Raw genomic sequence first — 57,671 nt, 5'->3', positions numbered from 1 at the left:
ACGTTTTTTGGATGTTTTGAATGGTAATACTCATGATTCGTTCACAAATTGGCTAGGGACAATTAGGCAGCATCTTTGGCAAATTCTTTTTGAACTTGCCATTCTAATAAGGTTTTAAACACGAGGGTTACAATGGCTAATAGTGCCAATAAGGAAGCCACCGCAAATGCAGCGGGGGCATTGTATTCGTTGTATAAAATTTCAATGTGCAAAGGCATTGTATTTGTTAGCCCGCGAATGTGACCTGACACGACCGACACCGCGCCAAATTCTCCCATCGCCCGTGCATTACACAGCAACACACCATACAGCAAACCCCATTTAATATTTGGCAGGGTAATATGCCAAAAAGTCTGCCAACCATTTGCTCCTAAAGAAACGGCGGCTTCTTCCTCGTCCGTTCCTTGTGCTTGCATTAAGGGAATTAATTCCCGTGCAACAAAGGGGAAGGTGACAAAAATTGTTGCCAGCACAATGCCTGGAATAGCAAAGATAATTTTGATATTGTGGTCGATAAGCCACTCACCTAATAATCCTTGTAATCCAAAGAGTAAGACGTAAATTAAGCCAGAAATGACAGGGGAAATGGAAAACGGTAAATCAATTAACGTGATTAAAAAGTTTTTCCCTGTAAATTCAAATTTTGCAATTGCCCATGCGGCTGTTACGCCAAAAACTAGATTTAAAGGGACAGCAATCGCGGTTGTAATCAGGGTGAGATAAATTGCAGCTTTTGCATCAGGTTCACTTAATGCGGTGATATAGGTCTGCCAACCTTTTGCAAAGGCTTCATGAAAGACGACAAATAGGGGTAATAAAATAAAAATAGTTAAAAAAACTAAGCCGATAGTTAATAAACTATAACGTACCCAACGTGGTTCGCTGATACTGTGATGAGGGGTTGCAAAATGAGACATTCTCGATAAATCCTAACTATTGCGTTGTTGTGTCCAGCTTTGAAGCAGGTTAATCACAAATAACAGGGCAAAAGAAATGACTAACATCACTAACGCGATAGCTGTCGCCCCTGCATAATCATATTGTTCCAACTTAATGATGATTAATAATGGTGTAATTTCTGAAACCATCGGCATATTACCCGCGATGAAAATTACCGACCCATATTCACCCAGTGCCCGCGCAAAGGCTAATGCAAACCCTGTTAATAAAGCAGGCACAATACTTGGTAAAATGACGAGCCAAAATGTTTGCCAACGATTCGCCCCCAAACTGGCGGCCGCCTCTTCAACATCTTTTTCTAAATCGGCTAACACGGGTTGTACTGTTCGCACGACAAAAGGTAAGCCGATGAATATCATCGCAATCATAATACCAATGGGGGTGAAAGCGACTTTAATTCCTAAAGGTTCTAAATATTGCCCAACAATGCCATTGGGTGCATAAATCGCTGTTAACGCAATCCCCGCAACAGCCGTCGGCATCGCAAAGGGTAAATCGACTAAGGCATCAATCACCCGTCTGCCAACAAAGTCATAACGTACCAATATCCACGCGACGATAAAGCCAAACAAGGCATTAATCAGTGCGGCAATCAGTGCCGAGCCAAACGATAAGCGATAAGATGCCAGAACTCGCTCCGAGGTAATCGCCGCCCAAAACCCTTCCCAACTCAATGTAAAGGTTTTAAACACAACCATGGATAAAGGAATTAAAACGATTAAACATAAATAAAATAGGGTGTAGCCTAAAGTCAGTGAAAATCCAGGTAGGACACTGTGTTTTTTATGAAACCAAGAACGCGCCGATGGTGCGGCAACCCCCTCAGTTTCTTGAGGCACGCTAAGGGCTACAGGGTTGACAGTGGACACAGATAAAACCTCTAAACATCGATAAAAAGAGATAGATAAAAATGAGACTCATCCATGAACACTGTACGGATAAGTCTCTAAATAGTGAGCATTGCTATTGTAAAAATTCAATGCGTTACTTCACCTGATAGATTTTGTCGAACACACCGCCATCTTGGAAATGTGTCGTTTGTGCTTTTGACCAGCCACCGAATAATTCATCGATGGTGAATAGTTCAACATGGGCAAATTTATCTTTGTGTCGTTCTGCAACGCTAGATACGCTGGGACGGTAGAAGTTTTGCGCGGCGATTTCTTGTCCTTCTTCGGTATATAAAAATGCTAAGTAGGCTTGTGCTACTTTTTCAGTCCCTCGACGTTTAACCACTTTGTCGACAACCGCAACGGGCGGTTCTGCCAAAATACTGAGTGAGGGTGTCACAATTTCAAAATCTTTTGATTCTTTTAAAACTAAATACGCCTCATTTTCCCAAGCTAACAAAACATCACCGATACCACGTTGCGCAAAGGTATTTGTCGCGCCCCGTGCGCCTGTATCTAACACAGGCACATGACGGAACAATTGCGCGACAAATTCTTGCGCTTTTGCCTCATCATTGCCGAATTTTTTCAGCGCGTAGCCCCACGCAGCGAGATAATTCCAACGCGCCCCGCCCGAAGTTTTTGGATTTGGCGTAATCACAGAAACGCCTTCTTTAATTAAATCATCCCAGTCTTTAATCCCTTTAGGATTACCTTTACGCACTAAAAAAACGATAGTAGAAGTATAAGGGCTACTATTATTCGCTAATTTCTTTTGCCAATCTGTGGCTAATAAGCCTTTCCCAGCAATCACGTCGATATCGTAAGCTAATGCAAGGGTCACGATATCCGCTTCTAAGCCATCAATCACCGCCCGTGCTTGTTTACCAGAACCGCCATGAGATTGATTAATCGTAACGGTATCCCCTGTTTTCGCCTGCCAATATTTAGCAAACGCAGGGTTAAATGCTTGATAGAGTTCGCGGGTAGGGTCATAAGAAACATTCAACAAAGTAATTTCTGCTGCAGGAACAGAAATCGAGAGACTGAGACCCATTAATAAAGAGGAAATGATTTTTTTGAATGACATAGACGTAGATTCCTGAGAGAAAAACATTTTAAAAGTGACCTGTTACGCTTTACTGTAACGAGAAAAGGTAATCATGAAAAAGAATAGATTGGTATTCATTAATAGCCTTTGGTTATTGCTATTAAGAAAAATTGCTTATCGTATTTTTAAAAATAAGTTGATTTATCAAAATATTAAATGCGTGTATGGTTTGCTTGGGCAATGACGGACAAGTCACGTTATCAATGTTTTACTCAAAATTGCAATTTATTCCTTAGCAGAACACCGTTTAGTGAATTTAATTCACCCGAATACGGTAATATTTATAAAATAAAACAGAGACTTGCTAGGTTTTCAAAACCTAGCAGGTCTATGCGCTATCTGTAAAATCTCACCCAAACTTAAGCTGTTAAAAAATAGATTAAAAATAACCTGAGTTCGGCGAGTTTCTTTTAAAAAGACAACAGTTTGTCTGAATCAGAATTTTCAGAATTAAAAAGACAAGAAAATTAAAAGAATAAAAAATTATGTTTTTAATTGTTTTTAATTGTTTTTAATTCTGCTAATTCTGAAAATTCTGTGAATTCTGATTCAGACAAAAAAAAGACCTGCTAGGTTTTAAAAACCTAGCAGGTATCTGTTTTATTTTATAAATATCGCCGAACTCAGGTTAAAAATAAATAATTGGAAGCATAAACTTTCGGTTTTATTCCATCTGCAAAACAATTTTGCCAATATGCTCATTACTTTCCATTAAACGATGCGCCTCGGCTGCTTGAGCTAGTAAAAACGTTTTATAAATAATGGGTTTAACTTGCCCTTTTACCAATAATGCCCAAACGTTTTGTAATAAAGCCTGTGCAATTTGCGCTTTTTGCGTCACGCTACGAGCACGCAATGTAGAGCCTGTTAAGGTTAAACGCTTCATCATGATGGGCATTAAATCAAGGTTTAACTGGCTTCCTGTTAAAAATGCAATTTGCACTAATCGTCCTTCTAACGCTAACGCTTTTAAATTGCGGGTAATATAATCCCCTCCGACCATGTCTAAAATGACATTAACCCCTTGTCCATGAGTAACACGTTTAACAACGTCAACAAAATCCGTTGTGCGATAATTAATCGCATGATGTGCACCTAATTCGCGGCAAACTTGGCATTTTCCCTCATTACCTGCGGTTGCAATCACGGTTGCACCAAAGCTTTTAGCCAATTGAATTGCGGTTGTTCCTATGCCACTTGAACCACCATGTACTAAAAACGTTTCTCCCGATTGTAATTTTGCCCGTTCAAAAACATTCGTCCAAACAGTGAAAAAAGTTTCAGGTAAAGCGGCTGCACTGATAAAATCCATACCGTCAGGAATGGGTAAACACAATTCGACGGCTGCTGTGCAATATTCAGCGTAACCGCCCCCATTAAGTAGTGCGCAAACAGGTTTATTTAACCATTGTGGGCTTACTGTTTCGCCAACAGCAACAATTATCCCCGATACTTCTAAACCAAGCACTGACGATGCGCCCGCTGGTGGTGGGTATAAGCCTTGACGCTGTAAGACATCGGGGCGATTAACCCCCGCTGCGACAACTTTAATCAGTACTTCGCCTGTTTTCGGTTGTGGAATCGCATCTCGCGCTAAGATTAATTCATCAGCACTACCTGCGGATTTTACTTTGATGTAATTCATTAAATGCGTGAGAGAGGCAGCCATCACCGTTCCTTTTATGCGATTCGTTCTTAATCCTAATTCATCCGTTTTAAAATAATTGACGATTTTAGGGTTGCTGATTGGTTAAAAACCAAGTATAACTAATTAATTTTACAATAAATTAAATCTTAATTATTTTGTGATGCACTGGATTTTTGACAAAACTAGTGTCATTAAATTTCCGCAAAATTAGCGTACAATTCTTGCTTAATTTACTCGGCTATTAGTAACAAACGGTATCCCCTAAATGCGCAATTTTGGTATAAGATACTTAATTGACCTTATCTCTTCATTAGCCTTGCGAAAATAACGTGTTGCAAGACCATTTGCCCAACCTTGTCCGCTTACTTGAAGAACTTTCTCGTTTACGTGAGGAAGTTCAGATTTTACAGCAGGAAAACGATGATTTAGAGCTATTGCTAGAAACTATCGTTTGTCATTCTGATAATATCGAGGATATCTTAGCCCGTCGTGCTAAAAGTGTTTTACAAGATAAACGGGATTTAGAACTTTTACTCGAAACCACCACGGAACATTCAGATGCAGTAACTGACGCACTAAAGCATCAAGCGCGTGCAGTTGCGCAGGAAGGTGAACGTAAACTCGCGCAGTTTTTAGAAGCAGTTCCTGTCGGCGTATTTGTCGTGGATGCGCAGAATAAGCCTTATTACGCCAACGCAATGGCACGCCAGTTATTAGAAGGCAATACCATGTTAGCGGATGCACAGGGACAATTTAATTATATTCAAAACCTTGTAACACAAATATTGGATTATAAAAGTTATTTTCCTAAATCTCATGCTAAATCGTTACATTTAGAGTTTAAACAAGATTCTAGTTTTTTAGGAACAGACTTTTTTCAAGGATACCGCGCAAACGCGCAACAAGTTCCAGTTCCCTATCCTCACGCTGAACAGCCTTTACTCCTCGCGTTGCAGGGTGAACAGGTACATATTGACGATTTAGAAATTCAATTAGCAGATGGTTTATTGCCTTTAGAAGTGTGGGCAACGCCTATTTTTAATGAAAAACAGGAAATTTTATATGCCATTGCTGTTTTTCAAGATATTAGCCAACGCAAATTAGCTGAGGCGGAGCGTATTCGTTTAGCCCAAGAGCGTGAGGCGAAGGATGCCGCATTGCGTATGAATGCATTGCTCGCGCAGGAAATTCAAGAGCGACGCAAAGCAGAAGCAGAATTAGCAAAAGCTAATCAAGAATTGCAACGGCTCGCCAGTTTAGATGGGTTAACGCAATTAGCAAATCGACGGCGTTTTGATGAGTATTTAGATCAAGAATGGCGACGAGCAACTCGAGATAATTCACCGTTATCATTGATTTTATGTGATGTAGATTACTTTAAACCTTATAACGATAATTACGGACATCAGGCAGGCGATGAATGTTTGCAACAGGTTGCTAAAGCCATGAGTCAGGCTGTTAAACGTCCTGCTGATTTAGTCGCTCGTTATGGGGGGGAAGAGTTTGCCGTGATTTTGCCGAATACAGATACTGAAGGGGCAAAAACGGTTGCGGTGAATATCGCTGATGCGGTGAAAGCCTTGCAATTGCCACATCGGGCTTCTCAAGTGCAACCTTTTGTTACCTTAAGTATTGGTATTGCAAATGTTTATCCGAATCGTCATTTATCGATGTTGTTGCTGATTAAAACAGCGGATGAGGCGTTATATCAGGCGAAAGAGACAGGACGAAATCGAATTGTTATTCAATTGATGAACGATACAGTGGAATAGTTGTTTTATAGATAATGATAGAGACCTGCTAGGGTTTAAAAACCTAGCAGGTCTTTTTTGTTTTACGGCACGCCAACAACACGTAATAAACGTTCAATAAATATATCGGGCGAAATGGCATCGGCTTCTGCTTCAAAAGATAGTAATAAGCGATGTCGTAATATATCGGGTAAGACGGTTTGTATATGTTGTGGGGTTACATGGGACTCACCTGATAGCCATGCGTAAGCCCGTGCACAGCGTACCAGCGCGATACTTGCCCGTGGAGATGCGCCAAATCGTTGCCAACGTTGCAAATCTTTGTCATAAGCAGCAGGAGCACGACTAGCACGGATAATGTCGACAATATATTCTTTTAAACGGGGGTCTATATACACTTGTCCTACTGCTTCACGTGCGGCAAGTACATCGGCTTGACTTAAATGATAGCTGGGTGTGGTGTTGGGTAAATTTTCTGTGGGGGGCGTGTTGGGTTCGTGTAATGCTAGGATGGCTAATTCTTCTTCACGGCTGGGATAGCTGACTTTTACGTAGAGTAAAAAGCGGTCGAGTTGGGCTTCAGGTAGTGTATAAGTCCCTTCGTGTTCAATGGGGTTTTGGGTGGCTAAGACCATGAACAATTTGGGCAATGGGTAAGTTGTTTGTCCGACTGTAATTTGACGTTCTGCCATCGCTTCAAGCAATGCGGATTGTACTTTTGGGGGGGCGCGGTTGATTTCATCCGCCAGTAAAACATGATGAAATAAAGGGCCTGCACGAAAGGTAAATTCGCCCGTTTCTTGTTGATAAATATCTGTTCCAACTAGGTCGGCGGGTAGTAAATCAGGGGTGAATTGAATCCGATGAAATTCTCCCTCGATAGCTGTCGCTAAACTTTTCACAGCGGTTGTTTTTGCAAGCCCTGGCATTCCTTCAACTAAAATATGTCCGTCACTGAGTAACGCGATTAACATGCTGTTAATCAAATGATGTTGTCCGATAACCTGCTGTCCTAATTGCTGGCGTAGGGTTTTAAATGCGTTTGCATCCATCATTCATTGATTCCGAAACACGGTTGAAAGGGGTAGGCGATGTAAATGATTGGTTGATTTATATCGCTTTTGTAGTAAATTTTTTGCGTTACGGTAATTCTATTGGGTTATATAACCGTTGATATTCTGCAATGGCATAGCGGTCGGTCATGCCTGCAATGTAATCTGCTACTGCGCGGGCGCGTCCTGCGTCATTGCCAGATATTTCTTGTAAGCGTTGTACTTCTAATTGTACGGTGTGGGGCAATAAACGTGCATCATTATTAAAGGCTTCAAATAAGCCATCGATAACGCGACGGGCTTTAAATGCCATGCGTTGCACACGATAATGTTGATACATTTGCTTACGTAAAAATTGTTTTAATTCTAAGTGTTTTTCATACATGCCCGCGCTCATGGTGAGCATAGATTCTTCACGTGCTCTCACTTCATCGATATTTTTTGGTTGTAAAGTTTCTAATTGCGTCGAGCTGGTTTCAATCAGATTTGCAATTTGTTCCCCTATCATACGGCGTATGGTTTCATGAATAATGCGCCGTTGTGATAAGGATGACCATTGCATCATGGTATCTGTGTAATGGTCATTAAATAAACGTTGTTCCCGCAATTGTTGCACGGTGACTAAATTTGCCCGTAATGCGTCATCAATATCATGATTGTTGTAAGCAATTTCATCGCATAAATTTGCGACTTGTGCCTCTAAACTGGGTTGGGTGTAGGGTTCATGCAGAAAGCGTGAGGCGACATTGCCTAAGAGTTTTGCTTGTCTGGACGAGCAATGTTTTAGAATCCCTTCGCGTACTTCAAAGGTGAGATTTAAGCCACGAAAAGCGGGATAGTGGTCTTCTAATTCATCAACAATTCGTAGGGCTTGTAAATTATGTTCAAACCCGCCGAATGGTTTCATACAGTAATTTAATGCGTCTTGTCCTGCATGTCCAAACGGGGTATGACCAATATCATGCGCAAGGGCAATGGCTTCGGTTAAGTCTTCATTCAGTTCCAAACAGCGGGCAACGGTACGGCTCAGTTGTGCAACTTCGAGGGAATGGGTTAGACGGGTACGAAATAAGTCGCCTTCGTGATTGACAAAAACTTGGGTTTTATATTCTAAGCGTCGAAAAGCAGCAGAATGAATAATTCTATCTCTATCACGTTGGTATTCACTACGATATTGTGAAGCTGCTTCAAGATGTTGTCGTCCCAATGAAAGGTTTTCATGTGCCGCGTAACTAGCCAGAGAACCTTTATTAAATATCATGTTGTCATCTCCTGCTGACCTAAGGTAAGCACTTGATGTAATTGGGTAAGGTCGTATTGATCGGTCAGTAAAGATAATCCCAATTTTTGCATTAAGACTAGGCGGACTTTGCCATCACGGGCTTTTTTATCAACTTGCATCCGTTGCCACATATCGTCAGCCGTCATTGTGCTTGGAATGGTGGTCGGGAGATGACAGCGTTTAAGCAGACGGACAACCCGTTGCACGTCTTCTTGACTGAGCCAATCCATGGCTTGTGAAAGTTGTGCCGCTAATACCATGCCGACTGCTATCGCTTCGCCGTGTAAATAAGTCCCGTAGCCCATACCTGTTTCTATGGCATGACCAAAGGTGTGTCCTAAGTTTAAAAGTGCGCGAACACCTGATTCTTTTTCGTCTAGGCTGACAATGCGGGCTTTGTTTTGACAAGAGCGGGCAATCGCATAATTTAGGGCTTCTGGGTCGCGTTTTATGAGTGCATCGATATTGGTTTCTAACCAGTCTAAAAATTCTAAGTCGTCAATTAAACCGTATTTAATAACTTCTGCCAGTCCTGCGCTTAATTCGCGGTCGGGGAGGGTGTTTAGCGTGTCGGTATCAACAATGACGCATTGCGGTTGGTGAAACGCGCCAATCATGTTTTTACCTAATGCATGATTAACCCCTGTTTTTCCACCAACAGAAGAATCAACTTGAGCCAATAATGTCGTTGGGATTTGAATAAACTCAACACCGCGTTGATAGCAGGCGGCAGCAAAGCCTGTCATATCGCCAACCACGCCACCACCAAGCGCGACCAGTGTCGCTTGACGGTCAAATTTCGCGCCCAGTAAGCCATCAAAGATTTGATTTAAAACCTCTAAGGTTTTGTATTGTTCACCATCAGGTAATATCACTGCTTCAATATTCAGCCCTTGAAAGGCAGGGAGAATTTTTTCTAGGTATAACGGTGAGACAGTTTCATTGCTGACTATCATCACTTGTTTACCTTGAATATAAGGCTGAACAAATTCAGGATTGCCTAATAAACCTTGTCCAATAAAAATCGGGTAGCTGCGCTCACCTAAATTAACGGTTACTGTTTTCATAAGTCTTTGCTGGGGTCTACACGCTTTAAAATGTATTTAACAACTTGTTTTACCGTATGATGTTCGGTATCAACAACTAAATCTGCAATAGATTTGTAAAAAGGATGACGTTCATTAAAGAGCGTTTCTAGCCGTTCACGGGGGTTTGCCGTTTCTAGTAAGGGACGGTTGCGACTGTGGGAGGTACGGCGAAAGAGTTCGTCAACAGAGGCGTGTAAATAGACAACTAAGCCACGGTCTTGTAAACATTTACGATTTTCTTCGCTCAAAATCGCCCCGCCACCTGTTGCCAGTACAATGCCTTTTTGAGCGGTTAATTCTGCAATCATGGCAGTTTCACGCTTGCGAAAACCTGCTTCGCCTTCGACTTCAAATATCAGAGAGACTGACGCGCCTGTGCGTTCTTCGATTTCTTTATCACTGTCTTTAAAAGGCACGTCTAAAGCGGTCGCAAGTTGTCGTCCAATCGTTGTTTTTCCGACCCCCATTAGACCGACTAAAAAAATATTATTATGTTGTTTGAATTCGGCAGACACTTTGAAATTACCTTAAATCGTTCATTTTAATGTGATAATAGAATTATTGTGACTTGATTCATGTGGTACAGCATATTATTGTATCCCTTTATTTTATCCTGTGTTTTCTATCCACTTTGTCGCGCAAATGGGCACTGTGGCAGGGATTAATGGGCTAACAACGTAATGCAATATAACCGCTTAATCAAGGTTTCCTCATCTGAGGATGTTTAATCATACCGCGTGAGTCTTGGACTAGACAGGGACTTTATAAGGTGCGCCCGCAATTTCTTGGACTAATTTCGGCACTAAATAACCTGATAATTGACGGCGCAACCCTTCTAAAAGATGTTGGGCAGTGCTTAAGTTTACTTCAAAATGTGCTGTGCCTTGTGTGCGGTCTAATAAGTTTAAATAGTAAGGCATGACACGCGCCTGAAATAACGCTTCGCTTAATTGGACAAGGGTTGCAATGTTATCATTAACCCCTTTTAATAAAACCGCTTGGTTTAATAAGCTGATACCTGCATCCGCGAGTTGTTTTAACGCAGTAACGACGGTTGTATCTAATTCATTTGGATGATTGCTGTGGATGACTAACACAGGTTGTAAGCGGCTTTGTGTCAGTAGTTGCAATAACTCAGGGGTAATACGTTCAGGCAAGACAACTGGTAAACGGCTATGGATGCGGAGGCGTTGAATATGGGACAAGCTGGCTAACCGTTGAATACAGTCTGTTAAACGTTTATCACTGAGGGTAAGCGGGTCTCCACCGCTTAAAATGACTTCTTTAATATCCGTATGGCGTTGTAAATAATCCCAAACGGCGGGCGATTGTAAAGGGTGAGCATCCCCATAGGCAAAGTGTTGGCGAAAGCAATAACGGCAGTGTATCGCACATGCGCCTGTCGTGACGAGTAAGACACGCCCTTGATATTTATGCAATAGCCCTGCATGTTTTTCGGCAATGTGGTCGCCAACTGGGTCTAGTACAAACCCTGCAATATTTTCTTGTTCTGCGACTAATGGTAAGACTTGGCGCAATAAAGGGTCATGCGGGTCAGCCTTGCGCATTCTGGCAACGTAGCCTTGTGGAACACGTAAAGCAAAACGGGCAGGGTTATAAACTTGATTTAACAGGCTAAGGGGTAAATCGAGTTGTTTTAGTAAAATCGCAGGGTCACGAATCGCTTGCTGTAGCGCAGTTTGCCAAGTATTTTGGGGAAAATCATGTACAAGCGTTAAAGGAGTCATCATAAAAACAGCTCTATCACCCAACTAACAAAACTACGCAAATTTATCATAATAACCATGGGTTAAAAGCGAAATTCTTTATTCATCGCCCCTAAGGTCATCGCCATAATTGCCATACGCACCGCAATCCCATTACTCACTTGTTGCAAAATCACGGAGCGTCCACCATCTGCAACCGATGAGGCAATTTCAACCCCGCGATTAATCGGTCCGGGGTGCATGACAATCGCATCAGGATGGGCAACGTCGACATCTTCTTCTGTTAAACCGTAATATTGAAAGTATTCATGTTCACTGGGCAGTAACGCGCTTTGCATCCGCTCTTTTTGCAGACGTAACATGATGATGACATCGACATCTTTTAGCCCTTCGCGCAAATTGTGAAACACTTTCACGCCTAATGGCTGAATATTTTTCGGGATTAAGGTTTTAGGGCCTACGACACGCACTTCAGCAACGCCTAAAGTATTTAACGCATGAATTTCTGAGCGGGCAACCCGTGAATGTAAAATATCGCCAACAATCGCCACCCGTAATTGCGTGAAATCGCCTTTATGTTTACGAATGGTAAACATGTCTAACATCGCTTGGGTTGGGTGTTCGTGCCGTCCATCCCCAGCATTGACAATACTGATATGTGGGGAAACATGCTGGGCAATAAAATGCGCTGCCCCTGCTTGGTCGTGACGTACCACAAACATATCGCAGTGCATGGCTTCTAAATTGTGCAACATATCAATCAGGGTCTCGCCCTTACTGGTTGACGAAGCACTGATATTAAAATTTAAAATATCAGCGGATAAACGTTTTGCCGCTAATTCAAAGGTCGTGCGCGTGCGCGTACTGGGTTCAAAAAATAAGTTAATAATGGTTTTACCATTTAACAACGGAATTTTTTTAATAATTTGCTCGCCTAAGCCTGCAAAAAAAGCGGCGTTATCTAAAATCTCGAGCAATAACTCCCGTTTTAACCCTTCAATACCTAAGAAGTGTTTTAAACGCCCATTTTTATCTAATTGTATTGCATTCATTCACAATGATTCCGTGTTAGCGTATTCTGCAAACCATGTTTCTAAAATCACCTGTGCGGCAACCGCATCAAGTGCAGGCTTGGCTTTACTTTTACTCTTTGCAGAAAAGCGTTCACTAATAGCTTGTTCAGCAGCGATAGAAGAAAGGGTTTCATCAATCAAATCGACTGGCAGATTATACCGCGCTTGTAAGGCTTCGCTAAAGTGACGAGCAGCCAATGTTGTTTCTGTTTCTGCACCATTTAAGGTATAGGGCACACCAACAACCAAGCGTTGCGGTGACCATTCTTGAATCACTGCATGAATACTTGCCCAATCAGGCGCGTTAAATTTATCGCAAGCAATGACTTTTAACGGACGTGCGGAAGCAGTGAAGGTTTGCCCCACAGCAATCCCAATCCGTCGCGAGCCATAATCAAACCCTAATACCGTTAAATAACGATTTGTACTCATGACCTTGCCGATTTAGTTTAGCCGTGACCTGCTTCACTGGATAAGAGATTTAAATCAATCCCTAATTTACTCGCTGCTGCTTTCCAACGTTTTTCAGGGGGAGTATTAAAAATAATATTGTTATCAGCGGGAATAATGAGCCACGCATTAGATAACAACTCTTTTTCCAACTGCCCAGCAGCCCAGCCTGCATAACCTAACGCAATTAACACCTGTTTAGGGCCATCCCCTTTAGCAATAGCGGTTAAAATATCTCGAGAAGTTGTAATCCCTAACTCTCCAACGGTCAACATAGAATCCCAACTACCAACAGGACTGTGTAAAACAAAACCGCGTTCACGCTGCACAGGCCCCCCTTCAAAAACAGGTAAAAACACAGAAGAGTGGTCGGTTACAGTAATCGTCATATGGCGTAAAACATCACCTAAATCCACATCTAAAATCGGACGATTGATAATGATGCCCATTGCACCGTCTGCAGTATGATTACAAATATAGGTAACGGTCTGATAAAAATTAGGGTCTGCTAGGTTAGGCATCGCAATCAAAAAATGATTGGTCAGATTAATAGTTTCTAGCATTGTGTCGCATCCATTACAGGTAAAAGTCAATAGATTTTAATCTAAAAACAAGCACACAGCATAAGCAAGAGTATTTATTGATTTACGATAATGACGCAAACAAATACCCAAGACATCCATTGTCTATGCTGTTTACATTATTCTCTCATTTTTAGCCGTTTAATGTGTGTTTAATCCATTATTTAAAAATTCCCAAGTACGTGTAATATATAAAATATCTGTATCCTTGCGAATTTCTTCAGGCAATGGTGCAAAGGGAGACGATAAATGTACGATTCTTAAGGCAGCATCATCTAACACCACATGACCTGAAGATTTACGAATCTTGACATCATTAATTGTGCCGTCTTTATTAATCGCAACCTCTAAAATCAGACTTCCTGACACTCCCTGCACCTTCGCCTCTAATGGATAATTATCCTTGCCAATTCGTTCAACTCGTAACCGCCACGTATCCATATAACTCGCATACTTATACTCACGAGTGCTTGCACCAATAAACGTTTTACGCGGGTTTTTCGCATAATTCTCGATTTTCTTATCTAACTCCGCCTGTAAACTGGCTAAAGAAGCACGGACATTCATAATTAACAGAGTATTTGGCACATCAGGCGATAAAACAGTCGTTTCTAGCGCGTCTCCATTTAATTCTGAAGCCTCTTCAGGCGGGTTAATCCGTTGCGTATCGGGCACACTGAATGCGGAAGGTACATGACCTGTTAAAACTTTTAAATCAGGTTCAGGCACTGCACTGGCTGCAATTTGCTGCTCTGGTGGCGTAACAACTAAACGCGCTATCTCATCAGGAAATGGGGCGACCGTTGGCGTAGAAGGTCGGTGCTGCGCATCCTCTTCCGCGCCCCCCCCCTGCTGATTCGCTTGCGCTAAAAATTTAGCATCAGCGGGAGCTTTTTCCATACTTTTCTGCACTAAAACCACATCCATAATGTGATTACGCAAAGTCGACTGACTTTTAGGCACAGAAAAACTCACCGCATAGAGCAGGAATAAATGAAAAAGCATTGCCACAAATGACATGACAATTAAACGTTCAGTTGATGGCTCAATGACAATCGGTGGTAAAGAACTCATAATCTTACAACATCTTATAGGACAAATAGAAATTTGTTTATCTTAACAAATCTAAACAGTAGAAGGTACTTTTTTAAGTAAAAGGTGAGCTTTGATAACTAATTCATTATTTTTATGATAAATTTATCGCATGTACTCATAAAAAAGAAATTACTTAATGAGTTTCAATTTCCTGCCAAAATGCGCTGATATTCTCAATGCTGTAGAATTTGACCAGTAAAGCTATTAATTTCTCATCGCTGAGTTGAAACAGGCGTTCTTTTTCTTCCGTCATCAAGGGCGAGAAACGGTTTTCTAACAACACGATTAAGGCTTCGGCTTTGCCTTCCGCTTTACCTTCTGCTTTACCTTCTGCTTTACCTTCCACTCTCCCCTTGAAAATCCCTTCTTCCAGTCCTTCAGCTTTACCTTCGGCTCTGCCTACAGCTCTTTCCTGTTGCCGTATTTGTTGAATCGCATTATCTAACATGGCTTTTGCCTCATATTTATCGTGATAGACCTGTTCTAAACTTTGGTAGTCTTCTGCTGAACGTCGTCCGTGTAGCATTAATTGTGCAAACCAATTGGCTAATAACGAAACGCCTTCTTGTTGTTCAGTTTCAAATAAGTTTAGTACTTGTGTAATGAGTAGTTCTATATCGTTGGGGTAGGTTTCTGCGAGGAATAGCGTTGAAACCAGATTTTTAATTTGTAACAGTTGTTCTTGACTGTATTCATTTTCAGCGATTTTGAAAAAGCGAAAGTCAGGGGTGTAGCCTTTTAATAAGTCGGGTTCTTCTAAAATCTCTCGTAATCGGGTGGGTTTCGTCCATTTTTCTTCACCGTTATATAAAACAACAGGAAAAATCGGTGGGAGTTTTTTTACTTTAGGACGGGTTTCCGCATAGTCTAACCAGAAGCTACAGAGGTAGTGTAGAACGCGCAACGCCATGAACCATACAACGGATGATTGAAATTCTAGTAGCACATAAATATAGGCTTCTTGTTCTTTAAATTTAACTTTGTAAATTAAATCGCTTTCGGTTTCTTTGTAGTGTTCAGAGATGAAAGATTTATCGAGACGTTCAGCGGTTTCAAAGTCAATTTCTTGAACCCAAGGTTCTGGGACGAAGGTTTGTAGGAGTTGGCGGAAAAAGGTTTTATTGGAAAAGAGCTTTTTGTAGCCTCGGTCATGAAGGGTTTGCATCTTGGTTTCTCGACTCTTTAGTGCGCTTCGTCCCAATTGTTACCAACACCGACATCGACTATTAATGGCACTCGTAAATCAGCAACGGAAGTCATTAACTGCTGAATTTTTTCACGCGCTATGTCGATAAAATCATCAGCTACTTCAAAGACTAATTCGTCATGAACTTGCATAATCATTTTAATTTTTGACGTATTTTCTTGCGTCCATTGATGCAAGACTATCATCGCTTTTTTAATAATATCGGCGGCAGTGCCTTGCATCGGCGCATTAATCGCGGTTCGTTCGGCATATTGGCGGCGTTGATGGTTACGTGCATTGATTTCAGGTAGATATAAACGTCGACCAAATACTGTTTCTACATAGCCTAACTCATGCGCTTGTTGTTGAATATCATTCATATAGCGTTTAACGTCAGGATAGCGGGTAAAATAGGCATCGATGTAGCCTTGTGCTTCGGTGCGTCCAATATCTAACTGTTTGCCTAAGCCAAAGGCTGACATGCCGTAAATCAGTCCGAAATTAATCGCTTTTGCATTGCGCCGTTGTGTCGCACTGACTTCCGTTAACGGTACGCCAAACACTTCGGATGCTGTAGCGCGGTGAATATCTTCGCCCAAACTAAAGGCTTTTAATAAGCCTGCATCTTGTGATAAATGCGCCATGATGCGTAATTCAATTTGAGAATAATCCGCTGCAATGATTTTAAAGCCTTTGGGGGCGATAAATGCTTGACGAATCCGTCGACCTTCAGGGGTGCGAATCGGAATATTTTGTAAATTGGGTTCTGTGGATGACAAGCGACCCGTTGTCGTTACGGCTTGCTGATAAGAGGTATGCACGCGCCCCGTTTTCGCTTTAATCTGTTGCGGTAATGCATCGGTATAGGTTGATTTAAGTTTGCTCAAAGTGCGATGCGACATAATCAGCGCAGGTAAAGGGTAATTATTTGCTAACTCTTGCAAGACAGATTCCGCCGTCGAGGGTTGACCTTTTGGCGTTTTTTCTAATACGGGCAAATTGAATTTTTCAAATAAAATTGTCTGTAACTGTTTGGGCGAATTTAAATTAAACACCATGCCCGCCTGTTCATGGGCTTGTAATTCTAATGCTTGTAACTGACTGGCTAACTCATTGCTTTGATTATAGAGTTTATCTGCATCAATCATTACGCCATTTCGTTCCATCGTCAACAAAACGGGAATTAATGGCATTTCAATCTCAGTAAAAATCGTTTGTAAACTTGGCGTTGTTTGCAAGTCTGCCCACAATTTGCGGTGTAATTGCCATGTTACGTCTGCATCTTCTGCCGCATAATCCGTTGCTACGTCTAAAGCCACTTGGCTAAACAACAATTGTTTTGCCCCTTTCCCCGCAACTTCTTCAAAAGTCGTAGTTTTAATCTGTAAATGAGCAAGGGCTAACGAATCCATATCATGCGGGCGGGTACTGTCTAAAATATAAGATTCCAGCAAACTATCGTAGGCAATCCCTTGTAACTGAATCCCATGATTTGCCAAGATATGTGCGTCGAATTTAATATTTTGCCCAATTTTTCCAATCTTTGGATTTTCTAAAATCGGCTTACACAATTGCAACACACGTTCACGGCTTAATTGTGCAGGTGCGCCCATATAATCATGGGCAACAGGAATATAAATCGCCTCATCTGCTTGCAAGGCAAACGACAAGCCGACTAATTGTGATTGTAAATAATCTAAGCCATCCGTTTCTGTATCAAAAGCGATTAATGTCGCTTCGGCTAAACGGCTTAACCACGCTTGCAAGGCATCTTCCGTTAAAATGCACGTATATTGTGGATTTCGCTCAATCGCTTGTATTGGTTCTGCAGGTTCTGGCGTAACAGTTTTATAAGTCTTTTTGCTAGTTGTTGTTAATTCTGTCGCGGTCGACAAATCGCGCAACCATGATTTAAATTCTAAAGTTTGATACAGCTCATGCAAGCGAGCATCGTTGCGGGTTGCGAGGGTTAAACTTAACGGCGTTTCACTTAAGGGCACATCACAGCAAATCGTGACTAACTCCCGTGTTAAGGGTAAATAACTTAACGCTGCCCGCAAATTTTCCCCAACTTTCCCCTTAATTTCCGAAGCATTAGCGACAATACTATCTAAAGAGTGATATTGCGCTAACCACTTCGCGGCGGTTTTTTCCCCAACCTTATCCACCCCCCGCACATTATCAACCTTATCCCCTACCAAACTTAAAAAATCGACAATCTGTGTCGGTGTCACCCCAAATTTATCCTTAACGCCCTGTGGGTCTAAACGGGAATTATTCATTGTATTAACAAGTGTAATTTGTGCATTGACTAACTGCGCTAAATCTTTATCGCCTGTAAAGATAATAACCGACATCCCTGCTTGTTCCGCTTGTCGCGCTAACGTACCAATCACATCATCCGCCTCTACCCCAGAAACGGATAACAAAGGAAAGCCCATTGCTTGCACAATCTCGTGAATCACGGGGATTTGCTCTGCTAACTCGGGTGGCATTGGTGGGCGAGTTGCTTTGTAATCCGCTGATAATTGATGGCGAAAAGTTTCCCCTTTTGCGTCAAAAATCACGGCGGCATGAGTCGGTTGATACTCTTTCAACAAATTCCGCAACATATTCGTGACCCCGTAAACTGCCCCTGTTGGCGTTCCCTCTGCGTTACTTAAAGAAGGCATTGCATGGAAAGCACGGTATAAATAAGAAGAACCATCAACAAGGTAGAGTGTATTTGCGGTTGTCATCGTTATCACAAGCGGTAGATTTTTTAAAAGGTGTTCTAAAGTATAAGGGAGAAGTAAAAACAGTGATATTTCTGTTAAAAAATACTATCTCTTGAAATGATAAATTTACTTTACATTTTTACAGAAAAATCATTTAATGATAAGTAAATTTATCATTTAGAGCATATTTGATGAAAGACATAAAAGTGAAAGTGGATAATGAAGAAGTAGGAAAACTTTTTTTTGAGTCTAAGAAAAATCAATATGGTTTTAACTATACCGTTGAAGGGAAGCCTATATCATTAATCATGCCTTATAAAAATTCCTCATATATCAGGGATTATAAATTACATCCAATTTTTGATATGAATATGCCAGAAGGGTATTTATTTGAAATATTTAAAAAATATTTGGCAAAAAAATATGGATATATTGACGAATTCTTGATTTTTTCTCACATTTGTTCAAACATTCAAGGAAGACTATCCTACGAAAGTGAAGTATTAAAAAAATCTTTTATTTCATTTGATTTAGATGAAATATTAAAAAATGATACTCACGATACTTTTATAAAAATTATCACTACTTTTTTAGATAAAAATGCTATTTCTGGTGTTCAACCAAAATCACTGGCTCTTTTAAAAGAAAAAGAGAGTATTGCCTCAAAAGAGTACATTATAAAAGCTTGGGGAGAAGAATATCCACAACTTGCACTTAATGAGTACTTTTGCTTAAAAGCCATAGAAAAAACAGGGGTGAAAATACCAAATATTAAATTATCTGAAAATAATAAATTTTTATTAGTTGAACGGTTTAATTATGATAAAGAAACAGATACTTTTTGGGGATTTGAAGAAGTTTTAACACTACTTGGCAAAAATAAAGATGAAAAATATAGTGGTAGTTATGAATTGGTTGCAAAAACGATATATGCAATATCAACAAATAAATTAAAAGATATGGAATATTTTTATAAAGTTATCATTATGAATTTTTTACTTAAAAATGGAGATGCGCATCTTAAAAATTTTGGGGTACTATATAATACAGATTTCTCAAAAATATGGTTTTCACCTGCTTATGACGTAGTTAATACAGTTGCTTATTTTCATAGTGATAAACCCGCTTTAACGATGTTTGGCAAAAAAATCTGGTTTGGTAAAAAAGAGCTAATCAAATTTGGATTACAAAGCTGTTATTTAAAAGAAAGTGAGGCATTAAGTATTTATGAAGAATGTATTAATGCTGTAAAAAATAGTATCGCTATGCTGCAAACATATATTTTAAAAAATAAGGATTTTGAAAAAATAGGACGAATAATGCTTGATAGTTGGGTGTTATCTTTAGATGAAAAAAGTTACAAGGATATTCCAAATGAAATTATACGAAATTGGAAATAAAATTAAAAAATTAAGAAAGGATAAACGCTTAACCCAAGAACAATTATCGACGCGCTGTGGTATCAGTAGGGTTACTTTAGGAAAAGTAGAAAGAGGAGAGTTAGGCAATACTTCTATTAAAACGTTAGATTTAATACTTTTTAATTTGGGTTATGAAATTGAATTTACATCAAATCAGGGGTTTGGTTTACCAACGTTGGATGAGCTATAAAGGGGCTGGTGAAATGAATAAAGCGTAAAATACGATGAAGACTTATAATTTAACCCATATGGATTGAATTGTTTTTAAAGTACGTAAGTGTTTGTCCGTTGAAATAAAAGCTTGACAATGATGATGCCGAGCTAATGCAACATGTACCGCATCTAGTGCATTTAATTGCTCTAATTGAACAATTAATAAAGCATCGGTAAATATATCTGTAGGAGTTTTTAAGTGCTTAGTATGGCTAAATATTTTATGATAAATACTAATTAATTCTGTTTGATTTTGTTTATAAGGCTTTGCTAAGACTTCTAACATAACAACGTCTGAAATACAAAGTTGCCAACCACTCTGTAATAATTGCAGTAATGTATCATCCAAAGTGTTGCGATACGTTGATAAACCTTCTACACGTGTTATCCAAACAGACGAATCTACATAAGCTAACTTCATTATTATTGCCCTTTAATCATTTGTAATGATTCTAAAATCTCCGTTTGTGTATAGCGAGGGATATCTAATTTATCTGCCTCTGTAAAGACATCTAAAATAGTTATCACATTCGATTCTGTTTCTAATAATGGTCTTACAGAAAGCAATATCTTTTTACCCTTTAGATAGGGGGGTAAATGCGCAATTAATACGCCTTGTTCATCAACAACGGCTTCTATCATCATGATATCAATCCTTAGTTTATTTGCTTTTCATTAATTCAATGATATTTTTTAAATAATCAATTTCTTTGGTTTGTTGTTTAACTATTAGTTCTAAACTTTCTATTTTATGTGCTAACTCTTTTTCAGATTCTGTTATGTTACAAGTATCAATGTATGAGTAATTTAATCCGTGAATCTCACCTAAGTTAATTAATACTTTTCCACTTTGGCTAAATAAATCTTGTAATTGAACGCCTAAGACTTCTGAAATACTTTTAAGTCTTGACATTGTAATATCTGTTGCCCCTCTTTCTATTTTTGCATACCCACTGACTGACATAGATAATTTTTCAGCCATTTCCTCTTGTGACCATCCTTTGAGTGTGCGCATCAGTTGAATTTTTTCATGGAGTAGCATTTTTATTCTCATAGTGTTGGTAAATAGACTTTAAGTCGCTTCATAAACATAGACTTATTCTTTATCGTTACACAAGCTTTGTTCCCACATGATAAAGCGGGCAAATGCTTTCAATATTAATTTCGATAGAGGAGAATATTTATATGTACTTATATAAACCATTCAAAAGTCTTCTTTTACTCATAATTATGATTACTCTGTTGGGGGGATGTAATAGAGACAAGTGGATTTATATCATGTTCTCAAGTTACTTCTCAAGTGACCGCTCAATCTCAATCAACGACGGAGTTGAAATTGCATCAGCTAAACCAAGATACGGAACTTCTTTCTGCATTTAAACAAGCTTCTTCATTAGAAGATGCCCGTTATAATTGTGCAAATAAACATAAAGTAGTTAGAGACAGAATTACGGGGGTAATAGACTTCCTCGGAGATTTAGCTGGTGCATTCTCAAAAACACTACCGCTATCTGTTTTTGTAGTTATCACTCAAAATGCATTGAAGTCCCTAGTTAATTTTATAGATAACGATCAAGGAATAGAAGCTACGTGTCAAGAACAATATATTGACTGTAATATTTCTAAAAATGGGGGTAGAGGCTACTCTACCTATAATGTTTTTGTTGGAAATAAAGCCATAACAGGGATAGGATACAACTTTTATGATGTGCCAGATGCTTTGAGTATTAAAGCTGGCTCTTATCAACTTTATAATACAGGTTGTACTTCTGGTGCTAGAAGTCAACCTCTTGGCTTTAGCTCAGCAACTGGACTAGTTACTATTACTGTTAATGGTGCATGTCGTGGAGATAATAGTACAGGTTGGGATTTTCAACTTACTTGTCAATGAGTTTATAAATCAAACCTAGCAGGTTTCTAAAAAACTGCTAGGTTCAGTTTTAGCTCAAAAAAATTGCAACATCCAGATTAATTATTCAACGCCCCCATCATTTCCGCTGTGTAGCGAGTGCCTTGGACTTTTTCAGGACGGATTAAGGTTTCTAAGGCTTGAATCACATCGTTTGTTAACGTCACTTTTGTACTGTTGATATTATCCATTAAATACTTTTGTCGTTTAGTCCCTGGAATCGGGACGATGTCTTGACCTTTGGCTAACACCCACGCTAAGGCAAGTTGAGCGGTTGTGCAGCCAAGTTGTTTAGCAATCTCTGTCACGCCGTCGAGCATTTGCTTGTTTTTATCAAAATTATCGCCTTCAAAACGGGGGTTATAACGGCGGTAATCATCTGGGGCGAGTGTTTCGAGTGTATTAATTGCGCCTGTTAAAAAGCCTCTGCCTAAGGGGCTGTAAGCGACTAAAGCAATTTTAAGTTCTCGTAAAGTCGGTAAAATTTCGGCTTCTATGTCGCGTGTCCATAAAGAGTATTCCGTTTGTAATGCGGTTAGCGGATGCACGCGATGGGCGCGACGAATGGTTTCCGCTTTGGCTTCAGATAAGCCGATATAGCGCACTTTGCCCGCTTGTACTAATTCTGCCATCGCGCCGATGGTTTCTTCTATGGGAACGGTCGTATCGATACGGTGTTGATAGTATAAATCAATGGTTTCTATGCCTAAGCGTTTTAAACTCGCGTCGCAGGCTTGTTTGACATAGTCAGGACTACCACAAATTCCCCGCGCTCGTTGGTTGTCTTTTTCTCGAACAATGCCGAATTTCGTCGCAATTGTAACTCCCGCGCGTCGACCTTTAATGGCTTTGCCGACCAGTTCTTCATTGTGTCCAAAGCCGTACATGTCGGCAGTATCTAGTAAGGTGATGCCGTTATCTAACGCGGCTTGAATGACTTGTATCGATTCTGTGTCGTTGGTCGCGCCGTAAAATTCGCTCATTCCCATGCAACCTAATCCCAATGCACTGACGGTAAGCCCTTGATTGCCTAGTTTTCTGTGTTCCATGATTGACGCTCATTTGAAAATGTAAACTGTACGGTGTAGTTTATGCGCTTTGACGTAAAAGTCAAGTTGAATTCTTGTTACAATATTTGGTTTATCTTTATCACGACAATTGCAGAGGTTAATCAGGTGGAATCAGCAACGCTCACACAGAAAAAGAAACAAGCCATTGTTGACGCGGCGGCGGCGTTGTTTTTGGATAATGGATATGGCAGTGTCAGTATGGATAAAATTGCAGAAGTGGCGGGGGTGTCTAAACGCACGGTTTATAATCATTTTCCGTCTAAGGAGGCGTTGTTTTCGGAAATTGTGCGTAATACGTGGTCTTTATTTGATATTCCTTGCATGGTTTATCAAGAGGGTTCTGATATTCGTCAGGATTTAATCACGTTTTCGAATAAGTTTTTAGTTATGTTGCGTTCGGAGCAGTTTTCTAAGTTGTTGCGTTTGGTGATGGGGGAATCGGGGCGTTTTCCTGAGTTGACTGCGTTGTATTCTGAAAGTGGGATTCGTTCACTGGTGCGAACGTTAGCGGATTATTTGCAGTCGACGGGGAAAGATATTGAGGATATTCAGTTAGCGTCAATGCATTATTTAGGCATGGTGAAAGAGGCGTTATTTTGGCCGGTGATGTTGGGTATTATTCCGATGCCTAGCCCTGAAAGGGAAAAGGAAGTGATTGAAAAATCTACGGATATGTTTTTAAAGTTGTATCAGTTGGTTTAGTTTTAAAGCGTTGTTGTTTAATTAAATGTGTTTAATACAAATCTAGTGGGTCAACATCAATGCCCCAACGAATATCTTTGGTGGCGAGGCTTGGTAAAACGTTTTGTAGTTGTTCAACGAGATAGTGTAAGGTGCTGCGTTGTTGGGCTTGTAGCAGGAGATGGGCGCGGTAATAGTTGGCGCGTTTTTCCATCGGGGCAGGAGCAGGCCCCCAGAGTTCTACGCCTGTGATGTTTAATTGTTGGGCGTAGTCTTTGACTGTGCGTAAAAAGTCTAAGGCAAGCCTTGTGGTTTTTGAGTCTGCTCGGAGTAAAATCAAACGGGTATAAGGTGGGTAATCAGTTTGTTGCCGTTCTTTTAAAACAATATCGGCGAAAGCATGGTAGCCTTTGCTGATAAGACAATTGAGTAGTTCATGTGTTGGTTGATAGGTTTGTATGACAACTTCGCCCGCATTTTCTGCCCGTCCTGCACGTCCTGCGACTTGGATAAACAGTTGTGCCATGCGTTCCGTCCCGCGAAAGTCCACGCTAAATAATCCGCCGTCAATATTGATAATGCCGACAAGGGTCACATTGGGGAAATGGTGTCCTTTGGCGAGCATTTGCGTCCCTACCAAAATATCTACTTCACCGCGATGAATTTGTTCGAGCATGTCGAACATGGCTTGTTTGCGCCGTGTGCTGTCGCTGTCTATGCGTAAAATACGCGCTTCTGGGAAGAGTTGTTGCAGTTGTTCTTCAACTCGTTCTGTACCTTGTCCGAGTAGTTGTAAGTTATTGCTTTGGCAATCTGGGCATTGTTTGGGCGCGGCTTGTATTATCCCGCAATGGTGACAGCGTAAGTATCGGCTGGCTTCGTGATAGGTTAGGCGGGCATCGCAGTGTTGACAGTGGGCTGTCCATTGGCAATTTAAGCATAGTAGGGTTGGCGCGTAACCGCGTCGGTTGATGAATAATAGAATTTGTTGTTGTTTGGCGAGATGAGCGCGGATGTAGTGTTGTAAGGCGGTAGAAAGGATTTGTTGACGTGGTTGTGTGCGCATGTCCACAAGGTGAATGCTGGGATGGACGGCAATCCCTGCGCGTTCTGGCAAAATAAGGTGTTGATAGCGTTGTTGTTGTGCGTTATAGAGGCTATCAAGCGAAGGGGTTGCACTGCCGAGTAATATTGGCACTTTGGCGTATTGTGCACGCATCATGGCGACATCGCGGGCGGAGTAGCAAAAGCCTTCTTGTTGTTTATAAGAGGGGTCGTGTTCTTCGTCGACAATGACGATGCCAAGTTGGGGTAGGGGTGTCCAAACAGCTGAGCGTGTGCCGATGACGATTGGGGCTGTGCCTGCACGGGCTTGTAGCCATGAATATAGGCGTTCTTTAGGGCTTAAACGGGAGTGTAAAACGGCAATAGGAACATTAAAGCGTTGTTCGAAACGTCCTAGCATTTGGGGGGTTAGGTTGATTTCTGGAACAAGGACTAGGGCTTGTTTTCCCTGTTGTATGACTTGTTGAATCAGTTGCAAATAGACTTCGGTTTTTCCGCTTCCTGTTACGCCATCGAGTAGGCAGGGATAAAATTGGTCTAAGTGTTGGCTGATTTGGGTAACTGCGTGTGCTTGTGCGGGATTGAGTGGGAGCGGGGGGCTTAGGCTGTCCGCATCGCGCATAACGGTTTGTTGATTTACCCAACCGCGTTTTTGTAGGGCTTGTAAGGTTTTGCGGGGATTGGGGAAATCTAGGGCTAAAGTCGTTTCGCTGAGACCTTGCGGATTTTCTTGTAATAAACTGAGTAAGTAGGCTTGTCGATGAGATTGGCGGGGTAAATCGGTGGGGTCTATAAATTGACCTTTTGGGGTAATGCACCAGTATTCACTGGGTGGACTGTCTAAGCGGGTTGGATGTCCTGCATTGAGTAAAGTCGGTAGCACGCTTGCAATCACTTGTCCTAAAGGGTAGTGATAATAACGGCTTGCCCAGTGTATCAGTTGTAAATCGGCAGGGTTTAAAACAGGGGTATTGTCGAGAAGATTTAAGGCAGTTTTTAATTTTTGTGCAGGAATATTGGAGCTTTCTGCAACTTCTAGCAAAATGCCCATTAAGACTTGTTTTCTAAAAGGGACTTGAATCCGCGTACCGATGTGCTGTTCTGTGATATGCCAATCAGCGGGGGCGAGGTAGTCAAACAGACTTTGTAAGGGCGTAGGTAAGGCAAGCCGTAAAATAGGAGGATTAGACATTTTTTATAAATCTTTAAGTGTTATCCTCTATTACTTGCTGGATTTCTACTTGTAGCTGTGCAAATTCTGCTTTTAAACGGTCTAAATAAACGGCAGCTGTTTGTACAACCCCTTCCATCATATCCGTTTCCATATATGCGGCAACTTCACCTAATCGATTTGCGCCGATACTGCGTGCTCCCCCTTTAATCGAGTGTGAGGCACGGATTAACAGTTCTTGATTTTGATTAACCGTTGCGAAGGCAATACTATTGAGTTGGTTACTCGTTTCAGTAATAAATTTTTTTAATAGTAAAACCATTAACTTTGGATTATTTAGGGTTACTTTTTGTAAAAACGGTCGGTCTAAAATCGTGAAACTACTAAAATCGTGTTGTAACAACTCAGGTTGATTAGGTTTTGTGGTAGTTAAATATTTATCTAAAATATTTCTAAGTGTTTCTATTGTTAATGGTTTTGGTAAGCACTCATTCATTCCCACTTGTTTATACAAAATTAAGTCTGTTGCTGACGTATTTGCAGTAACCGCGATAATGGGCGTGTCTGCATAATTGGGATATTCGCGGATTAATTGAGTTGCCTCTGTCCCGTCCATGGTTGGCATTCGAATATCCATGAGTAATAAATCATATTGTTTATTGGCGCAGGCAGTGACTGCTTCACAGCCGTTATAAACGACATCAGTTTGATAGCCTAGTGCATTCAACATATTAGTGGCAACAATGCAATTTACTTGATTGTCTTCAACTAGCAAAATATTGTAATGCGATTTATCAACGCTTGTGCTTGCAACCCGTGCAGTAGCTGATGCAGGCGCAAGCATTGCGTTTGTGTGGATAGCTTTTTGAAAACTGGGAAAATGTTTTTGTAACAACGTGGTTAAATTATCTACGGTAACAGGCTTAGGCAAAATGTCATCAAATCCAACATTATTTAACTGTTGACGTTCAGCATCGCTTGCGGTGAGAGCAACAACGGTGGTGTGACTATCACTACTTTCAACCGTGCGAATGACATGAATGGCTTCTAAACCACTCATGACAGGCATATTAATATCCATAAGTACAAGGTCATAATCTGTGTCAGAAATAACTGCCTCCACCGCCTCTTTACCATTAGTAGCCTCAGCAACCTGACACCCTAATTCTTTTAGGATACTACCCGCTACTAACCGATTAACTGCTGTATCATCAACAAGCAATACTGAAAGTGATGTCGTAGAATGGTAATTTTGCACGATATTCTCTAGGTATCCTGTAGTAGCTAGTCGTAGCCGTTATTAAGTCCGCGCGATTTTTAACTAATAAGACAAGCAGTTAAATCGTTAACAGTCGTTTACCCTTGTACAGTTAACGCTTCAATTTCTTGAATCCCTTGATGAGTTGGGTAATTATGCTTTAACACTTCTAACGCACTATCTGATAAATCTTGCATCCCCATTGCCTTGTAAATCTTCGCCATTAACACTAATGCATCGGGTACAGCAGGCGTGCCCTGATAATTTTCAACAACGCGCTTCGCCCGATTAACCGCTGCAACATACGCGCCCCGCACAATATAATATTTCGCAATATACAATTCATGACTGGCTAAATTATTGCGTAAATAAATCATCCGTTGCTGTGCATCTTTTGCATAAGGACTATCAGGAAAACGGGTAATTAACTCTGAAAAGTTTTGAAAAGATTCTGTTGTTGCATGTTGATCACGTTGCGCTTTATCAATAGGTAAAAACCGATCAAAAAAACCTCTATCGCGTTCAAAGTTTACTAAACCTTTGAGATAATAAGCATAATCAACACTTGGATGACGTGGATATAAGCGTATAAACCTATCTGCGGCGATAATAGCGGCATCTGCTTGATCGTCTTTATAATACGCATAAATTACATCTAACTGCGCTTGTTGCGCATACACGCCAAAAGGGAATCTTGCCTCTAATTTTTCATAATACTCGATAGACGTGGGATAATTACCCTCAGCTAATTCTTTCTTTGCATTGTTGTACAATTGCTCAACCGTCCAATCCTCTGTTGGATCTTTCGTAGAACCAAAAGAACTACACCCAGAAACCACAACAAGCAAAACCCACACTAATAAATAATGTTTCATGACAGATCGCATAAAAAAAGTTGATGAATCAACGATGGTGAATGCCCATTTTAGCACGAAAATCCCCGAAGAAATGTCTGGCTGGCGGTTAGACAAAGCCCTTGCCGAACTCTTTCCCGATTATTCCCGCGCCCGTTTACAAAAATGGATTAAAGACGGTTTCGTCCGTGTCAATGCTATGCCGTTACGCGGTAAAGATAAAGTACAAGGCGGAGAAGACATCGAGATTATTGCCCAAGCCGAGGAAGAAGTCACTTGGGAAGGTCAAGACTTACCCATCTTAAAAATTTTATATGAAGATAAAGACATCATCGTCGTCAATAAAGATGCGGGAGTTGTTGTACATCCTGGTGCAGGCAACCCCGATAAAACGCTGGTGAATGCCCTGCTAAACCACGCGCCAGAACTGGCACAACTCCCCCGTGCAGGCATTATCCACCGTATTGATAAAGATACCAGCGGTATTTTAGTCGTGGCTCGCAGTTTACCTGCCCACACATCACTAGTGGAACAACTTCAAGCCCGCGAGTTTAAACGCGAATATCAAGCCATTGTCACAGGCATGATGGTTGCGGGCGGTACAGTAGATGCGCCGATGGACAGACACCCCGTGCATAGAACCAAAATGGCAGTTGTCGCCCATGGAAAACCTGCAGTCACACACTACCGCGTTATGCAACGCTTTCGCGTCCACACCCTTATCCGTGCCATTTTAGAAACAGGACGCACCCATCAAATCCGTGTCCACCTTTCCCACGTCCACTACCCACTTGTCGGCGACCCTGTTTATGGCGGACGGCTACATATTCCCCCCGCTTCTAGCCCCGAATTACAAGAAGCACTCCGCCAATTTAAACGCCAAGCCTTACACGCGGAAAAACTAGGGCTAATACATCCCACGCAAGATGAATATATGGAGTGGCAAGTGCCTATCCCTGCGGATATGCAACACTTGATAAATTTATTAAGCCAAGATGTAAAAGAACATACTTAAAGTCGAGTGAATAAATGGATTAATCTATTAATGCGTTAAAAGGAAAGGTATTAACCTGAGTTTGGCGAGTTTTATAAAATAAAACAGAGACCTGCTAGGTTTTCAAAACCTAGCAGGTCTGTCGGAACACGCGAAAAGGTTTGATGGATTGGCAGAGATTATTTTCTTGTTTTTCATCGGGATTCACCAGACAAGATTAAAACATTGTCTGAATCAGGATTTTCAGGATTAACAGGATTTAAAACCCTCAAACCAAAAAGTCAGGTGAATCACGCTTTTTAATCCTGAAAATCCTGTGAATCCTGATTCAGACAAATGCTTGTCTTTTTAAAAGAATCTCGCGGAACTCAGGTTATTAACAAACAGCTTAATGCCTTCTCTTACAAAAAGTTAATTCAACACCCCTTTCACAAAATCAGCCACCGCGTCCGCGACATCCTCCGCATACAAATCACGGAAAAAATGATCAGCCCCGTCAACCCGCACCAATTGCACCGCATGACTCGTGACTAATGGCATCACATCGCTTTCTATTCCAGTAGTCACCTTATCCGCCGAACCAATGATTAACAACTGCGGTTTTTTTAACACCTGCATCAAATTAGGTGTATGAAAACGTGGCTCATCCTCATAATAAGCTAAAAAACTTTCCCCACTAATTTTTACCTTTGGACACTGCAAAAAGCCAACATCTGACAACATTTTTTCCTGCTTCGCCCGCGCTAACACCTCCGCTAAAGCGATTTTATAAACGGATTGATAACGAGTTGCCCTATCTTCTTCACGCCACAACATCGGCGCAACTAAAACAACGCCTTTAATAACATCCGCATCATGCTCTACCGCATACCACGCGCTTTGATTCGCACCCCGAGAATGTCCCAATAACACAACCTTATCAACACCCTGCCCGATAAGCCACTGCATCCACGCGCCTATCTCGCCGACAGCATCCTGATGTTTATGCTGATGTTCAACTTGGCAACTTAATAATTCTGCTGAACGGTCATCAATCTGATAACTCAAATTAATCGCCAGACTATTCAAGCCTTTTTCTACTAATAACGCCTGTAAGGTCTGAATAATCTCCATCTGCCGACTACCTAACGTACCATGCGTTATCAACACCACCCCATCTTTTAACGACTTTTGTGGCGCGAGTGCTAACGACGCATTTAAGGTCATTTGCTGATAAGGAATTTTCACCACTTCCGCCGACACCGTCAACGACAGCCAACACAAACACAACATAAGATAAAATCGCATCATAACCCCACTTAAATCACTTTACGAAAAGCCCATAATACCCAGAACAACATCACAATGACGAATAAATAAAATCGCTCATGCCATACTTTCTGCGTTGCCTGTTGCTCCGTAAAATCCTGCATTCGTTGGCGTACAACATTTAAAATTGTCTGCGTGTCTGCGGTTTGATACGTTCCTACTTGATAAATCCCCCGCCCTACTTGCACCAACTGCCGTAAAATTTCTTCATGTAAGCGCGAAATCACCACATTCCCCTGCGCATCAGTCACCCATTTATCCTGAGTCTCTTGCGGAATATGCCCACCGCTAACCGTTCCCACCGCCAAACTATGCAAAAAAGCGCGACTGTTTTGTAATAACTTGATACTTTGCGCGACATCCTGTGGCTCAAATTCCCCATCGGAAATCAATAAAATATGCTGTACAGCTTCCTCACTATTTGCCGTCGTTTTCAATAAAAATAAAGCCTGTTCCAATGCTGGGGCAAAACGACTGCCCTGAATCGGTAATAACGACGGCTTTAATTCATATAATAAATGCTTAATTGTTTGATAATCATCGGTTAAAGGCGTGATAATATGCGGAATACCTGCAAACGCCAATAACCCGATAGACATATCTGCTTGTGTCTCCAACAACTCTGTAATTTCTTGTATTGCCTGCTCAAGCCGTGCGTGAGGCAAATCGCGGACATGCATAGAATCGGATAAATCCAAGACGATTAATAATTGCGTTTGTGGTTTGAATAAAGTTTGCAATTCATAATCCCAGCGCGGTTGTGCTAAAGCAATGACACCACACAGCCAAACCACTGACCAAACCAAAAAATAATTACCTTTCCAGCCGTTGAGTGGCGTATTTTCCCCAACTAATAGATGCGGTAATAAATGCTCGTCTGCATACAAATGCAAACGTCGATATAAAGGATGGCGATAACGCAAGCTGATAAACACCAAAACAGGCACAAACAAGGCGAATAACCAATAAGGTTGAGCAAATTCGAAGTTTGTGAAATCCATGATTATCTCTCGTAGTATTCGCTAACCTGTTGGGGCGTGTGTCGCCATTTTATCCAACGGCGATAAAGGGGAACGACAAAGCCATAGGTTAATTCTGTCCGTTGCAAGATTTCTTCATCGGTCAAACTATAATTTAATCCCAGTTTGCGAGATTTATAAAATAAAACAGAAACCTGATAGGTTTTAAAAACCTAGCAGGTTTCTGTTTTGTCTGAATCAGAATTCACAGAATTAGCAGAATTAAAAAGCGTGATTCGCATTAATTTTTTGGTTTAAGGGGTTTAAATCCTGTTAATTCTGAAAATCCTGATTCAGACAAATGCTTGTCTTTTTTTAAAATCTCGCCGAACTCAAGTTAATTTCTAAACATGCAATTTTTTCTAGTAATAAACGCTTATTTTCTTCATTCATCATACTTCCCCCTTGTTTTTAATGCTGAAATTATAAGGAAGTATTATTCATGAGGAAATAGACTGTACGGGTTATTTTTTCCCCAATAATCCGATGGCGATTTGATATAACGCTTGAGTCGCGTTTTTATCGTCTGCGATGAGGGGTTGAATGATGCTTGCGAGTTCGTCGGCGCGTTCTTGGGAAAAGGTTTGCGCTCGTTCGGCAAAATTGATAATGGCTTGTTGTTCTTCTAGGGTGAGGGGGTAGGATAAATGATAAGCTGGCATATTAGGCAAGGCATTATGTTTAATCGGTTTATCTTGATAAATGACGATAGTTTGTGCAGCTATATCGCCTAGTCGTTGAAAATTTTTTGTACATATCATGCTGATAAGTCCAAGAGCATTAAGAAACGGTAGGAAATCAGCAACTCGTAATAAGTTACGGGTCATCGATGCCGACCAAGTAACGGGCGCGCCTGAAGCTAGTATGACTTTGATACCCAGTAAGCGTTTTCCCAGCGTTTTCCCGCCTGCATAAACTTCGAATAGTACGTAATAGAACCATTCACCGAGAAAAAGCATGAGTAATAGCAAACCCACACCAATATTCCCAAATTTCAACAGCATATTGCCCAGCAGAATGTAAATAAGAAGGCGAATGCATAAGTCAATAAACCATGCAATCGCTCGTACTACTGGCCCCGCAATGTGTAGGGTTAGTTCTACGCCTTCGGGGGTTTCAATGATGTAGGTTGTGTCAATCAGTGGGGGGGTGTTCATAGTCGCCAGAGTTGGATATTGGGCGGGATTGTTTCTCTTGGGAGAACACCTTTAACATCAACAACAAGACTGCGTTTATCCTCTAGTAAACTGCTTAACCATGCCCAGCCTTGTTTTAGGAAATCTTGGTGGGCAACAGCGAGAATAACGCAGGCTGATTTTTTTAAATCTTCTGCTTTGCATAGGGTTATGCCAAGTTCGTGTTGTGCTTCGGTCGCGTCAACAAAGGGGTCATAGACTTGGACGATAACGCCGTGTTGTTGTAGGGTGTGGATAATGTCGATAACGCGGGTATTGCGTAGGTCGGGGACGTTTTCTTTAAAGGATATACCGAGTACGGTGACGATGCTGGCTTGTACGATACTGCCTAAGCGTTCTAGGTGTTGTAGGGCTTGTTCGGCAATGAATACGCCCATGCTGTCGTTCAGTAAGCGGCTAGCGGGAATAATTTGCGGTTTATAGCCCACTTGGCGGGCTTTGTGGTCTAAGTAGTAGGGGTCAACGCCAATGCAGTGTCCGCCGACTAGTCCAGGGGTGAAGGGGAGAAAGTTCCATTTTGTGCCCGCTGCTTTGAGTACGTCGTGCGTGTCTATGCCTAATCGGTTGAATATCATGGAGAGTTCGTTAATTAGGGCAATATTAACGTCGCGTTGTGTATTTTCAACGACTTTGGCTGCTTCGGCAATTTTGATGCTGGCAGCACGATATACGCCTGCGGTGACGACTGAGCCGTAAACTTGGGCGACAATTTCTAAGGTGTCTGTATCAAAGCCTGAGACAACTTTCATAATGTTGGTGAAGGTGTGAACTTTATCTCCGGGGTTTATGCGTTCAGGTGAGTAGCCGACACTGAAATCAACGCCACAGCGTAGCCCTGATTCGCGTTCTAGGACAGGCACACAAGTTTCTTCTGTCGCACCAGGGTAAACAGTTGATTCATAAACGACGATATCGCCACGTTTGAGTTGTTGCCCAACGGTTTTGGAGGCCTTTAATACGGGGAGTAAATCGGGGTGTTTTTGTTCATCGACGGGGGTAGGGACGGCGATGATGTGAAAGTCGGCTTGTTTTAGTTGGGTGGGGTCGGTGGTAAACAGGACATCTGCTTGTTGTAATGCGATGTTATCAACTTCGTGGGTGTGGTCGTGTCCTGCTTGTAGGGCTTGAATGCGTTGTTGATTGATGTCGAAGCCGATAACGCGCCCGTATTTAGCAAAGGCAACCGCAGCAGGTAAACCTACGTAACCTAAACCAATTATAGAAACTTTGCGATTGTGTGACATAGGATTTTTTCTAGTTTATAACGTTAAGTAAATAGGCATTTAGCCTTGTTGTTGTAAGAATGAATCTGTCGCTTGTACGAGTGCATTAAACATTGCGGGGTCACTGGAGAGGTGTCCGCTGTTGGGTAAAACCATTAATTGGCTGTGGGGCAAGGCTTGATGCAGTTGGTAGGCACTTTCTAAAGGACAGATTAGGTCTTGTTGACCGTGTATTAATTGGGTTGGTATGTGGGCAAGGCGAGCGGTGGCTTGTTGTAAGATGATGTTATCTTCAATAAAGCAGTTGTTGCTGATGTAGTGACAGGCAACGCGGGCAGCATGGAGTAGTTCAAGCGTTGGTTCTGTTAAGCGGGGAAATTGCGCCATGCTAATAACAGTACCTTCCCAATTCGACCATGCTAACGCGGCTTGGTGTGCTTGGGGGGTGTCGTCACGTAATAAGTAGTTGTAAGTTGACAGTAAATCGGCTACTTCTCCTTTTTTCACAGGCGGGTAAGCACATTTTTCAGTTAAAAATTTAAAGTTTGTAAAGGCTTCCCAATATTGGGGAAAGAGGCGAGCAACGCCGTTATGGTGATAGAACCATGTTAAATCGTGTTGGCGGGCGAGAAATGTACCGCGCAGTATCAGCCCTAATACTCGTTCGGGGTAAGTTAATGCGTAGAGTAATCCTAAGGTTGCTCCCCAAGAACCACCAAAGACTAGCCAGTTATCAATTCCTAAATACTGGCGGATGGTTTCCATATCGGTAAGTAAATGTTGTGTTGTATTGTGCTGAATGTTGCCTGCTGGGGTGGAACGTCCTGCGCCGCGTTGGTCAAATAAAATAATGCGATAGTGGCGTGGGTTAAAAAAACAGCGGTGTTGTGGTTTGCAGTAAGAACCGGGCCCCCCATGCAGGAAAATCACGGGAATTCCTTGTAAATGTCCACTTTCTTCCAAATACAGTGTATGACCGTCGCCAACGGCTAGCATATGAGTTGCAAAGGGTTCTATGGCTGGATAAGACTTCGGGGTATCCATATTTTCCATGACATTGAATATCCTTAATGATTTGGAGAAAGTAATTATTTTTATGTGTTGTGTTAGAAGCGATAGGCTAGTCCAAGCCGTAACGATAAAATTTGCTCTGAAATATCCGATTCAATTTTATCGAAATCGGTATAACGGTAGTCGTGACGAATTAAGGATAAGTCATAAAAAAGGTTTTCCGTAATAGGGGCTTTCCATTTCACGCTTAAACTTGTTCCTGTTGCATCGCCTTTAACAGTATCAACCGTTAAATCTCGATAAGTGCTATCTAATTGGGCATAGGCTGCACTGAAGGAAATAAATCCCCAATCTCGTACAGACCAAACACCACCCGCCCCAATAAACACGCCATCCCCCGTTAAACTGATTTCTTCACCCGCAAAAGGAGAATCAGGACGGGCAGTAATAGTCGATTTACCATATTTGTAGCCAATAAATGTGCTAATTGCTTCGTTAATGGCATAGCCAAAAGAGAGCGTTAAATCACGGCGGTCAAAATCAACAGTATTGGTGAATAATAAGTTATTAGTTTCTTCTTCACTGGCACGCGGGTTTTCTTCCCCTGCAATATCCAGATAGAACTGTTGATAAATAACCGTAACACCCGCGCCCAGTGAGTTAATTGCGCCTTGCACACCGCCCGCCCCACCAACAGAATATTCAAAATCTCGATAGGAATAAAATGCAGTTGGCACAATAGAAATCGTCTCCATTTCTGCATAGCTATTGAGAGAGAATATTAACCCTACGCTTAGACAAAAAATCTTAAGAGAATTGATACTTAGCATGTTTTATTATGTATTAAAAGGGAAAGACCACGATTAATGCTAATCTAAGCCAATAGGTTGCAAATTTTGCCAAAATGTTTGGCTTGCACTAGAACCAAAGCGTTCTGCAAATCGCTCAAATAAGTTTGGATTAGGTGTAAAATCAACAATTTTTTCTGCCTTTATCACGTCACGAGCAACATAACTGCTACTGCCTAAAGCATCGACTAACCCTAATTCTATCGCTTGCTCGCCTGTCCAAATTAAGCCTGAGAACAATTCAGGATGTGTTTGATATTTCAAACGTTCACCGCGTCCTTGCTTGACTATATTAATAAATTGCTCATGAACTTGGGTCAGTGTTTTCTTTATATGCGCGACTTCGTCAGGGTTTTCAGGCGAAAAGGGGTCTAAAAAGCCTTTATGTTCCCCCGCAGTATATAAGCGACGTTCAACGCCTAATTTATCCATCGTATTAACAAAACCAAAACCGTTTAATATCACACCAATAGAACCCACTAAACTGGCTTTATCCGCATAAATTTGGTCGGCGGCGGCGGCAATGTAATATCCACCTGATGCACATAAATCTACGATAACCGCATACAAGGGAATATTGGGGTATTTTTTCCGCAACCGTTTAATTTCATCGTAAATATAACCCGCCTGTACAGGACTACCACCAGGGCTATTAATGCGAACAATCACCCCTGCTGTATTACTGTCTTTAAAGGCATTGCGTAGCCCTGTAATAATCACATCCGCATTCGTTTTACTACCTGAACTAATTGCGCCATTAATTTCAATCAATGCCGTATGTTTATCGCCACCAATTAAAGGCTCTTCGGTTTCTGTACCGAACCAGCTTTTCACTGTTTCCAAAAAGTTAGGATTGACTAAAAACGTCACTGCAAAGGCATAGATAAAAAATAAACAAGTGAAAAAAATCCGCCAGCGACGAGCGCGACGTTGTTCATTAATCGCGGCAAAGGCTAAACGGGTGAGTGCATCGCGTTCCCAACTGCTTGGACTGGCAGGGGTAATATTTTTATCATCAGTTGTCATCATTTCACATCCTTTAATCAATCTGCCTAATCTGTTGTTGTTCGTAATCGCTGGCACAAGACACGAATAATGCCACGAGCAACTTCAGTTCGCTCTGTAATTAGCTCATATAACATACTTTCATTGACACGAAATAGCGTTGTATCTTCAATGGCGGTGACGGCCGCTGAACGGGGTTCAGGGTCTAATGCGGCTAATTCACCAAATACTTCACGGTCGCCTAAGACGGCAATTTCTTTATCTCCGTCATGAATGCGGACTTTGCCGACGACGATAATATACATAGACGAGCCTAAATCCCCTTTTTTAAAAATAATTTCTCCTGCTTTTACCCGAATTTGTTCAACGCTAGAGGCAAGCTCGACTAAATATTCTTCGGGAATTTCTGAAAAAATATTAACAGTTTTTAGAATAATGACTTTTTCTAAGGTTAATAACATGGGCGTTTCCATCACCTTTAAGAAATATTAACGACTGTTTTACACGTTGGAAATTGAGAACATCCCCAAAATGGTTTCCCCTGTGATTTTCCTTGTTGTGTGACGCGCAAAACCATCGGCTGTTGACAACATGGGCAAGTCATCGTTAAGGCTTTTTCTGCATTGATTGTCGCAAGTTGTTTAACATGGGCTTTATGCGTTTTCAACGACGGTGTTAAACGCAATGTCGCTATTTTATCTAATAAAGTAGTTACCTCTGCGGGTGAAAAACAAAGCGTTTGCTCTTGCTGAATCAAGGAAATTAATTGTTTTTTCTGAATAACATGCCTAGGCATTGGGGCTGCAAATTTACTTTTTCCACTAAAAACAACGATAGAATGTAACTGATTCAAGCGCACATTTAACAATATTTCTAATGCTTTTAAGTGTTTATAATTTTGATGTAAAGGATTTTGAAAAGGATAATATTGCTGATGAATTTTTTGCATCCACTGTTTATCATCACGTGCACCAATGATGACACCTTGCATGTTTTTTGTTTCAATGACAAAAATTCCAAAAGGCGAAATCACAAGGTGATCTATTTGCGTGGTATGCTGTTTGTCAATCGCTAATGTAACATTTTTAAGCAAGTGATAAACCTTTTTATCTAATGACTTACTAATAAGTTTATTAATACATGCTTCTCCCCGCATCCCTTTAAAAGAGGATGATTTTAAAAAAGTAGTGACTGTAATCAGTAGAAAAATAGGACTAAGTATTAAAATTAAAAAAATAAATTCTTTCATCTACATCTCCATTAACTAAAAGATTTTTATAAAAAAATAATATTTACCAATCAATCTAAAATAGATATTTAGCGATGAATAAACAAATATTATACACAGATATGTAAAAGTGCATTCATTCTCATAAAGAAGCACAATATTGTTTTATCAAAGTCCGCTAAAAATACCCAAAATAATATTGCTCCTTTATACTATCGGTTATTCGCATGTTTACTAAGTTTTAGGAATTTAATATGACATCACAAACCATCTTAGTTGTGGACGACAGCCGTGTTTCCAGAATGCTTATTCGTGCAATCATTAATCAAGCAAATCCACAAGCGGAAATTATTGAAGCCAGCAATGGCGATGAAGCATTAAGTAAAACTGCATCATGTCAAGTTGATATTGCGACTTTAGACTTAAACATGCCTGGTATGGATGGATTATTATTAGCGTCAAAATTACTAGAAAAATATCCCCGCGCTAAAATTGGTTTATTAACGGCAAATATCCAAGAAATGGTTAAGCAGAAAGCAAGTTTAATGGGTATTCAATTTATCTCGAAACCCATTACGGAAGAAAAAATCTTAAATTTCTTACAAAATTGAAATGATTCAACTAACTGAGTTAGAAATTGATGTTATTACCGAATTGCTTAATATAGGAATGGGACAAGCCGCTGCCGCATTGAGTACGATGGTTAATGCAGAGGTAAAATTATCCATTCCCAATATTGAGTTCGTTTCGCGTCAATCTGCTGCGTGTAGCATTAATAAGACACCCGATAAACCCATTACAGCTATTCGCCAACGATTTCATGGCTCGTTTTGGGGGGAAGCAATCTTATTGTTTCCAGAGGATAAAAGTCTGGAGTTAACCCGTGCAATTATTAAAACAGAATTATCCACTGCTGAATTACGCGAGTTAGAACAAGATGCCATGATAGAGGTTGGAAATATCATTCTTAACTCTTGTTTAGCCAGCTTTGCCGATATTTTGGGACACGAGTTAATTAATGAATTACCGACATTTACAGTCGGTTCTGCAATTGAGGTCTTAAGTAATACGATTCCAATAGAACAAGACATTATTATGCTGTTAAAAATCGATTTTACCTTACAAACCAAAGATATTATTGGATATGTCGCGTTTGTTTTAGATATTTCATCCTTAGAAGAATTAAAAGTTAAGGTTGCTAATTACCTAAACCAATTTATGATTCAGTAAACTAACCTGAGTTCGGCGAGTTTCTGTTAAAGAAACAACGGCTTGTCTGAATCAGAATTCACAAAATTTTCAGAATTAGCAGAATTAAAAAGCATGATTCATCTTACTTTTTGGTTTAAGGATTTTAAATTCCGCTAATTCTGTTAATTCTGAAAATCCTGATTCAGACAATGTTGTAATCTTGTCTGGTTAATCTTGATGAAAAACAAGAGAATAATCTCTGCCAGTCCGTCAAACCTTTTCGCGTGTTCCAACAGACCTGCTAGGTTTTCAAAACCTAGCAGGTCTTTTTTTGTCTGAATCAGAATTCACAGAATTTTCAGAACTATAGTAAACGTACCACAAAGTGATTAAATTTAGGACTGGCAGTCCTCACAGGACTGCCAGTCCTTCGCATCGTTTTATAGTGCGTTTACTATATTTTATAAAACTCGCCGAACTCAGGTTATTATCATTGTCCAATAAAAAACGCCCGATTACTTTTTTGAGTAAATCGGGCGTTTTTCTTTAACATCTTGCTGAAGCGATATGCTTATGCGGCTATTGCTAAAGTACTTTTCACTTTATCAGCAATGGCTTTAAAGGCTTCTTTATTGAAAACAGCTAATTCAGCCAACATTTTACGGTCGACCTCAATACCTGCTTTATGTAAGCCATTAATGAAACGGCTGTAGGATAAACCTAACTCACGAGCAGCGGCATTAATCCGCGCAATCCATAAGGCACGGAATTGACGTTTACGTTGCCGACGGTCACGATATGCATATTGCCCCGCTTTGGTAACAGCCTGTTTTGCAACGCGATAAACGTTTTTACGAAAACCGCGATACCCTTTAGCGGCGTTTAAAACCTTTCTATGTCTTGCGCGGGCAGTAACACCACGTTTAACTCTTGCCATGTTGTACTACTCCTTACGCGAAAGGCAATAAACGATTTAACATTGGCACATCAGACTCATGCACCATCGTAGGATGACGTAATTGACGCTTACGTTTGGTGGTTTTCTTGGTCAAAATATGACGGCGATAACTTTGACCATGTTTAAATCCACCTGAAGCTGTGCGCTTGAATCGCTTCGCGGCACCGCTATGAGATTTTAATTTAGGCATATTCTACTACTCCGCATTTATGAGGAAGTTTGTTGTGATTTTTTCGGCGCGACTATCATCACCATCTGCTTACCTTCCATTTTCGCGTATTGTTCAACAATCCCATGTTCTATCAGGTCTTGTTCCACACGTTTTAGCAGTTTCATTCCCAATTCCTGATGGGAAAGTTCACGCCCACGAAACCGTAAGGTTACTTTGGCTTTGTCGCCATCTTCTAGGAAACGTATCAGGTTGCGTAGTTTTACCTGATAATCCCCTTCGTCAGTGCCTGGACGGAATTTAATTTCCTTAATTTGCACCTGTTTTTGTTTTTTCTTCGCACTATGACGCTTTTTATTTTGTTCAAATAAAAACTTGCCATAATCCATAACGCGACAAACGGGTGGTTTGGCGTTAGGGACGATTTCTACCAAATCTAATTCTGCGTCAGTCGCGAGTTGCTGCGCATCCCGAATCGAGACGATTCCGACTTGATTACCTTCTGCGTCAATTAAACGCACTTTTGGCGCAGTAATCTGCTCATTTAAGCGCGTCTGTTTATCCTTTTCCGTTGCGATGAAACAGCCCTCCAAAGTCATTAAACGTACTATTTCCTGTTTAACTACTACTCAGTTCACTTGGAACTAAGGAGTTAAAGACTCTATAGTCTAGCGTAAAATTACTTTACACACGAGATATAAAGTAAAAAAATTTACTTTCTTTTATATGTATAGAAGAAAGCAGTAAAAAATCAGATTTATCGATTATTGGTAAGGTGCTAATTCAGTATTCAGGGATTGGATAAACGCCTCTAATGACATTGTGCCCTTATCTTCACCTTTTAGCGTCCGTAAAGCGATTTGTTGGTTTTCCATTTCACGATTACCCACAACCACCAAATAAGGAACTCGGTTTAAAGTATTCTCACGAATCTTTAAGTTAATCTTTTCATTGCGTAAATCACTGATAGCGCGGAAACCTTGTTGATTGAGTTGCTCTGTAATTTGGCGGGCATATTCAGCTTGTTGGTCGGTAATGTTCATGACAGCAACTTGTACAGGCGCAAGCCATAAAGGGAATATCCCCGCGTGTTCTTCAATCAGAATCCCGATAAAGCGTTCAAATGAGCCTAAAATAGCTCGGTGCAACATAACAGGCACTTGACGGCTACCATCAGCGGCGACGTATTCAGCACTTAATCGCGCAGGCATGGAGAAGTCAACTTGAATCGTGCCACATTGCCACACACGCCCGATGCAGTCTTTGAGTGAAAACTCAATCTTAGGACCATAAAACGCGCCTTCACCGGGTTGCAAGTCAAAGGCTAATCCTTTGTTTTGTAAGGCGACAGCTAAAGCATTTTCTGCTTTATCCCAGTCTGTTTCGCTACCTACCCGTTTTTCAGGACGGGTTGATAATTTGATGATAATTTCTTTAAAGCCAAAATCGGCATAAACTTTATAAACTAAATCAATGAAGTTTGAAACTTCGCTTTGAATTTGCTCATCCGTGCAGAAAATATGCGCGTCGTCTTGGACAAAATTGCGAATTCGCATTAGTCCGTGTAATGTGCCTGATGGTTCATTACGATGACAAGAGCCAAACTCAGCTAATCGCAAGGGTAAATCGCGGTAGCTCTTTAAGCCTTGGTTAAAAATCTGAATATGACATGGGCAATTCATGGGCTTAATGGCATAGTCCCGATTTTCGGAATGGGTCGTAAACATCCCTTCACGGAATTTGTCCCAATGTCCTGAGCGTTCCCATAAAGAACGGTCAACAATTTGGGGAGTATGAACTTCTTGGTAGCCATTTTTGCGCAGAATGCGACGGATATATTGTTGAATCGCAAGATATAATGTCCAGCCTTTATCGTGCCAGAAAATCATGCCAGGGGCTTCTTCTTGAATATGGAATAAATTCAATTGCTTGCCCAATTTGCGATGGTCGCGTTTTTCTGCTTCTTCTAAACGGTGTAAATAATCGTCTAACTCTTTCTTTTTCGCCCAAGCCGTCCCATAAACCCGCTGGAGCATTTCATTATTGGAGTCACCCCGCCAATAAGCACCCGCCAATTTCATGAGTTTAAAGGCTTTTAACTTGCCTGTGCTGGGCACGTGAGGGCCGCGACATAAGTCAATAAAATCACCTTGTTGATATAAGGAAATGGGTTCATTGCTGGGAATAGAAGCGATAATTTCCGCCTTATATTCTTCTCCCATTTCACGGAAGAAGTTAACGGCTTCGTCACGAGGCATTAAGGAACGAGTAACGGGGTAATCTTTTTCGACTAACTCTTCCATTTTCGCTTGAATCTTTTCTAAGTCTTCAGGCGTAAAACGTTTTTCTCTGGCAAAGTCGTAATAAAAACCATCATCAACCACAGGTCCAATGGTTACTTGTGTATCGGGATAAAGTTGTTTAACCGCTTGTGCCATGAGATGCGAACAAGAATGGCGGATGATTTCTAAGCCTTCGGGGTCTTTATCCGTGATAATAGCGACATCTGCATCAGTGTCCACGGTAGTTGTTGTATCCACTAAACGTCCGTTCACTTTGCCAGCTAATGCGGCTTTCGCGAGTCCTGCACCAATGTTGGCAGCAATTTCTGCTACCGTAACGGGGTGGTCAAACTGACGTTGACTACCATCAGGTAAGGTAATGTTTAGCATGATAATTTTATTTGATTTGAATGAAGTGGACAACGATTAAAAATCAACAATAACGCTACTTAAAATAAAGTAAGATGCGTGTTATGTTATAGATTTTAGGGATTTAATACTAATGGTAGTATAGGACATAACTTAATATTTTATCCCAAACTACATTTTAAGGAAGGAGTTAAAAATTTGGTAGGCACGAGTGGGATCGAACCACCGACCACCACCATGTCAAGGTGATGCTCTACCACTGAGCTACGCGCCTACTGCTTGACTTGAAGACAACATAATAGTTTATAGATAACGTTATGTCAAATAAATTTTATACTTTGCGTTAAATTTCTTTCTGCAATTTTCATATATTAGTATATACTAATATTGTTAGTATAAAATCGTAGGAGATAACTTTATGAAAAAAATGTTAATTATATTTAGTCTGATGGCAATACTTCCCTGTCAAGCAACGGAGCTAGCGGGGTTAAATGCGGCAGAACAGCAAGCGTTAGAAAGTCAAGTCGTTGCGCATTATCGTCATATGACTAAGCAACTCGGCGGCACTTTATTAAAGACTTTGCAGACAACGATGCAAACAGAAGGCGCGGTAAATGCAATTGCGGTTTGTCGTGAACAAGCTCCTGTGATTGCAAAAGGTATTGCTGAAGAAAATCATTTGAGTATCAAACGAGTAAGTTTAAAAAATCGCAATCCACATAATGGTTTAAGTGCAGATACACAGGAAGCAAGCGTGTTACAAAATTTTGCGGAACGTCAAGCAAAAGGTGAAGATTTAACACAGGTAGATAAACTAACCGTGATTGATGTCAATGGTCAGCCTTATTACCAATTTATGAAAGCGATTCCAACAGGCACAGTTTGTTTAACCTGTCATGGCGCGAATGTGGATGCTGCGTTATATAGCAAAATTAAAGAATATTATCCTGATGATAAAGCCATTGGATTTAAAGAAGGGGAATTACGGGGCGCATTTGTCATCACTCAGGCGGTTAGCGAAGCCGCTGCTTTATATAAAGCAGGTAAATTACAACCTGTTACACCGACTGAAACACAGAAGTAGAAAAGACAGATAGGCATAAAAAAACCTGATAAGCTCATCACTACCAGGTTTTTTTATTGATAAAAACATAAGACTCAATGAAATATAGTAACCGTACCATAAAGTGATTTAAATCTAGGACTGCTAGTCTTCCATGTCGTTTTATAATACGTTTGCTATATTGTGCTTATTCCATTGGCATAATTAGAATTTCAACCCGACGATTTTGTTTACGCCCTGTGGCTGTCGCGTTGTCTGCAATCGGATGTTCTTTACCTAAGCCTTGACTATTCATTAAGGATTCATCAACACCTCTATTGATTAAACCCTGTTTTACGCTATCCGCACGTTGTTGAGACAGCATTAAATTTGTATCCGCGTTGCCACTAGCATCGGTATGTCCTTCAATTAAAATCTTGCGTTGTGGCAATGCTTTCAGTAAATCTGCAACTTTATTTAACAGCGCAACATCTTCAGGCAATGTAGCTTTACCACTGGCAAAAGGTAAATCACGTAAAATTAAGCGAATTCCACGCTCTGTATATTCTCCACCTAAAGCAACAACTTGTCCGGCAGTTTGCCGTAATTGTGCTTGTGCGAGTTCGGCAGTTTCTGCACGTTTTTCAGCAAGGATGGCTTTTTCTTCTGCTTGAGTAACAACTGTTTGTAATTTTTCTAATTCTGCTTTTAATGTGTCGTTTTGAATGTGGGCTTGTTTTGCTTCTTCTGTGCTGGCTTCAAGCGCGGTTTCTAACTGCTTAATTTTCGTGTGAGCCTCATGTAATGTGGCTTGTGTACTGCTAATTTTTTCTGTTAACTCCGTGTTGAGTGCTTGCATTTTAGTTTCTACTTCGCTCAACGTTTCATGTGCAATAGCTGTTTTAGTTTCCGCTTGTTGAAGTTTGAGCGTTAAGACATCTACTGTTTCCGTTGCTTCAAGCAATTTTTTATCGGCAAGGCTTAATTGTTCGCTTTGTTCAGCCGTTAAATTTTCAATAGTTTGACGTAGTTGTAAAACCGATTCTGCTGATTTTTCTTGGGATTGTTTGGCTGTTTCAACTTCTTGCGCTAGGGTTGTGATTTGTTGACGTTGACTGTCTTCTGTATCACGTGCGGTTCGCATGGCATTGACAAACTCTGCTTGTGCGCTATAAGTCTGTTTTTTAAACGTTTCTAGCGTGGTTTCTGTCTCTTGTAATGCAGTTTGTTTTTGTTGCAATTCTGCTTGATAGTCTTGCTTCATTTTATCTAACGTTTCCGTTAGTTTTTTAACCGCTTCTTGGTTTAATGTTTCAATTTGCTTTTCATAATCGGCTTTTAGGGTTTTAATGGTTTCTTCGGCGGTTTTTAAAGCGGTTTCTTTATCAGCGATGATAGATTTTAATTCGGTTTCTTGGGTGCTCAGTTTTTGCTGAGTGTCGCTTAACATAGTTTCTGTTGTTTGCAACGCTGTTTTAGCTGTTTCTAAGGCTTGCGCTTGTTCATTCGCTTTTTGTTCAGCTTGTTGGCGAGTATCAGTTAATACGGTTTCTGCTTGAGTGAGGGCTTGTTCTAATTCAGCAAGTTTTGTGGTTAATGCTTGTTTTTCTGTCTCTAATTGCGTCAGTGCTGTTTGTGCTTGTGTGTGTAATGCCGTTTGTTCAGATAATTCCGTCGTTAATTTATCTTTTTCTGCTTGTAATGCATTTTGTTGGGTTTGTATCTTTTCTAATTCAGCTTTCAAAGTTGCTTGTGTTGCTTGTAGCTGTTTCAAATTCGCTTCACTATCTGCCAGTGTTTTTTCAACGGTTTGTTTTTCTGTATTAAGCTGTACTATTTGTTTGGCATGTGCTTCTTTTTCTTGATTGTTTGTCTTTTGTAAATCGGCAATGATAGCTTCTGCTTTGGTTTGGAGGTGTGATAATTCCGCTTCGGTTTTTGCTAGTGCTTGTTTGGTGGCATCTACCGTGTGACGTGCTTCGACCAGTTCAGATTCATATTGAATCCGTAAGTCTTCTATTGCACGTTGTAGCATGAACACATTTTGTTGTGTCGCTTGGGCTTCTGTTTGAGATTGTTGTAAGCGGTTTAATAGTCCATCGGCTTCCGTTGCAGAACTTGTTATTGTGGTGGTGAGTGTTTGCTCTGTGCTGGTGCTTGGGGTTGCTGTTTCGTCAAGTGTGATACCTGCAAAACTGAGGTTATAAAAAGCCAATAAACCGAGAGAGATAACGAATAGGGTTCGACTTATCCATATTAGATTGACAGGTTTAACTATCTGCATTTTGTCTTCTCCTAATAGCATTTGATTAAAGGTGGTTTCTGTATGCAAGTGCGATATATTAGACTTGCAAGATGTTGAGGATAGAGAAGTTATTTATTATTTTTGTAAAAATAGCTTAATGTTATGGGTTATAGCAATTTCATATTGGGACAACATGACATCATGAATTTTGTCTGTTCGCTTCCTGAAAATCCTGATTCAGACAAAAGCGTTAAGATTATAATTTTATCATGAATGAATGCGGTACGTTTTTGAACGGTTTTCGATACAATAACACTTTTTTGACTACCATACGCCTAAACTATGACACAAGATACTTGGCAAGCACGGTTGCAACTTTATTTTACCCGTACACCAACCCGCACCGTTTTAAGCCAACGTCATCATCAAGGACCGTTGCAGGTACAACGCCCGTTTTATCCTGAAAGTAATGATACTTGTCATGTGTATTTATTACATCCACCCGCTGGCATTGTTGGCGGTGACCAGTTACAGATACAAGTTCATGTTGCGACGGCGGCAAATGTTTTGTTGACCACACCTGCTGCAACAAAGTTATATACCCATCCTGATGTATTTTCTCAACAAACGATACAGCTTTCTGTCGCAGATAATGCCGTATTGGAATGGTTTCCACAGGAGACTATCGCTTTTGAAAATAGTCGTAGTCGTAGTGAAATTGAGGTGATGTTACATACTGATAGCATATTTATGGGGTGGGATATTGTTTGTTTAGGACGGTCAGCCAGTCATGCGCCTTTTACACAAGGTGAGTTTCAACAAAGATTGAAGATTCAGCGTGTCAAACAACGCTTGTGGATTGAACGCGCTCATTATCAGGGGGGAAGCCCTTTGTTGCATCAGATGTGGGGGTTGGCTAATCAACCTGTCATTGGTAGTTTTTTTACAGTTGCGCCCTTTAATAGTGAGATGCAAGATACTGTACGGCAGGCATTAATACCGTGGTTGCAACAGTCGCGCTGTTTATGTGCCATAACGATTATGGAAGATTTATTAGTTGCACGCTATTTGGGGCAACATGCCGAAGAGGCAAAAGCCTTTTTTATTGATTTGTGGCGGGTGATTCGTCCAATGGTTGCAAACCGTGTTGCTTGTCCGCCACGTATTTGGGCAACTTAACATAACCTGAGTACGGCGAGATTCTTTTAAAAAGACAAGCATTTATCTGAATCAGGATTTTCAGAATTAACAGAATTTAAAACCCTTAAAACCAAGAAATGAATGCGAATCACGCTTTTTAATTCTGTGAATTCTGATTCAGACAAAAAAAGACCTGCTAAGTTTTAAAAAACCTAGCAAGTCACTGTTTATTTATTACAAATATCGCCTAACTCAGGTTAAAATAACGATTCCATAAAATCTTCACAATTTCCTCAAAAAACTTCCGCATTTCCCTCGCATACTTACCACCATCCAAAACGCAATTAACGAAATTAACGATACCCACTGTATGAACAAGCATTCATGCAACCAATTCGCTAATTGCCTCCTTAAACAACCATATGTAGAGGGAAGTATCATGTTACAAAGAACGACAATTTATGCCGCTTTAGTATTTGCTTTATCAACCAGTACGGTCGCTTTTGCAAGAGGCGGAAATCCTCCTCCCCCTCCAATTCCTGATGAAATTGTTGCGCAATACGATACCGACCAAGATGGCGTATTAAGCGAAACAGAAATGCAAACCTTACGGACTGCTGAGTTTACCAGTGCAGATACAAATAGTGATGGCAGTTTAAGCCTGAGTGAACTTCAAGGTGCTGAAAGTAGTAAAAAAAGTACGCGGATTAGTCAAGCATTCACCAGTTTAGATACAGATGGTAATGGTGTGCTTAGTGCCTCAGAATTTGTTGCAAATCAACCTGATGAAGCAAGCGCTACGTTAGCAACCTTATTCGCATTAGCAGATACTAATGGCGATGCAGGGTTAAGCCTCACTGAATTTACCGTATTGAGAAGTGAAGAGGGTCGTTTATGGCAACATTTTGCACATTTAGACCTAGATGGTAACGGTGTTATTTCTCAAGAAGAATTTACGACAATGCCACCAGCTCCCCAAGGCGGTGAAGGACGTGGCAGACATCCTTAAAGCAGTAGGATGCGATGATAACATTATGATGAAAATGTAACGGACATTAATTGTGAATAATAAAGAAGTTGCTTTTTAGTCATTAACGGGTTCTTAAGGGAAAGTGTTTGACCACTGGGGTGTATAATCTCAGTGGTCTTTTTTATCGACCCAAGAAACTATAGTAAACGCACTATAAAACGACATGAAGGACTGGCAGTCCTCACAGGACTGCCAGTCCTAGATTTAAATCACTTTATGGTACGGTTACTATAAAGTGACTGAGGGTAGAAAAAATGAAATTTGGGTTGCTAGCTAAGTTCTTTCTCGCATTACTTTTCAGCAGTACATTAGTCGCCATTGCCATGGCGATTTCTGCGCACTGGAGTTTTCGTGCGGGTTTTATGGAATATTTACAGAATGTCGATGCTGAAAAATTAGCAAAAGTACGATTAGCATTAGAAAATGAATATGCCATCAAAAAAAACTGGTCGTTTTTATCGCCCAAAAAATGGCATGAGTTTTTAGATAAACAGTTAGGCGAAGAATTTCACCCCCTACAGCCAAATGAGATGTTTCCCCACCCCAAACCGCCCGATGATAGGTTTATGCGGGATGACAACCCATTTTTTGAGAGGGGAGCACCACCGCCATTGATGCGTGCACCGCCACCTAATCAAAATGCAGAACGGCATGAACCCCGCGACCCAAATAATGCGCCATTGCCCAATTTTCCACGCGAACCGCCACCCCACGAAGGGCGAGAAAAATTTTTGCCCAAATTATTACCCCTGTCTTTACGTCCTCGCTTGCGATTATTGTCGGCAGATAAAAAATTTATTGTTGGTACGCCAATCATTTATTCTAGCGAGGAATTAAAAGCGAATAAGATGAGAGAGATTTCTGTCCCAATTAACGACAGAGCGCAACGAACTATTGGCTGGTTAGTGTTAGGACAAGGTGAGTTAGAAACAGATGAATTAGCCACCAGTTTTTTAAAACAGCAAACACAAACATATTATTTAATTGCAGCCCTAGTCGTACTCATTACAACACTGACTTCTTTATTTTTAGCACGACAATTATTAATCCCCGTTCAACGTATCACAACAGCCGCTCGTCATTTAAGCGCGGGACAATATCAAACACGGGTAATGGTAAACAGTCGGGACGAATTAGGACAATTAGCCAATGATTTTAATTTGCTTGCCTACACGTTAGAACGGAATGAAACCGCTCGTCGACAATGGATTGCCGATATTTCGCACGAATTGCGCACGCCATTAGCGATATTACGGGGGGAAGTTGAAGCCATTCAGGATGGTATCCGACAATTTAATATGGATACGTTAAAATCGCTACATGTTGAAGTCTTGGGACTAGGAAAATTAGTTGATGATTTATATGAGCTTGCACTCTCCGATATTGGCGCATTGGATTATCGACGTGAAAAAATAGACATTCTAGCCTTAATCGAAGATATCTTTAGCATTTTTCAAATTCGCTTACAACAACATCAATTACAACTACAGAATCAAACCGAACTAACTAGCCCTGTCTATTGCCAATTAGATGCACGTCGCTTTATGCAACTACTCCATAATCTGTTAGAAAATAGTTTGCGTTATACCGATGCAGGGGGAAAAGTTGTGATTAGTACGGCATTATCTTCAACGCAAGAAACTATTATCATCACCCTCGAAGATACGCCGCCCAGTGTCCCCACAGAAGCCCTCCCAAATTTATTTGAACGCTTATATCGTGTGGATAAATCAAGAAGTCGCGCGTTAGGCGGGGCGGGGCTTGGTTTAGCCATTTGTAAAAATATTGTTGAAGCACATAACGGCACGATTCAAGCGTTTCATGCCTCATTAGGTGGATTAGGCATCCGTATTGAACTGCCCTTATTAAAACAGAGCTAAAACAACATGGAAAATACACAACGCACGATTTTAATCGTAGAAGACGAGCCAAAACTTGCACATTTATTAGAAGATTACTTACATCAAGCGGGCTTTATCACACATTGGCTAGCAGATGGGGCACTGGTTCTACCATGGTGTGAGCAAAACAGCGTTGACCTTATTATTTTAGATTTAATGCTACCCAATAAAGATGGCATTGAAATTTGCCGCGAATTACGCAGAACATCCCATATTCCCATTATGATGGCGACGGCACGAGTTGAAGAAATTGACCGCTTACTAGGATTAGAACTAGGGGCTGATGATTACATTTGCAAACCTTACAGCCTGCGCGAAGTGATAGCCAGAGTCAGAGCAATTTTGCGTCGGGTCACACAAGTACAAGCTACCTTAGAAGACCCACAAACAGGCTTTGTCATTGATGAAGAACGCTACACGATTCATTATCAAGGACACGCATTAGACCTAACCCCAGCCGAGTTTCGCCTACTCAGCACCCTACTGAGTGCATCAGGACGTGTTTATTCACGCTCACAACTATTAGACCGACTATATGAAGACAACCGCATTGTCACTGACCGCACGGTTGACAGCCATATTAAAAATTTACGTAAAAAGCTCGCCGAATTAGCCCCAGATACAGAGATGATTCGCTCGATTTATGGGGTAGGGTACAAAATTGAGTTATAAAACAAGCTAAAGATTGTCTGAATCAGGATTTTCAGAATTAACAGAATTTAAAACTCTGAAACAAAAAGAAATAAAAAAACTAACGTGAATCACGCTTTTTAATCCTAACCCGAGTACGGCGAGATAATAGATATAAAATAGAGGATTAATGATAAAAGCTGAATAAAAGCGGACTAGAAGAAATAAAAAGTTGTACCTAAAGGAAAAGTAAGAATAATGGAACATCACCAAACGCCCATCACGACTTTCCAAAGGTACAACTAAAAAATGTAGGGTGGAATAGCGAAGCGTATTCCACCATACGATTTATAATCTGTTTTTACTCAGTTTTTGCAGAATTTCAAGGTGGAATACGCTTCGCTATTCCACCCTACAACATTCAACCTGTTGTCTTTTTAAAAGAAACTCGCAGAATTCAGGTTAAGTGAAGCGTGTCCTTAACGCCTTCTCTAAAAATAGAGAAAATCTACACGATAGATTGCTGTTTTATGATGACCTTGATACTCTTTAAATAAATCTGCCTGTACTTTTCCAAAACAGCCCATAAACAGAACCAAAGCTATGAAAAAGCTGATACTTTCCTCATTACTCCTACTCTGTTCCTCCACAAGCTATGCAACTATTTTACTGCTTAGCCCTGAAACAAAATTCGTTGCTAGCCCACCGAATAGATATGTCGTCAACGCTGGCGAAAGTTTAGCGAATGTTGCTGCACAATTCGTTACTAATCCTGATATTGTTCTACAATATTGGCAAGAATCTATTTATCTGCCTGATGACCAACTCCCCCAAGTCCGTGCTGGCGATATTGTCAGCCTTATCAAACAAGGGGAAGATTTTGCCCTTCAAATCAAAGAAGGACGCGACGTAAAGCTATTACCTGCGGAACGCGCTTCTTCTAATAAAAACACTGCTCCCCCTGTTTTACCCACAGAAGTTATTCAACAATTCCTTAATCGCCCGCGCATAGTCACTGATGATGAATTAGAAAAAGCTGGCTATATCGTTGGAAATGCGGATAAATCTTTATTAGCGAGTATGGGTTCTAAACTTTACGTTCGCGGTTTAGACGAAATGGAAGACAACGAAAAAGGGGCAGAATACGCAATTATTCGTCTTGGTCAAGTTTTACAAAATCCACTGGATGGCGAGATATTAGCACATGAAGCCATTTTTTTAGGCGATGCCAAACTCACCGTAGAAGGCGACCCTGCCACATTACTGGTTACTCATTCTCAACGAGAAATCCGCGATGGCGATATCATTATGCCCATAGTGAATAATGAGTATAATCAAGATTTTGTTTTATCATCACCTGACGAACTAGAAGACGGGCAAATTATCGCTTTAGTTGATGGCGTTTCTCAAATTGGACAATATCAAATTGTTGTTATTAATAAAGGCGAAGACGACGGCATTGAAATTGGTCATGTGTTACAAGTTCTCCATGCAGGTGGTATAAAAGAAGACCGAGGAGAAGCCATTAAAATGCCCAGTGAAAGTGCTGGAACGATGATGATTTTTAAAACCTTTGACCGAGTAAGCTACGGCGTTATTACCAACGCAACGCTTGCAATTCAACTGCATGATGAAGTGGCAATTCCTTGATTGCATCGACTATCAATGTGACCGATATTGAATACTGGTTATTACTTGCTCGTGCGCCAACTGTTGGTCCTGTTACCTTCTTACGTTTTCTCAAACATTTCGGTTCGCCCCGCAACACGATGACCGCAGGGCGTGCCGAATGGGCAGCCTTAGGTATTAAAGGCGAACTTTTACACTATTTAGAAAACCCTGACAAAAGCGCGATAGAAAAAGATTTACACTGGTTATCCTTAGATAATAACTACATAATCACCTTTGCAGACGCACACTATCCCCACCGTTTGAGCGAAATTCATGACCCCCCCCCGATTCTTTTTGTTCATGGGGATTACACCTTACTAAATAGTCAACAAGTTGCAATGGTCGGCACGCGCAATCCTAGCCATTTAGGAAAAGAAATTGCCTACGATTTTGCAAAAAACTTAGCACAAGCGGGGTTTACGATTACCAGCGGTCTTGCTTTAGGTATCGATGCCTACAGCCATCAAGGTGCATTAGCCGCGACAGGACGCACCATTGCCGTAGCGGGAACAGGATTAGACCGCGTTTATCCCGCACAAAATCGTGAACTCGCGCACCAAATCGCTCAAACAGGGGTATTAATTTCAGAATTACCCCTAGGCACACCTGCAAAAACCCAACATTTCCCCCGTCGTAATCGCATTATCAGTGGGTTAAGCATTGGCACACTCGTTGTAGAAGCCTCATTGCGTAGCGGCTCACTCATCACGGCACGTCAAGCCGTAGAACAAGGACGTGATGTTTTTGCAATTCCAGGCTCTATTCATAATCCCTTAGCAAAAGGTTGTCATGCACTGATAAAAGAAGGCGCGAAATTAGTAGAAACGGCTGCCGATGTTATAGAAGAACTCTTTCTCCATTTACCCAAACAACCTGAAACCCCCGCATATCCATCAGCTACACTTCCTCCTTCTGAAAAACGCTACACCCAGCACACTGAGTTAGATAGCGATTACCAGCGTTTATTAGAATATTTATATACAGAAGCGCAATCGATTGATAATCTAGTCGAGCTGAGTGGATTGACCGCTGAGGCGGTTTCCTCCATGCTGTTAATTTTAGAATTGCAAGGGCTTGTTGCCTCACAAGCAGGCGGGCTTTATGTACGGCTTTCCTAAGCTGACGGAGATAAATTGAGTGGAAGATAATATTTTAGATATTTTGATGTATCTGTTTGAAAATTACATGGATGAAGATAACCGTATCAGTACAGAACACGATGTGCTTTATGTAGAACTGACAGAAGCTGGTTTTTCTGGTACAGCAGTTCAAAAAGCCTTGACATGGCTTGTCGGGCTAGTTTCACGTCCAGACTCACAAGATACTAAAAAACAAAATATTGCTTCTATTCGAATTTATATAGAAGAAGAAATAGCTAAATTAGACCTAGAATGCCGTGGTTTCCTGCTTTTTCTGGAACAAATTGGCGTTTTAGACCCCCTAAACCGCGAATTAGTCTTAGACCGTGTAATGGCACTAGAAACTGACGAACTTTCTTTAGAAGACCTAAAATGGGTCATTCTCATGGTGCTCTTTAACCAACCAGATCATGAAACCGCATTTTCATGGATTGAAGAACTTGTCTATGAAGAAATGGCGGGACAACTACACTAAACAACGTGAATAGTGTGACTAACAACCGTATTACAGTCGTTAAAAACAAATTATTGTTTGAAAAAACAGGGATATCACCTTATGTTATGACCCTGTTCATCATTTCCTTTCACCAGAGTTAAATTTGTTGTGGCTAAGAATCTTGTTATTGTTGAGTCTCCCGCAAAAGCGAAGACGATAGAAAAATACTTAGGTAAAGACTTTACCGTTACGGCATCGTATGGACACGTGCGCGACCTACTACCCAAATCAGGCGCGGTTGACCCTGATAATGCGTTTGCCATGAATTATCAATTGATAGAAAAAAATAGCAAACACGTTGAAACAATAAAAAAAGCAATCAAGCAAGCGGATACACTCTATTTAGCAACTGACCCTGACCGTGAAGGTGAGGCGATTTCATGGCATTTGTACGAAATTCTTAAAGAAAATAATCTGATTGGCAAAAAGCCAGTTCATCGCGTTGCTTTTTACGAAATTACGCAACAAGCAGTACAAGATGCTATTGCACATCCGCGTAGTCTTTCCTCTGAATTAATTAATGCACAACAAGCACGGCGTGCATTAGATTACCTTGTCGGTTTTAACCTCTCCCCTTTACTTTGGAAAAAAATTCGGCGCGGACTTTCAGCTGGGCGAGTACAAAGTCCCGCTTTACGGCTGATTGCAGAACGTGAACAAGAAATTGAAGCGTTTAAACCCCTTGAATATTGGACAATAGAAGCGGATAACGAAAAAGAAAAACAAAAATTTGTCGCAAAATTAAATCAATACAAGGGCGAAAAACTCACACAATTCAGCATTAATAATACTGAACAAGCCCATCATGCCCGTGATGAATTAATAACCCTTGCTGATGGTAAGCTCATTGTCAGCAAAGTTGAGAAAAAGCAACGTAAACGCCAACCGACTGCCCCTTTTACAACCTCAACGCTACAACAAGAAGCCGCCCGCAAATTGGGATTTGCCTCGAAAAAAACCATGCAAGTAGCGCAACAACTCTATGAAGGGATTGATATTGGTGATGGTGCTGTGGGTTTAATTACCTATATGCGGACTGACTCAGTAAATCTAGCTGATGAAGCCATTGCCGATATTCGTGACGTTATCGAAAAACGTTACGGAAAAGATAATTTACCGAAAAACCCTGTCCAGTATAAAACCAAAGCAAAAAATGCGCAGGAAGCCCACGAAGCTATCCGCCCGACCAGTGCACACCGTTACCCAGATACGCTCGCAAAAGTCTTAACCATAGACCAACTTAAACTTTATACCCTCATTTGGCAACGGACCATTGCCTGTCAAATGACCCCCGCGATTTTAGACACCGTTGCAGTCGACCTTGCCTGTGGAGAAGGTAATAATTTTCGTGCGAATGGCTCTACATTAGTACATGCTGGTTTTATGGCGGTATATCAAGAGGGCGTTGATGATAGCAAACAAGGGGATGAAGATGAAAAAATGCTCCCCCCCCTAGAAGTTGGTGAACAAGTTAAAGTCGCAAATATTCGCGCAGAACAACACTTTACAGAACCCCCACCCCGCTACTCAGAAGCAAGCTTAGTAAAAGCCTTAGAAGAGTTTGGCATTGGTCGCCCTTCCACCTACGCAACGATTATTTCAACCTTACTACAACGTGAATATGCCATTTTAGATAAAAAACGCTTTTATCCAACTGATGTTGGTAGAATCGTTAATAAATTTCTAACCGAGCATTTTCAACGCTATGTCGATTACAACTTTACTGCTCAATTAGAAGACGAATTAGATGCAATCTCTCGCGGGGAAAAAGAATGGATACCCGTGATGGACAAATTCTGGAAAAAGTTTAAAAAACTCGTCGACGAAAAAACGGAAACCGTACAACGTAAAGATGTCACACAAGAAGTATTAGATGAAGCTTGCCCAAAATGTGGGAAACCACTCACAAAACGGTTAGGCAAGCGCGGTTCATTTATAGGTTGTTCTGCTTATCCTGATTGTGATTACACCCGCAATATTGATGGCGATAACAGCAACCCAGCACCCGCAGTAGAAGCCGTTGTTGTTGAAGGACGCGCTTGCCCCTTATGCAATTCCGCGTTACATGTCAAACAAGCACGCAATGGCAGCAAATTTATTGGCTGTAGCAATTATCCCACCTGTAAACATACAGAACCGATGCCAGAAGATAATACGGGTGTTACATGTCCTGCCTGCAAAACAGGAACGCTAGTGCGACGCAAATCGCGGTTTGGGACGTTTTTCTATTCATGCTCAACCTATCCGACATGCAATTACGCCGTTTCGCACCAACCTATCGCCGAACCCTGCCCACAATGTGGCTCACCCATTTTGACGTTAAAAGTCACAAAACGATGGGGAACTCAAAAAGTATGCCCAAACAAGAGCTGTGGTTTTGTAGAGAATGTGGCAACAGTAACAGAACCAACAACAGCGGAATAAGATAAGACTTTTTACCGACAGACCTGCTAGGTTTTCAAAACCTAGCAGGTTTTTTTGTCTGAATCAGAATTCACAGAATTAGCAGAATTAACAGAATTTAAACCCCTTAAACCAAAAAATTAAGGTGAATCATGCTTTTTAATTCTGCTTACCGACAGACCTGCTAGGTTTTCAAAACCTAGCAGGTTTTTTTTTGTCTGAATCAGAATTCACAGAATTAGCAGAATTAACAGAATTTAAACCCCTTAAACCAAAAAGTTAAAGTGAATCATGCTTTTTAATTCTGCTAATTCTGAAAATTCTGTGAATTCTGATTCAGACAACTTGTTGTCTTCTTAAAAGAAATTCGCCAAACTCAGGTTAATGATAAAACTGAAAAAAGCAGAAGGGCTGAAATAAAAAAGTTGTACCTAAAGAAAAACAAGCATAATGGAACATCATCAAATGCTCCCCACTGTTTTAAATACTTTTTCGCAATATTGGGGTTGTCATCGCTTTACTGTTTTTTTAATGAAGTTGTATCAATATCAAGTTATCTCTATCGTAGGGATAAACGGGAATAATAGAATAATCCTTTAAAATCAAGAAGAGAGTTCTACTTTTCGAGGGTCGTAAAATGGGCGGTTTTTTTGAAAAACGATATTTATATTTTATTGATTTAATTATATATTTTATTATGCAAGAAATATGCAAAAGAGTTCTACTTTTTTGGGTGATTTTTCATGAAAATTTTGGCTTGCAAGCAAGTGAAAAATATGCGATTATTTTGACCGTCGGGGTTACAGCTAGTTCGCCAAAGCAGGCGGTTGAAACTTAGAATCTCCTCGCTAATATTCGAATAACTCACGTTACAGCTAGTTCGCCAAAGCAGGCGGTTGAAACGCGCACTATCGATCTCG

The 57,671-nt window shown here is 40.8% G+C and carries 56 protein-coding genes and 1 tRNA gene (1 of these 57 running past the window's edge); 18 read left to right on the top strand and 39 right to left on the bottom strand.

The genetic code is table 11. The annotated features are described in order from the left end of the window. The 5 genes from BEGALDRAFT_RS16655 to BEGALDRAFT_RS16635 all read right to left on the bottom strand — a co-directional run. Window positions 1-34 carry the start of a sulfate/molybdate ABC transporter ATP-binding protein gene (locus BEGALDRAFT_RS16655; protein WP_002692028.1) on the bottom strand. Its footprint begins 1,019 nt before the window's first position, so only the first 34 of its 1,053 coding nucleotides appear in the window; it begins with the start codon at window positions 32-34; its stop codon lies off the left edge, out of view. A gap of 28 nt (window positions 35-62) precedes the next feature. Further along, a complete protein-coding gene (gene cysW, locus BEGALDRAFT_RS16650; RefSeq protein WP_002692026.1) occupies window positions 63-917 on the bottom strand; it encodes a sulfate ABC transporter permease subunit CysW in 855 nt (284 codons plus the stop codon). 12 nt (window positions 918-929) lie between these two features. Beyond that, window positions 930-1,829, bottom strand: coding sequence for a sulfate ABC transporter permease subunit CysT (gene cysT / locus BEGALDRAFT_RS16645; protein ID WP_002692024.1), 900 nt, complete (start codon window positions 1,827-1,829; stop codon window positions 930-932). 115 nt (window positions 1,830-1,944) lie between these two features. Then, window positions 1,945-2,940 carry a sulfate ABC transporter substrate-binding protein gene (locus BEGALDRAFT_RS16640; RefSeq protein ID WP_002692022.1) on the bottom strand — a complete coding sequence of 332 codons (996 nt, stop codon included), beginning with the start codon at window positions 2,938-2,940 and terminating at the stop codon, window positions 1,945-1,947. Between the two features lie 685 nt (window positions 2,941-3,625). Next, window positions 3,626-4,630: an NAD(P)H-quinone oxidoreductase gene (locus BEGALDRAFT_RS16635; protein ID WP_002692020.1), complete on the bottom strand. Its 1,005-nt coding sequence runs from the start codon at window positions 4,628-4,630 to the stop codon at window positions 3,626-3,628. A 308-nt stretch (window positions 4,631-4,938) separates the two neighbouring features. On the opposite strand from BEGALDRAFT_RS16635, the gene BEGALDRAFT_RS18550 reads away from it, so the two are divergent. Continuing rightward, window positions 4,939-6,381 carry a diguanylate cyclase domain-containing protein gene (locus BEGALDRAFT_RS18550; protein ID WP_002692018.1) on the top strand — a complete coding sequence of 481 codons (1,443 nt, stop codon included), beginning with the start codon at window positions 4,939-4,941 and terminating at the stop codon, window positions 6,379-6,381. A gap of 62 nt (window positions 6,382-6,443) precedes the next feature. On the opposite strand, the gene BEGALDRAFT_RS16625 is transcribed toward BEGALDRAFT_RS18550, so the two are convergent. The 11 genes from BEGALDRAFT_RS16625 to polA form a co-directional block, all read right to left on the bottom strand. Continuing rightward, window positions 6,444-7,415 (bottom strand): AAA family ATPase, encoded by a 972-nt coding sequence (locus BEGALDRAFT_RS16625; protein WP_002692016.1) that lies wholly within the window; start codon window positions 7,413-7,415, stop codon window positions 6,444-6,446. 85 nt (window positions 7,416-7,500) lie between these two features. Continuing rightward, window positions 7,501-8,673 (bottom strand): deoxyguanosinetriphosphate triphosphohydrolase, encoded by a 1,173-nt coding sequence (locus BEGALDRAFT_RS16620; protein WP_002692015.1) that lies wholly within the window; start codon window positions 8,671-8,673, stop codon window positions 7,501-7,503. After that, window positions 8,670-9,761: a 3-dehydroquinate synthase gene (gene aroB / locus BEGALDRAFT_RS16615; RefSeq protein WP_002692014.1), complete on the bottom strand. Its 1,092-nt coding sequence runs from the start codon at window positions 9,759-9,761 to the stop codon at window positions 8,670-8,672. Before aroB ends, BEGALDRAFT_RS16620 begins: the two co-directional genes overlap by 4 nt. Next, on the bottom strand, window positions 9,758-10,297 hold the full coding sequence (gene aroK, locus BEGALDRAFT_RS16610) for a shikimate kinase AroK (protein WP_002692013.1): 540 nt from the start codon (window positions 10,295-10,297) through the stop codon (window positions 9,758-9,760). The genes aroB and aroK overlap by 4 nt, the downstream gene beginning before the upstream one ends. 234 nt (window positions 10,298-10,531) lie before the next feature. Then, complete coding sequence (gene epmB / locus BEGALDRAFT_RS16605) at window positions 10,532-11,533, bottom strand: EF-P beta-lysylation protein EpmB (protein ID WP_002692012.1); 1,002 nt, start codon at window positions 11,531-11,533, stop codon at window positions 10,532-10,534. 59 nt (window positions 11,534-11,592) lie between these two features. Next, window positions 11,593-12,561 carry an aspartate carbamoyltransferase catalytic subunit gene (locus BEGALDRAFT_RS16600; RefSeq protein ID WP_002692011.1) on the bottom strand — a complete coding sequence of 323 codons (969 nt, stop codon included), beginning with the start codon at window positions 12,559-12,561 and terminating at the stop codon, window positions 11,593-11,595. Beyond that, window positions 12,562-13,014 (bottom strand): Holliday junction resolvase RuvX, encoded by a 453-nt coding sequence (ruvX, locus tag BEGALDRAFT_RS16595; RefSeq protein WP_002692010.1) that lies wholly within the window; start codon window positions 13,012-13,014, stop codon window positions 12,562-12,564. It lies immediately after the preceding gene. 17 nt (window positions 13,015-13,031) lie between these two features. Next, window positions 13,032-13,595, bottom strand: coding sequence for a YqgE/AlgH family protein (locus tag BEGALDRAFT_RS16590; protein ID WP_002692009.1), 564 nt, complete (start codon window positions 13,593-13,595; stop codon window positions 13,032-13,034). 159 nt (window positions 13,596-13,754) lie between these two features. Continuing rightward, window positions 13,755-14,687, bottom strand: coding sequence for an energy transducer TonB (locus tag BEGALDRAFT_RS16585; RefSeq protein ID WP_002692008.1), 933 nt, complete (start codon window positions 14,685-14,687; stop codon window positions 13,755-13,757). A gap of 154 nt (window positions 14,688-14,841) precedes the next feature. Next, a complete protein-coding gene (locus BEGALDRAFT_RS16580; RefSeq protein WP_002692007.1) occupies window positions 14,842-15,873 on the bottom strand; it encodes an Rpn family recombination-promoting nuclease/putative transposase in 1,032 nt (343 codons plus the stop codon). Between the two features lie 17 nt (window positions 15,874-15,890). Further along, window positions 15,891-18,632: a DNA polymerase I gene (gene polA, locus BEGALDRAFT_RS16575; RefSeq protein WP_002692006.1), complete on the bottom strand. Its 2,742-nt coding sequence runs from the start codon at window positions 18,630-18,632 to the stop codon at window positions 15,891-15,893. A gap of 170 nt (window positions 18,633-18,802) precedes the next feature. On the opposite strand from polA, the gene BEGALDRAFT_RS16570 reads away from it, so the two are divergent. Both BEGALDRAFT_RS16570 and BEGALDRAFT_RS16565 read left to right on the top strand, forming a co-directional pair. Then, window positions 18,803-20,011, top strand: a complete 1,209-nt coding sequence (locus BEGALDRAFT_RS16570) for a type II toxin-antitoxin system HipA family toxin (protein ID WP_002692005.1) — start codon at window positions 18,803-18,805, stop codon at window positions 20,009-20,011. Next, window positions 19,986-20,222, top strand: coding sequence for a helix-turn-helix domain-containing protein (locus tag BEGALDRAFT_RS16565; RefSeq protein ID WP_002692004.1), 237 nt, complete (start codon window positions 19,986-19,988; stop codon window positions 20,220-20,222). Before BEGALDRAFT_RS16570 ends, BEGALDRAFT_RS16565 begins: the two co-directional genes overlap by 26 nt. 42 nt (window positions 20,223-20,264) lie before the next feature. On the opposite strand, the gene BEGALDRAFT_RS16560 is transcribed toward BEGALDRAFT_RS16565, so the two are convergent. Genes BEGALDRAFT_RS16560 through BEGALDRAFT_RS16550 form a run of 3 tightly spaced genes read right to left on the bottom strand, consistent with a single transcriptional unit; the run spans window position 20,265 to window position 21,287 of the window. After that, entirely contained in the window at window positions 20,265-20,666 is a 402-nt protein-coding gene (locus BEGALDRAFT_RS16560) for a type II toxin-antitoxin system VapC family toxin (protein ID WP_002692002.1), read from the bottom strand. Between the two features lie 2 nt (window positions 20,667-20,668). Then, window positions 20,669-20,890: a hypothetical protein gene (locus BEGALDRAFT_RS16555; protein WP_002692000.1), complete on the bottom strand. Its 222-nt coding sequence runs from the start codon at window positions 20,888-20,890 to the stop codon at window positions 20,669-20,671. Between the two features lie 16 nt (window positions 20,891-20,906). Continuing rightward, a complete protein-coding gene (locus BEGALDRAFT_RS16550; protein ID WP_002691998.1) occupies window positions 20,907-21,287 on the bottom strand; it encodes a helix-turn-helix domain-containing protein in 381 nt (126 codons plus the stop codon). 258 nt (window positions 21,288-21,545) lie between these two features. On the opposite strand from BEGALDRAFT_RS16550, the gene BEGALDRAFT_RS16545 reads away from it, so the two are divergent. Further along, window positions 21,546-22,136, top strand: a complete 591-nt coding sequence (locus BEGALDRAFT_RS16545; RefSeq protein ID WP_157237618.1) for a hypothetical protein — start codon at window positions 21,546-21,548, stop codon at window positions 22,134-22,136. Window positions 22,137-22,213: 77 nt separating this feature from the next. Here BEGALDRAFT_RS16545 and BEGALDRAFT_RS16540 read toward each other — a convergent pair whose 3' ends face one another. After that, entirely contained in the window at window positions 22,214-23,203 is a 990-nt protein-coding gene (locus BEGALDRAFT_RS16540) for an aldo/keto reductase (RefSeq protein WP_002691995.1), read from the bottom strand. Between the two features lie 42 nt (window positions 23,204-23,245). Between BEGALDRAFT_RS16540 and BEGALDRAFT_RS16535 the strand changes: the two genes are divergently transcribed. Continuing rightward, on the top strand, window positions 23,246-23,926 hold the full coding sequence (locus tag BEGALDRAFT_RS16535) for a TetR/AcrR family transcriptional regulator (protein ID WP_002691993.1): 681 nt from the start codon (window positions 23,246-23,248) through the stop codon (window positions 23,924-23,926). A 31-nt stretch (window positions 23,927-23,957) separates the two neighbouring features. Here the strand turns inward: BEGALDRAFT_RS16535 and BEGALDRAFT_RS16530 are convergent, their stop codons facing one another. From BEGALDRAFT_RS16530 to BEGALDRAFT_RS16520, 3 genes are all read right to left on the bottom strand, one after another. Further along, window positions 23,958-26,162 carry a primosomal protein N' gene (locus tag BEGALDRAFT_RS16530; protein WP_002691991.1) on the bottom strand — a complete coding sequence of 735 codons (2,205 nt, stop codon included), beginning with the start codon at window positions 26,160-26,162 and terminating at the stop codon, window positions 23,958-23,960. A gap of 13 nt (window positions 26,163-26,175) precedes the next feature. Then, entirely contained in the window at window positions 26,176-27,399 is a 1,224-nt protein-coding gene (locus BEGALDRAFT_RS16525) for a response regulator (protein ID WP_002691989.1), read from the bottom strand. 98 nt (window positions 27,400-27,497) lie between these two features. After that, complete coding sequence (locus BEGALDRAFT_RS16520) at window positions 27,498-28,274, bottom strand: outer membrane protein assembly factor BamD (RefSeq protein WP_002691987.1); 777 nt, start codon at window positions 28,272-28,274, stop codon at window positions 27,498-27,500. Between BEGALDRAFT_RS16520 and rluD the strand changes: the two genes are divergently transcribed. Then, on the top strand, window positions 28,273-29,268 hold the full coding sequence (gene rluD, locus BEGALDRAFT_RS16515) for a 23S rRNA pseudouridine(1911/1915/1917) synthase RluD (protein ID WP_232281993.1): 996 nt from the start codon (window positions 28,273-28,275) through the stop codon (window positions 29,266-29,268). The genes BEGALDRAFT_RS16520 and rluD overlap by 2 nt on opposite strands. Window positions 29,269-29,658: 390 nt before the next feature. On the opposite strand, the gene BEGALDRAFT_RS16510 is transcribed toward rluD, so the two are convergent. The 10 genes from BEGALDRAFT_RS16510 to BEGALDRAFT_RS16470 form a co-directional block, all read right to left on the bottom strand. Further along, window positions 29,659-30,519: an alpha/beta hydrolase gene (locus BEGALDRAFT_RS16510; protein ID WP_157237617.1), complete on the bottom strand. Its 861-nt coding sequence runs from the start codon at window positions 30,517-30,519 to the stop codon at window positions 29,659-29,661. A 26-nt stretch (window positions 30,520-30,545) separates the two neighbouring features. After that, window positions 30,546-31,556 (bottom strand): vWA domain-containing protein, encoded by a 1,011-nt coding sequence (locus tag BEGALDRAFT_RS16505; RefSeq protein ID WP_002691982.1) that lies wholly within the window; start codon window positions 31,554-31,556, stop codon window positions 30,546-30,548. A 2-nt stretch (window positions 31,557-31,558) separates the two neighbouring features. Beyond that, complete coding sequence (locus tag BEGALDRAFT_RS19630) at window positions 31,559-31,681, bottom strand: hypothetical protein (RefSeq protein WP_269719556.1); 123 nt, start codon at window positions 31,679-31,681, stop codon at window positions 31,559-31,561. Window positions 31,682-32,038: 357 nt separating this feature from the next. After that, entirely contained in the window at window positions 32,039-32,731 is a 693-nt protein-coding gene (locus BEGALDRAFT_RS16500) for an RDD family protein (protein ID WP_002691980.1), read from the bottom strand. Then, on the bottom strand, window positions 32,728-34,014 hold the full coding sequence (locus BEGALDRAFT_RS16495) for a nucleotide sugar dehydrogenase (RefSeq protein WP_002691978.1): 1,287 nt from the start codon (window positions 34,012-34,014) through the stop codon (window positions 32,728-32,730). Before BEGALDRAFT_RS16495 ends, BEGALDRAFT_RS16500 begins: the two co-directional genes overlap by 4 nt. Window positions 34,015-34,053: 39 nt before the next feature. Then, window positions 34,054-35,046, bottom strand: coding sequence for a prolyl aminopeptidase (pip, locus tag BEGALDRAFT_RS16490; protein ID WP_002691976.1), 993 nt, complete (start codon window positions 35,044-35,046; stop codon window positions 34,054-34,056). 53 nt (window positions 35,047-35,099) lie between these two features. Further along, window positions 35,100-35,759, bottom strand: coding sequence for a hypothetical protein (locus BEGALDRAFT_RS16485; protein ID WP_040295013.1), 660 nt, complete (start codon window positions 35,757-35,759; stop codon window positions 35,100-35,102). A gap of 114 nt (window positions 35,760-35,873) precedes the next feature. After that, the gene (locus tag BEGALDRAFT_RS16480; protein WP_002691973.1) at window positions 35,874-36,881 is read right to left on the bottom strand and encodes a S49 family peptidase; all 1,008 of its coding nucleotides are present in this window, start codon (window positions 36,879-36,881) and stop codon (window positions 35,874-35,876) included. 23 nt (window positions 36,882-36,904) lie between these two features. After that, window positions 36,905-37,318, bottom strand: a complete 414-nt coding sequence (locus tag BEGALDRAFT_RS16475) for a Crp/Fnr family transcriptional regulator (protein WP_002691971.1) — start codon at window positions 37,316-37,318, stop codon at window positions 36,905-36,907. 17 nt (window positions 37,319-37,335) lie between these two features. Then, complete coding sequence (locus BEGALDRAFT_RS16470) at window positions 37,336-38,106, bottom strand: nuclease-related domain-containing protein (protein ID WP_002691969.1); 771 nt, start codon at window positions 38,104-38,106, stop codon at window positions 37,336-37,338. A 233-nt stretch (window positions 38,107-38,339) separates the two neighbouring features. Between BEGALDRAFT_RS16470 and BEGALDRAFT_RS16465 the strand changes: the two genes are divergently transcribed. Both BEGALDRAFT_RS16465 and BEGALDRAFT_RS16460 read left to right on the top strand, forming a co-directional pair. After that, window positions 38,340-38,696: a response regulator transcription factor gene (locus tag BEGALDRAFT_RS16465; RefSeq protein ID WP_002691967.1), complete on the top strand. Its 357-nt coding sequence runs from the start codon at window positions 38,340-38,342 to the stop codon at window positions 38,694-38,696. A 1-nt stretch (window position 38,697) separates the two neighbouring features. Continuing rightward, complete coding sequence (locus BEGALDRAFT_RS16460; protein ID WP_002691965.1) at window positions 38,698-39,315, top strand: hypothetical protein; 618 nt, start codon at window positions 38,698-38,700, stop codon at window positions 39,313-39,315. Window positions 39,316-39,847: 532 nt separating this feature from the next. Here BEGALDRAFT_RS16460 and rplT read toward each other — a convergent pair. From rplT to BEGALDRAFT_RS16435, 5 genes are all read right to left on the bottom strand, one after another. Further along, complete coding sequence (gene rplT, locus BEGALDRAFT_RS16455; protein WP_002691962.1) at window positions 39,848-40,213, bottom strand: 50S ribosomal protein L20; 366 nt, start codon at window positions 40,211-40,213, stop codon at window positions 39,848-39,850. Window positions 40,214-40,226: 13 nt separating this feature from the next. After that, the gene (rpmI, locus tag BEGALDRAFT_RS16450) at window positions 40,227-40,424 is read right to left on the bottom strand and encodes a 50S ribosomal protein L35 (RefSeq protein ID WP_002691960.1); all 198 of its coding nucleotides are present in this window, start codon (window positions 40,422-40,424) and stop codon (window positions 40,227-40,229) included. 17 nt (window positions 40,425-40,441) lie between these two features. Further along, the gene (gene infC, locus BEGALDRAFT_RS16445; protein ID WP_002691958.1) at window positions 40,442-41,002 is read right to left on the bottom strand and encodes a translation initiation factor IF-3; all 561 of its coding nucleotides are present in this window, start codon (window positions 41,000-41,002) and stop codon (window positions 40,442-40,444) included. A 165-nt stretch (window positions 41,003-41,167) separates the two neighbouring features. Next, the gene (gene thrS / locus BEGALDRAFT_RS16440) at window positions 41,168-43,075 is read right to left on the bottom strand and encodes a threonine--tRNA ligase (RefSeq protein WP_002691956.1); all 1,908 of its coding nucleotides are present in this window, start codon (window positions 43,073-43,075) and stop codon (window positions 41,168-41,170) included. A gap of 178 nt (window positions 43,076-43,253) precedes the next feature. Beyond that, window positions 43,254-43,328 (bottom strand) — tRNA-Val (locus BEGALDRAFT_RS16435). Window positions 43,329-43,472: 144 nt separating this feature from the next. Here BEGALDRAFT_RS16435 and BEGALDRAFT_RS16430 point away from each other — a divergent pair. Further along, a complete protein-coding gene (locus tag BEGALDRAFT_RS16430; RefSeq protein ID WP_002691954.1) occupies window positions 43,473-44,138 on the top strand; it encodes a Tll0287-like domain-containing protein in 666 nt (221 codons plus the stop codon). A 166-nt stretch (window positions 44,139-44,304) separates the two neighbouring features. Here BEGALDRAFT_RS16430 and BEGALDRAFT_RS16425 read toward each other — a convergent pair whose 3' ends face one another. Then, window positions 44,305-46,380, bottom strand: a complete 2,076-nt coding sequence (locus BEGALDRAFT_RS16425) for an OmpA family protein (protein WP_002691952.1) — start codon at window positions 46,378-46,380, stop codon at window positions 44,305-44,307. A 303-nt stretch (window positions 46,381-46,683) separates the two neighbouring features. Here BEGALDRAFT_RS16425 and BEGALDRAFT_RS16420 point away from each other — a divergent pair, with 303 nt between their 5' ends. The 9 genes from BEGALDRAFT_RS16420 (at window position 46,684) to BEGALDRAFT_RS16380 (ending at window position 57,589) form a co-directional block, all read left to right on the top strand. Beyond that, a complete protein-coding gene (locus BEGALDRAFT_RS16420) occupies window positions 46,684-47,520 on the top strand; it encodes an urease accessory protein UreD (RefSeq protein WP_002691950.1) in 837 nt (278 codons plus the stop codon). 400 nt (window positions 47,521-47,920) lie between these two features. Further along, window positions 47,921-48,490 carry an EF-hand domain-containing protein gene (locus BEGALDRAFT_RS16415; protein WP_002691948.1) on the top strand — a complete coding sequence of 190 codons (570 nt, stop codon included), beginning with the start codon at window positions 47,921-47,923 and terminating at the stop codon, window positions 48,488-48,490. A gap of 275 nt (window positions 48,491-48,765) precedes the next feature. Further along, window positions 48,766-50,391, top strand: a complete 1,626-nt coding sequence (locus tag BEGALDRAFT_RS16410) for an ATP-binding protein (protein WP_002691946.1) — start codon at window positions 48,766-48,768, stop codon at window positions 50,389-50,391. Between the two features lie 6 nt (window positions 50,392-50,397). Continuing rightward, window positions 50,398-51,084 (top strand): response regulator, encoded by a 687-nt coding sequence (locus BEGALDRAFT_RS16405; protein WP_002691944.1) that lies wholly within the window; start codon window positions 50,398-50,400, stop codon window positions 51,082-51,084. Between the two features lie 561 nt (window positions 51,085-51,645). Further along, a complete protein-coding gene (locus BEGALDRAFT_RS16400; RefSeq protein WP_002691942.1) occupies window positions 51,646-52,692 on the top strand; it encodes a hypothetical protein in 1,047 nt (348 codons plus the stop codon). Next, window positions 52,689-53,831 (top strand): DNA-processing protein DprA, encoded by a 1,143-nt coding sequence (dprA, locus tag BEGALDRAFT_RS16395; protein WP_002691940.1) that lies wholly within the window; start codon window positions 52,689-52,691, stop codon window positions 53,829-53,831. The genes BEGALDRAFT_RS16400 and dprA overlap by 4 nt, the downstream gene beginning before the upstream one ends. A gap of 19 nt (window positions 53,832-53,850) precedes the next feature. Further along, window positions 53,851-54,327, top strand: coding sequence for a DUF494 family protein (locus tag BEGALDRAFT_RS16390; protein WP_002691938.1), 477 nt, complete (start codon window positions 53,851-53,853; stop codon window positions 54,325-54,327). Window positions 54,328-54,456: 129 nt separating this feature from the next. Beyond that, complete coding sequence (gene topA, locus BEGALDRAFT_RS16385) at window positions 54,457-56,772, top strand: type I DNA topoisomerase (RefSeq protein WP_002691935.1); 2,316 nt, start codon at window positions 54,457-54,459, stop codon at window positions 56,770-56,772. A gap of 616 nt (window positions 56,773-57,388) precedes the next feature. Next, window positions 57,389-57,589 carry a hypothetical protein gene (locus BEGALDRAFT_RS16380; protein WP_002691934.1) on the top strand — a complete coding sequence of 67 codons (201 nt, stop codon included), beginning with the start codon at window positions 57,389-57,391 and terminating at the stop codon, window positions 57,587-57,589. Window positions 57,590-57,671 lie beyond the last annotated feature (82 nt).

Origin of the sequence: Beggiatoa alba B18LD (assembly GCF_000245015.1) — a bacterium.
Lineage (GTDB): Bacteria > Pseudomonadota > Gammaproteobacteria > Beggiatoales > Beggiatoaceae > Beggiatoa > Beggiatoa alba.
This window is presented reverse-complemented; position numbering and strand designations above follow the sequence as displayed.

Coding starts and splice junctions, on each gene's coding strand:
- cysW (WP_002692026.1), bottom strand. CDS start 917: ATGTCTCATTTTGCAACCCCTCATCACAGTATCAGCGAACCACGTTGG.
- BEGALDRAFT_RS16640 (WP_002692022.1), bottom strand. CDS start 2,940: ATGTCATTCAAAAAAATCATTTCCTCTTTATTAATGGGTCTCAGTCTC.
- BEGALDRAFT_RS16635 (WP_002692020.1), bottom strand. CDS start 4,630: ATGGCTGCCTCTCTCACGCATTTAATGAATTACATCAAAGTAAAATCC.
- BEGALDRAFT_RS16625 (WP_002692016.1), bottom strand. CDS start 7,415: ATGATGGATGCAAACGCATTTAAAACCCTACGCCAGCAATTAGGACAG.
- BEGALDRAFT_RS16620 (WP_002692015.1), bottom strand. CDS start 8,673: ATGATATTTAATAAAGGTTCTCTGGCTAGTTACGCGGCACATGAAAAC.
- aroB (WP_002692014.1), bottom strand. CDS start 9,761: ATGAAAACAGTAACCGTTAATTTAGGTGAGCGCAGCTACCCGATTTTT.
- epmB (WP_002692012.1), bottom strand. CDS start 11,533: ATGATGACTCCTTTAACGCTTGTACATGATTTTCCCCAAAATACTTGG.
- BEGALDRAFT_RS16600 (WP_002692011.1), bottom strand. CDS start 12,561: ATGAATGCAATACAATTAGATAAAAATGGGCGTTTAAAACACTTCTTA.
- ruvX (WP_002692010.1), bottom strand. CDS start 13,014: ATGAGTACAAATCGTTATTTAACGGTATTAGGGTTTGATTATGGCTCG.
- BEGALDRAFT_RS16590 (WP_002692009.1), bottom strand. CDS start 13,595: ATGCTAGAAACTATTAATCTGACCAATCATTTTTTGATTGCGATGCCT.
- BEGALDRAFT_RS16585 (WP_002692008.1), bottom strand. CDS start 14,687: ATGAGTTCTTTACCACCGATTGTCATTGAGCCATCAACTGAACGTTTA.
- BEGALDRAFT_RS16580 (WP_002692007.1), bottom strand. CDS start 15,873: ATGCAAACCCTTCATGACCGAGGCTACAAAAAGCTCTTTTCCAATAAA.
- polA (WP_002692006.1), bottom strand. CDS start 18,632: ATGACAACCGCAAATACACTCTACCTTGTTGATGGTTCTTCTTATTTA.
- BEGALDRAFT_RS16570 (WP_002692005.1), top strand. CDS start 18,803: ATGAAAGACATAAAAGTGAAAGTGGATAATGAAGAAGTAGGAAAACTT.
- BEGALDRAFT_RS16565 (WP_002692004.1), top strand. CDS start 19,986: ATGAAATTATACGAAATTGGAAATAAAATTAAAAAATTAAGAAAGGAT.
- BEGALDRAFT_RS16560 (WP_002692002.1), bottom strand. CDS start 20,666: ATGAAGTTAGCTTATGTAGATTCGTCTGTTTGGATAACACGTGTAGAA.
- BEGALDRAFT_RS16555 (WP_002692000.1), bottom strand. CDS start 20,890: ATGATGATAGAAGCCGTTGTTGATGAACAAGGCGTATTAATTGCGCAT.
- BEGALDRAFT_RS16550 (WP_002691998.1), bottom strand. CDS start 21,287: ATGCTACTCCATGAAAAAATTCAACTGATGCGCACACTCAAAGGATGG.
- BEGALDRAFT_RS16540 (WP_002691995.1), bottom strand. CDS start 23,203: ATGGAACACAGAAAACTAGGCAATCAAGGGCTTACCGTCAGTGCATTG.
- BEGALDRAFT_RS16535 (WP_002691993.1), top strand. CDS start 23,246: ATGCGCTTTGACGTAAAAGTCAAGTTGAATTCTTGTTACAATATTTGG.
- BEGALDRAFT_RS16530 (WP_002691991.1), bottom strand. CDS start 26,162: ATGTCTAATCCTCCTATTTTACGGCTTGCCTTACCTACGCCCTTACAA.
- rluD (WP_232281993.1), top strand. CDS start 28,273: ATGACAGATCGCATAAAAAAAGTTGATGAATCAACGATGGTGAATGCC.
- BEGALDRAFT_RS16520 (WP_002691987.1), bottom strand. CDS start 28,274: ATGAAACATTATTTATTAGTGTGGGTTTTGCTTGTTGTGGTTTCTGGG.
- BEGALDRAFT_RS16510 (WP_157237617.1), bottom strand. CDS start 30,519: ATGTTGTGTTTGTGTTGGCTGTCGTTGACGGTGTCGGCGGAAGTGGTG.
- BEGALDRAFT_RS16505 (WP_002691982.1), bottom strand. CDS start 31,556: ATGGATTTCACAAACTTCGAATTTGCTCAACCTTATTGGTTATTCGCC.
- BEGALDRAFT_RS16500 (WP_002691980.1), bottom strand. CDS start 32,731: ATGAACACCCCCCCACTGATTGACACAACCTACATCATTGAAACCCCC.
- BEGALDRAFT_RS16495 (WP_002691978.1), bottom strand. CDS start 34,014: ATGTCACACAATCGCAAAGTTTCTATAATTGGTTTAGGTTACGTAGGT.
- pip (WP_002691976.1), bottom strand. CDS start 35,046: ATGGAAAATATGGATACCCCGAAGTCTTATCCAGCCATAGAACCCTTT.
- BEGALDRAFT_RS16485 (WP_040295013.1), bottom strand. CDS start 35,759: ATGGAGACGATTTCTATTGTGCCAACTGCATTTTATTCCTATCGAGAT.
- BEGALDRAFT_RS16480 (WP_002691973.1), bottom strand. CDS start 36,881: ATGATGACAACTGATGATAAAAATATTACCCCTGCCAGTCCAAGCAGT.
- BEGALDRAFT_RS16475 (WP_002691971.1), bottom strand. CDS start 37,318: ATGTTATTAACCTTAGAAAAAGTCATTATTCTAAAAACTGTTAATATT.
- BEGALDRAFT_RS16470 (WP_002691969.1), bottom strand. CDS start 38,106: ATGAAAGAATTTATTTTTTTAATTTTAATACTTAGTCCTATTTTTCTA.
- BEGALDRAFT_RS16465 (WP_002691967.1), top strand. CDS start 38,340: ATGACATCACAAACCATCTTAGTTGTGGACGACAGCCGTGTTTCCAGA.
- BEGALDRAFT_RS16460 (WP_002691965.1), top strand. CDS start 38,698: ATGATTCAACTAACTGAGTTAGAAATTGATGTTATTACCGAATTGCTT.
- rplT (WP_002691962.1), bottom strand. CDS start 40,213: ATGGCAAGAGTTAAACGTGGTGTTACTGCCCGCGCAAGACATAGAAAG.
- rpmI (WP_002691960.1), bottom strand. CDS start 40,424: ATGCCTAAATTAAAATCTCATAGCGGTGCCGCGAAGCGATTCAAGCGC.
- infC (WP_002691958.1), bottom strand. CDS start 41,002: ATGACTTTGGAGGGCTGTTTCATCGCAACGGAAAAGGATAAACAGACG.
- thrS (WP_002691956.1), bottom strand. CDS start 43,075: ATGCTAAACATTACCTTACCTGATGGTAGTCAACGTCAGTTTGACCAC.
- BEGALDRAFT_RS16430 (WP_002691954.1), top strand. CDS start 43,473: ATGAAAAAAATGTTAATTATATTTAGTCTGATGGCAATACTTCCCTGT.
- BEGALDRAFT_RS16425 (WP_002691952.1), bottom strand. CDS start 46,380: ATGCAGATAGTTAAACCTGTCAATCTAATATGGATAAGTCGAACCCTA.
- BEGALDRAFT_RS16420 (WP_002691950.1), top strand. CDS start 46,684: ATGACACAAGATACTTGGCAAGCACGGTTGCAACTTTATTTTACCCGT.
- BEGALDRAFT_RS16415 (WP_002691948.1), top strand. CDS start 47,921: ATGTTACAAAGAACGACAATTTATGCCGCTTTAGTATTTGCTTTATCA.
- BEGALDRAFT_RS16410 (WP_002691946.1), top strand. CDS start 48,766: ATGAAATTTGGGTTGCTAGCTAAGTTCTTTCTCGCATTACTTTTCAGC.
- BEGALDRAFT_RS16405 (WP_002691944.1), top strand. CDS start 50,398: ATGGAAAATACACAACGCACGATTTTAATCGTAGAAGACGAGCCAAAA.
- BEGALDRAFT_RS16400 (WP_002691942.1), top strand. CDS start 51,646: ATGAAAAAGCTGATACTTTCCTCATTACTCCTACTCTGTTCCTCCACA.
- BEGALDRAFT_RS16380 (WP_002691934.1), top strand. CDS start 57,389: ATGGGCGGTTTTTTTGAAAAACGATATTTATATTTTATTGATTTAATT.